55 protein-coding genes (2 of these 55 only partly in view) are annotated in these 57498 nt (G+C 60.6%); 42 read left to right on the top strand and 13 right to left on the bottom strand.

The window, feature by feature from the left end:
• Together CSING_RS09075 and sucB are read right to left on the bottom strand one after the other, a co-directional pair.
• A protein-coding gene (locus CSING_RS09075) for an MFS transporter (RefSeq protein WP_042531622.1) crosses the window boundary here: on the bottom strand, window positions 1-332 show its beginning. 823 nt of this gene lie to the left of the window's left edge; the window shows 332 of its 1155 coding nt (coding positions 1-332); its start codon is at window positions 330-332; its stop codon lies off the left edge, out of view.
• A gap of 105 nt (window positions 333-437) precedes the next feature.
• The gene (gene sucB / locus CSING_RS09070) at window positions 438-2531 is read right to left on the bottom strand and encodes a 2-oxoglutarate dehydrogenase, E2 component, dihydrolipoamide succinyltransferase (protein ID WP_084226193.1); all 2094 of its coding nucleotides are present in this window, start codon (window positions 2529-2531) and stop codon (window positions 438-440) included.
• A 128-nt stretch (window positions 2532-2659) separates the two neighbouring features.
• On the opposite strand from sucB, the gene CSING_RS09065 reads away from it, so the two are divergent.
• Window positions 2660-3058, top strand: a complete 399-nt coding sequence (locus CSING_RS09065) for a hypothetical protein (RefSeq protein ID WP_042531620.1) — start codon at window positions 2660-2662, stop codon at window positions 3056-3058.
• Between the two features lie 17 nt (window positions 3059-3075).
• Here the strand turns inward: CSING_RS09065 and CSING_RS09060 are convergent, their stop codons facing one another.
• Window positions 3076-3618, bottom strand: coding sequence for an isochorismatase family protein (locus CSING_RS09060; protein ID WP_042531618.1), 543 nt, complete (start codon window positions 3616-3618; stop codon window positions 3076-3078).
• Between the two features lie 28 nt (window positions 3619-3646).
• Between CSING_RS09060 and CSING_RS09055 the strand changes: the two genes are divergently transcribed.
• Window positions 3647-4921: a glutaminase gene (locus tag CSING_RS09055; protein WP_042531616.1), complete on the top strand. Its 1275-nt coding sequence runs from the start codon at window positions 3647-3649 to the stop codon at window positions 4919-4921.
• 34 nt (window positions 4922-4955) lie between these two features.
• Here the strand turns inward: CSING_RS09055 and CSING_RS09050 are convergent, their stop codons facing one another.
• Window positions 4956-6455, bottom strand: coding sequence for a leucyl aminopeptidase (locus CSING_RS09050; protein ID WP_042531614.1), 1500 nt, complete (start codon window positions 6453-6455; stop codon window positions 4956-4958).
• 131 nt (window positions 6456-6586) lie between these two features.
• On the opposite strand from CSING_RS09050, the gene CSING_RS09045 reads away from it, so the two are divergent.
• Complete coding sequence (locus CSING_RS09045; RefSeq protein ID WP_042531611.1) at window positions 6587-7690, top strand: branched-chain amino acid aminotransferase; 1104 nt, start codon at window positions 6587-6589, stop codon at window positions 7688-7690.
• Window positions 7691-7712: 22 nt separating this feature from the next.
• Here the strand turns inward: CSING_RS09045 and CSING_RS09040 are convergent, their stop codons facing one another.
• Window positions 7713-8612, bottom strand: a complete 900-nt coding sequence (locus CSING_RS09040) for a nicotinate-nucleotide--dimethylbenzimidazole phosphoribosyltransferase (protein WP_042531609.1) — start codon at window positions 8610-8612, stop codon at window positions 7713-7715.
• A gap of 12 nt (window positions 8613-8624) precedes the next feature.
• The gene (locus CSING_RS09035) at window positions 8625-9317 is read right to left on the bottom strand and encodes a DUF3043 domain-containing protein (protein ID WP_042531608.1); all 693 of its coding nucleotides are present in this window, start codon (window positions 9315-9317) and stop codon (window positions 8625-8627) included.
• Between the two features lie 168 nt (window positions 9318-9485).
• Here CSING_RS09035 and CSING_RS09030 point away from each other — a divergent pair, with 168 nt between their 5' ends.
• Window positions 9486-9830 (top strand): HesB/IscA family protein, encoded by a 345-nt coding sequence (locus tag CSING_RS09030; protein WP_042531607.1) that lies wholly within the window; start codon window positions 9486-9488, stop codon window positions 9828-9830.
• 60 nt (window positions 9831-9890) lie between these two features.
• Here CSING_RS09030 and asnB read toward each other — a convergent pair whose 3' ends face one another.
• Complete coding sequence (gene asnB / locus CSING_RS09025; protein WP_042531605.1) at window positions 9891-11813, bottom strand: asparagine synthase (glutamine-hydrolyzing); 1923 nt, start codon at window positions 11811-11813, stop codon at window positions 9891-9893.
• A gap of 354 nt (window positions 11814-12167) precedes the next feature.
• Between asnB and ctaC the strand changes: the two genes are divergently transcribed.
• From ctaC to CSING_RS08970, 11 genes are all read left to right on the top strand, one after another.
• The gene (gene ctaC / locus CSING_RS09020) at window positions 12168-13247 is read left to right on the top strand and encodes an aa3-type cytochrome oxidase subunit II (RefSeq protein ID WP_042531603.1); all 1080 of its coding nucleotides are present in this window, start codon (window positions 12168-12170) and stop codon (window positions 13245-13247) included.
• A gap of 19 nt (window positions 13248-13266) precedes the next feature.
• Window positions 13267-13698: an aa3-type cytochrome oxidase subunit IV gene (ctaF, locus tag CSING_RS09015; RefSeq protein WP_042531601.1), complete on the top strand. Its 432-nt coding sequence runs from the start codon at window positions 13267-13269 to the stop codon at window positions 13696-13698.
• A 540-nt stretch (window positions 13699-14238) separates the two neighbouring features.
• Window positions 14239-14850: an aa3-type cytochrome oxidase subunit III gene (ctaE, locus tag CSING_RS09010; protein WP_428829328.1), complete on the top strand. Its 612-nt coding sequence runs from the start codon at window positions 14239-14241 to the stop codon at window positions 14848-14850.
• Window positions 14851-14915: 65 nt separating this feature from the next.
• Window positions 14916-15803, top strand: coding sequence for a cytochrome bc1 complex diheme cytochrome c subunit (gene qcrC, locus CSING_RS09005; protein ID WP_042531599.1), 888 nt, complete (start codon window positions 14916-14918; stop codon window positions 15801-15803).
• Window positions 15800-17020: a cytochrome bc1 complex Rieske iron-sulfur subunit gene (gene qcrA / locus CSING_RS09000; RefSeq protein ID WP_042531598.1), complete on the top strand. Its 1221-nt coding sequence runs from the start codon at window positions 15800-15802 to the stop codon at window positions 17018-17020. The genes qcrC and qcrA overlap by 4 nt, the downstream gene beginning before the upstream one ends.
• A complete protein-coding gene (gene qcrB, locus CSING_RS08995; protein WP_042531595.1) occupies window positions 17020-18642 on the top strand; it encodes a cytochrome bc1 complex cytochrome b subunit in 1623 nt (540 codons plus the stop codon). Before qcrA ends, qcrB begins: the two co-directional genes overlap by 1 nt.
• A gap of 1045 nt (window positions 18643-19687) precedes the next feature.
• Entirely contained in the window at window positions 19688-20323 is a 636-nt protein-coding gene (locus CSING_RS08990; RefSeq protein WP_042533343.1) for a C40 family peptidase, read from the top strand.
• 164 nt (window positions 20324-20487) lie between these two features.
• Window positions 20488-21534 carry a C40 family peptidase gene (locus tag CSING_RS08985; RefSeq protein ID WP_042531594.1) on the top strand — a complete coding sequence of 349 codons (1047 nt, stop codon included), beginning with the start codon at window positions 20488-20490 and terminating at the stop codon, window positions 21532-21534.
• A 3-nt stretch (window positions 21535-21537) separates the two neighbouring features.
• Window positions 21538-22671: a glycosyltransferase family 4 protein gene (locus CSING_RS08980; RefSeq protein ID WP_042531592.1), complete on the top strand. Its 1134-nt coding sequence runs from the start codon at window positions 21538-21540 to the stop codon at window positions 22669-22671.
• A gap of 23 nt (window positions 22672-22694) precedes the next feature.
• Complete coding sequence (locus tag CSING_RS08975) at window positions 22695-23651, top strand: ROK family protein (protein WP_042531590.1); 957 nt, start codon at window positions 22695-22697, stop codon at window positions 23649-23651.
• Window positions 23652-23715: 64 nt separating this feature from the next.
• Window positions 23716-24462 carry a lysophospholipid acyltransferase family protein gene (locus CSING_RS08970; RefSeq protein ID WP_042531588.1) on the top strand — a complete coding sequence of 249 codons (747 nt, stop codon included), beginning with the start codon at window positions 23716-23718 and terminating at the stop codon, window positions 24460-24462.
• Between the two features lie 34 nt (window positions 24463-24496).
• Here CSING_RS08970 and CSING_RS08965 read toward each other — a convergent pair whose 3' ends face one another.
• Window positions 24497-25276: a glycosyltransferase 87 family protein gene (locus CSING_RS08965; protein ID WP_236683950.1), complete on the bottom strand. Its 780-nt coding sequence runs from the start codon at window positions 25274-25276 to the stop codon at window positions 24497-24499.
• Between the two features lie 59 nt (window positions 25277-25335).
• Between CSING_RS08965 and CSING_RS08960 the strand changes: the two genes are divergently transcribed.
• Together CSING_RS08960 and CSING_RS08955 are read left to right on the top strand one after the other, a co-directional pair.
• Window positions 25336-25845 carry a polyadenylate-specific 3'-exoribonuclease AS gene (locus tag CSING_RS08960; protein WP_042531587.1) on the top strand — a complete coding sequence of 170 codons (510 nt, stop codon included), beginning with the start codon at window positions 25336-25338 and terminating at the stop codon, window positions 25843-25845.
• A gap of 60 nt (window positions 25846-25905) precedes the next feature.
• On the top strand, window positions 25906-27294 hold the full coding sequence (locus CSING_RS08955; RefSeq protein WP_042531585.1) for a class II 3-deoxy-7-phosphoheptulonate synthase: 1389 nt from the start codon (window positions 25906-25908) through the stop codon (window positions 27292-27294).
• A gap of 25 nt (window positions 27295-27319) precedes the next feature.
• Here the strand turns inward: CSING_RS08955 and CSING_RS08950 are convergent, their stop codons facing one another.
• Window positions 27320-28570 carry a protein kinase domain-containing protein gene (locus CSING_RS08950; protein ID WP_042531583.1) on the bottom strand — a complete coding sequence of 417 codons (1251 nt, stop codon included), beginning with the start codon at window positions 28568-28570 and terminating at the stop codon, window positions 27320-27322.
• A 56-nt stretch (window positions 28571-28626) separates the two neighbouring features.
• Here CSING_RS08950 and CSING_RS08945 point away from each other — a divergent pair, with 56 nt between their 5' ends.
• On the top strand, window positions 28627-29019 hold the full coding sequence (locus CSING_RS08945) for an Rv2175c family DNA-binding protein (protein ID WP_371440932.1): 393 nt from the start codon (window positions 28627-28629) through the stop codon (window positions 29017-29019).
• On the opposite strand, the gene CSING_RS08940 is transcribed toward CSING_RS08945, so the two are convergent.
• The 3 genes from CSING_RS08940 to CSING_RS08930 are packed head-to-tail and all read right to left on the bottom strand — an operon-like array spanning window position 28988 to window position 32221.
• Window positions 28988-30511 carry an alpha-(1->6)-mannopyranosyltransferase A gene (locus tag CSING_RS08940; protein ID WP_042531579.1) on the bottom strand — a complete coding sequence of 508 codons (1524 nt, stop codon included), beginning with the start codon at window positions 30509-30511 and terminating at the stop codon, window positions 28988-28990. The genes CSING_RS08945 and CSING_RS08940 overlap by 32 nt on opposite strands.
• 1 nt (window position 30512) lies before the next feature.
• Window positions 30513-31604, bottom strand: a complete 1092-nt coding sequence (locus CSING_RS08935; protein ID WP_042531577.1) for a polyprenyl synthetase family protein — start codon at window positions 31602-31604, stop codon at window positions 30513-30515.
• A gap of 32 nt (window positions 31605-31636) precedes the next feature.
• Window positions 31637-32221 (bottom strand): GNAT family N-acetyltransferase, encoded by a 585-nt coding sequence (locus tag CSING_RS08930; protein WP_042531575.1) that lies wholly within the window; start codon window positions 32219-32221, stop codon window positions 31637-31639.
• Window positions 32222-32453: 232 nt separating this feature from the next.
• Here CSING_RS08930 and CSING_RS08925 point away from each other — a divergent pair, with 232 nt between their 5' ends.
• From CSING_RS08925 to CSING_RS13840, 21 genes are all read left to right on the top strand, one after another.
• Window positions 32454-32897 (top strand): SAV_6107 family HEPN domain-containing protein, encoded by a 444-nt coding sequence (locus CSING_RS08925; protein ID WP_042531573.1) that lies wholly within the window; start codon window positions 32454-32456, stop codon window positions 32895-32897.
• Window positions 32898-33030: 133 nt separating this feature from the next.
• Window positions 33031-33429, top strand: a complete 399-nt coding sequence (locus tag CSING_RS08920; protein ID WP_042531571.1) for a DUF3040 domain-containing protein — start codon at window positions 33031-33033, stop codon at window positions 33427-33429.
• Window positions 33430-33922: 493 nt separating this feature from the next.
• Window positions 33923-34357, top strand: coding sequence for a division/cell wall cluster transcriptional repressor MraZ (gene mraZ / locus CSING_RS08915; protein ID WP_010190539.1), 435 nt, complete (start codon window positions 33923-33925; stop codon window positions 34355-34357).
• A gap of 228 nt (window positions 34358-34585) precedes the next feature.
• Window positions 34586-35569 carry a 16S rRNA (cytosine(1402)-N(4))-methyltransferase RsmH gene (rsmH, locus tag CSING_RS08910; RefSeq protein WP_042533339.1) on the top strand — a complete coding sequence of 328 codons (984 nt, stop codon included), beginning with the start codon at window positions 34586-34588 and terminating at the stop codon, window positions 35567-35569.
• Between the two features lie 50 nt (window positions 35570-35619).
• Complete coding sequence (locus tag CSING_RS08905; RefSeq protein ID WP_236683949.1) at window positions 35620-36396, top strand: hypothetical protein; 777 nt, start codon at window positions 35620-35622, stop codon at window positions 36394-36396.
• Window positions 36397-36700: 304 nt separating this feature from the next.
• Window positions 36701-38569: a peptidoglycan D,D-transpeptidase FtsI family protein gene (locus CSING_RS08900; protein ID WP_042531567.1), complete on the top strand. Its 1869-nt coding sequence runs from the start codon at window positions 36701-36703 to the stop codon at window positions 38567-38569.
• Between the two features lie 74 nt (window positions 38570-38643).
• A complete protein-coding gene (locus tag CSING_RS08895; protein ID WP_084226191.1) occupies window positions 38644-40236 on the top strand; it encodes a UDP-N-acetylmuramoyl-L-alanyl-D-glutamate--2,6-diaminopimelate ligase in 1593 nt (530 codons plus the stop codon).
• Window positions 40233-41765, top strand: a complete 1533-nt coding sequence (locus CSING_RS08890) for a UDP-N-acetylmuramoyl-tripeptide--D-alanyl-D-alanine ligase (RefSeq protein WP_042531565.1) — start codon at window positions 40233-40235, stop codon at window positions 41763-41765. The genes CSING_RS08895 and CSING_RS08890 overlap by 4 nt, the downstream gene beginning before the upstream one ends.
• A 23-nt stretch (window positions 41766-41788) precedes the next feature.
• Window positions 41789-42901: a phospho-N-acetylmuramoyl-pentapeptide-transferase gene (gene mraY, locus CSING_RS08885; RefSeq protein WP_042531563.1), complete on the top strand. Its 1113-nt coding sequence runs from the start codon at window positions 41789-41791 to the stop codon at window positions 42899-42901.
• Complete coding sequence (gene murD / locus CSING_RS08880; RefSeq protein WP_042531561.1) at window positions 42898-44289, top strand: UDP-N-acetylmuramoyl-L-alanine--D-glutamate ligase; 1392 nt, start codon at window positions 42898-42900, stop codon at window positions 44287-44289. The genes mraY and murD overlap by 4 nt, the downstream gene beginning before the upstream one ends.
• 108 nt (window positions 44290-44397) lie before the next feature.
• Window positions 44398-45765 (top strand): FtsW/RodA/SpoVE family cell cycle protein, encoded by a 1368-nt coding sequence (locus CSING_RS08875; protein WP_407637952.1) that lies wholly within the window; start codon window positions 44398-44400, stop codon window positions 45763-45765.
• 29 nt (window positions 45766-45794) lie between these two features.
• Window positions 45795-46868, top strand: coding sequence for an undecaprenyldiphospho-muramoylpentapeptide beta-N-acetylglucosaminyltransferase (murG, locus tag CSING_RS08870; RefSeq protein ID WP_042531557.1), 1074 nt, complete (start codon window positions 45795-45797; stop codon window positions 46866-46868).
• Window positions 46869-46905: 37 nt separating this feature from the next.
• Complete coding sequence (gene murC, locus CSING_RS08865; protein WP_042531555.1) at window positions 46906-48396, top strand: UDP-N-acetylmuramate--L-alanine ligase; 1491 nt, start codon at window positions 46906-46908, stop codon at window positions 48394-48396.
• Entirely contained in the window at window positions 48389-49048 is a 660-nt protein-coding gene (locus CSING_RS08860) for a cell division protein FtsQ/DivIB (protein ID WP_042531553.1), read from the top strand. The genes murC and CSING_RS08860 overlap by 8 nt, the downstream gene beginning before the upstream one ends.
• A 207-nt stretch (window positions 49049-49255) precedes the next feature.
• On the top strand, window positions 49256-50611 hold the full coding sequence (ftsZ, locus tag CSING_RS08855; RefSeq protein ID WP_042531550.1) for a cell division protein FtsZ: 1356 nt from the start codon (window positions 49256-49258) through the stop codon (window positions 50609-50611).
• A gap of 24 nt (window positions 50612-50635) precedes the next feature.
• The gene (gene pgeF / locus CSING_RS08850; RefSeq protein WP_042531548.1) at window positions 50636-51376 is read left to right on the top strand and encodes a peptidoglycan editing factor PgeF; all 741 of its coding nucleotides are present in this window, start codon (window positions 50636-50638) and stop codon (window positions 51374-51376) included.
• A 4-nt stretch (window positions 51377-51380) separates the two neighbouring features.
• A complete protein-coding gene (locus CSING_RS08845) occupies window positions 51381-52085 on the top strand; it encodes a YggS family pyridoxal phosphate-dependent enzyme (RefSeq protein WP_042531546.1) in 705 nt (234 codons plus the stop codon).
• 68 nt (window positions 52086-52153) lie between these two features.
• Window positions 52154-52579, top strand: a complete 426-nt coding sequence (locus CSING_RS08840; RefSeq protein WP_042531544.1) for a cell division protein SepF — start codon at window positions 52154-52156, stop codon at window positions 52577-52579.
• 141 nt (window positions 52580-52720) lie between these two features.
• Complete coding sequence (locus CSING_RS08835; RefSeq protein ID WP_042531542.1) at window positions 52721-53032, top strand: YggT family protein; 312 nt, start codon at window positions 52721-52723, stop codon at window positions 53030-53032.
• A gap of 169 nt (window positions 53033-53201) precedes the next feature.
• The gene (locus CSING_RS08830) at window positions 53202-54323 is read left to right on the top strand and encodes a DivIVA domain-containing protein (protein ID WP_042531540.1); all 1122 of its coding nucleotides are present in this window, start codon (window positions 53202-53204) and stop codon (window positions 54321-54323) included.
• 89 nt (window positions 54324-54412) lie between these two features.
• A complete protein-coding gene (locus CSING_RS13840) occupies window positions 54413-54583 on the top strand; it encodes a hypothetical protein (protein WP_042531539.1) in 171 nt (56 codons plus the stop codon).
• A 60-nt stretch (window positions 54584-54643) separates the two neighbouring features.
• Here CSING_RS13840 and CSING_RS08820 read toward each other — a convergent pair whose 3' ends face one another.
• On the bottom strand, window positions 54644-55720 hold the full coding sequence (locus CSING_RS08820; RefSeq protein WP_042531536.1) for an HNH endonuclease signature motif containing protein: 1077 nt from the start codon (window positions 55718-55720) through the stop codon (window positions 54644-54646).
• Window positions 55721-55939: 219 nt separating this feature from the next.
• On the opposite strand from CSING_RS08820, the gene sepF reads away from it, so the two are divergent.
• From sepF to CSING_RS08805, 3 genes are all read left to right on the top strand, one after another.
• Window positions 55940-56266 (top strand): cell division protein SepF, encoded by a 327-nt coding sequence (gene sepF, locus CSING_RS08815; protein ID WP_052471405.1) that lies wholly within the window; start codon window positions 55940-55942, stop codon window positions 56264-56266.
• A 157-nt stretch (window positions 56267-56423) separates the two neighbouring features.
• Window positions 56424-56720: a YggT family protein gene (locus CSING_RS08810; protein ID WP_042531535.1), complete on the top strand. Its 297-nt coding sequence runs from the start codon at window positions 56424-56426 to the stop codon at window positions 56718-56720.
• Between the two features lie 367 nt (window positions 56721-57087).
• A protein-coding gene (locus CSING_RS08805; RefSeq protein WP_236683948.1) for a sensor histidine kinase crosses the window boundary here: on the top strand, window positions 57088-57498 show its 5' portion. The gene runs 396 nt beyond the window's last position; 411 of the gene's 807 nt are visible here — the first part of the coding sequence; it begins with the start codon at window positions 57088-57090; the stop codon falls past the right edge of the window.

Below are 57498 nucleotides of genomic sequence, written 5' to 3'. Positions count from 1 at the left end.
GCCATGCCCACGGCTGCGCCAATGCACAGTCTGCCGATGAACAGCGGCAGGAACGCACCGTGGAAGCCGAGAAGCAAGATGAGCGAGCCTGCGGTGGTGGTCAGAACTGCTGGGCGCATAACCGCACGGCGCCCGAACGAATCGGACAGGGGCCCGGCTATGAAAAGAGCCAGCATGATCCCGAAGGCGTAGATGCCGAAGAGGAACGTTGTGTGCAGAATTCCCAAGGGCGTGGTGAGTTGATAGACCACCACCATGGGGGCGAAGAGGTTGGCGCCGCACGCTACGAGAAACATGCCGAGAGCAATGCGGAACCACTTCTGAGAAACCATGCGGCCCAGTCTAGTGTGCTGAATCACATCCGGTGGTTGTTTATGTCCACGGAAAACGACGAAGCTCCCCGCGCCGAAGCACGGGGAGCTAGGACACTCTAAGAACTAGAGGTTGAGATCTGCGGAGAAGTCCGCAGTCTCAAGGCGGTCCTTGATGGTCGTGATGAAGCGACCAGCGTCGGCACCGTCGACCACCTGGTGGTCGTAGGTGAACGGCAGGTAGCACATCTGGCGGATAGCGATAGCATCCTGGCCGTCCTCGGTCACCACAACAGCACGCTTGGTGATGGCTGCGGTGCCCAGGATGCCGGCCTGCGGCGGAACCAGAATCGGGGTATCCAGCAGGGCGCCCTCAGAACCGATGTTGGTCACGGTGAAGGTGGCACCAGTGAGGTCGTTCGGCTTGAGCTTGTTGTTGCGGGCCTTGTCAGCCAGCTCAGCAATCTTCTGCGCAATCTCCGGGAGGGAGAGCTCCTGAGCCTTGTGGATGACCGGAGTCAGCAGGCCCTTCGGGGTGTCCACGGCGATGGCCACGTTCACGTCAGCGTGGTACGTCATCTCCTTGGTCTCCGGGTTGTAGGAGGCGTTCACGTTCGGGTGGGACACCAGTGCCTCAACGGTGGCCTTCACAATGAACGGCAGGAAGGAGAGGTTGGCCTCGTACTTGTCAATGAACGCCTGCTTGGACTGCTTGCGCAGGTCCCAAATAGCGGTCATGTCGACTTCCTGGACGTGGGTCAGCTGAGCGGAGATCTGGAGAGCCTCAACCATCTTGGAGGCCGTGATCTCGCGAATGCGGTTGACCTTCTGGGTGGTGCCGATGAGCTCCTGCTTCTCCGGATCCACGGACTTGGTGGACCAGCGAGCACGCGGGTTGGAAGAGTCAGAGCCAGCAGAGGTTGCCGGAGCCTCGCCCTCGCCTGCAGCAGCCAGAACATCCTGCTTGCGGATGCGGCCACCAACACCGGTGCCGGAGACAGTGGACAGATCCACGCCGTGCTTCTCAGCGAGCTTGCGCACGAGCGGGGTGACGTACGGAATGTTGTCGCCGTTGTTGACCTTGGTGGAGGTCTCCGAAGCCTTCGGCTCGGAGGACGCAGAAGCAGCAGCAGCCGGCTTCTTCTCCTCGGACTTGTCAGCCTTGTCGTCTGCCTTTGGCTCTTCCTTCTTTTCTTCTGCCTTGTCCTCAGCCTTCGGCTCTGCCTTTTCTTCGGCCTTGTCGTCCTTGGCGGCTGGGGCGGCGGAGCCGTCGCCAACGCGGGCGATGACTGCGCCGACGTCGACGGTGTCGTCTTCGTCAGCGAGGATTTCAACGAGGGTGCCGGCGACTGGGGACGGGATTTCGGTGTCAACCTTGTCGGTGGAGACCTCGAGCAGTGGCTCGTCAACCTCGACGGTGTCACCAACAGACTTCAGCCACTGGGTGATGGTGCCCTCGGTGACGGACTCGCCGAGCTCCGGCATCTCCACATCGGTGGCCTCACCGGAAGCAGCAGGCTTGTCCTCGGCCTTGTCTTCCTTGGCTTCTGCCTTCGGCTCTTCCTTCTTTTCCTCAGCCTTCGGCTCTGCCTTGTCTGCCTTGTCTTCCTTGGGGGCAGGGGCGGCGGAGCCGTCGCCAACGCGGGCGATGACTGCGCCGACGTCGACGGTGTCGTCTTCGTCAGCGAGGATTTCAACGAGGGTGCCGGCGACTGGGGACGGGATTTCGGTGTCAACCTTGTCGGTGGAGACCTCGAGCAGTGGCTCGTCAACCTCGACGGTGTCACCAACAGACTTCAGCCACTGGGTGATGGTGCCCTCGGTGACGGACTCGCCGAGCTCCGGCATCTCCACATCGGTGGCCTCACCGGAAGCAGGGGCCTGAGCCTCAGACTCTGCATCCTCAGCTGGCTTGTCCGGGGTCTCAGCAGCCTTCTCAGAAGACTCCTCCGCAGCATCGTCAGCGGCCGGGGCGGACTCGCCCTCATCACCGATGATGGCGATGACCTCTCCGACATCAATGGTGTCATCCTCTTCAGCCTTGATTTCGAGGATGGTGCCGGATACCGGGGACGGAACTTCGGTGTCGACCTTATCGGTGGAAACCTCGAGCAACGGCTCGTCAGCCTCAACGGTGTCACCGACGGACTTAAGCCACTGGGTAATCGTGCCTTCGGTTACGGATTCGCCCAGTTCGGGCATCACAACAGAGTGTGCCATAAGTTATAAGACTCCTCGAAAGTTGGAAGTAGTGAAACGCTAGTGCCCGATTCTACAGCGTGCCCGCACACCATGCGCACAGGTGGGGTGAATTGGGGCACCCTCCTCACGGGGTAGGCTTGGGAGTCATGTTCAACCCCTTCCGACGCAACAGTTCCCGCTCCCAATTGCGCCCGCCACGCGCCCCAGGCGAGACGATCCGTGCGGAGGACGCCCAGGAGCTGCAGCGCTGGGCACAGGGCCGGGCCTATATTGAGGCCTTTATCGAGCCAGAGACCGTGGTCAACGAGATGTCTGTGGTGGTCGTCGACGAAAATGGCGCCTTCATCCGGCGTCGCATCGGCGGTCCGAAAGGCATTGACGCTGTGGCCAAGCTGCTACGGTGCGATGTCTACGACGTCGAGGAAACCGGTTATCCACAACGTATGCGCGAGCGCATTGAGCGTGAGCGCATCCTCCGCAAGCGGGAAGAACAGCGCGAACGCCGCGAACGCTTCGAGCAGCGTCAACAACGCAACGAGGGCTAACGAGCACTAATGGGGGGTTAATCTCGCACGATGGTGGCCCCCGCGTCGGCGAGTTCCAGAAGCGCGGCTTCGCCCCGGGAGACGTCGACAGGCGCGCAATAGTCAGCCAGTACTCTGACGGTGAATCCCTCTGTGAGGGCGTCGGCAGCCGTGGCGCGCACGCAGTGATCTGTGGCGATACCGACGATGTCGACGTCCGTAATCTCCCGTGCCCGCAGCCAGTCCGCGAGCGTTGCGCCGTCAGCCGTGCCCTCGAATCCCGAGTAGGCCGCGGTGTACTCGCCCTTGCGGAAGTAGGCCTCCGCCGGGCCGATCGACTCATGCATGGCGGCACCGAAGGACTCGGCCACGCAGTGCACAGGCCACGAATCGACAAAGTCCGGGTTCTCAGAGAAGTGCGTGCCAGGGTCAATGTGCCAATCTTGGGTGGCAACGACGGTATCGTAACTCGGCTGGAGAGTACCGATGCGATCTGCTACCTCGTTGCCCTTGTCAGTAGCAAGGGCACCGCCGGGACAGAAATCGTGTTGGACGTCAACGATGATAAGTGCGGGCTTCATACCGCATAATTCTATACGCTGGGGCGGGATGAAAACACCGATTCCTTTTTATTTAGAGAAGATTCTGAACTCAGTGCGCGATGAGGATGGCGGTGAGGTTGCGGATTACATTCCCGAGCTTGCCGAGGCCAACCCAGACCAACTCGGCGTAGCCCTCTGCTCGGTCACGGGGCACTTATACAGTGCCGGTGACGCAGAGAATCGCTTCACCATCCAGTCCATCTCCAAGCCCTTTGTGTATGCACTTGCCTTGCAGGAGCTGGGCCTGAACGAAGTACGGGAGGTTGTCGGGCTTGAGCCCTCCGGCCAGGCTTTTAATGAGCTGTCCCTGGCAAAGGACCACCGCCCCGTCAATCCGATGATTAATGCCGGCGCCATCGTGGTCAACCAGCTCATCAACGGCGTGGACTCCACGGTGGAAGACCGCGTGGAGCGCATCCGCAGCTACATGTCGAAGCTGGCGGGGCGCGAGGTGGACGTCGACAAGCGCCTGTGTGACTCCGAACTCGAGCATGCCGAGCGCAACCTCTCCATCGCCCACATGCTGCGCTCTTATGGCATCATCCAGGATGATGCGCACGATGCAGTACTGTCCTATACCTCGCAGTGCGCGCTGTCTGTCGACGTCCGCGACCTAGCCGTTATGTCCGCCACGCTGGCCAATGGCGGGCGCCAGCCGGTAACGGGGGAGAAGATTTTGGACGCCGATGTGTGCCGCCTCACCCTTGCGGTGATGAGCTCCTGCGGTATGTACGACGGCGCTGGGCGCTGGATGGCGGAGGTAGGCATCCCCGCAAAGTCCGGTGTGGCCGGCGGTCTCATCGGTACGCTGCCCGGTCAGCTCGGCGTGGCCACGCTCTCCCCGCGCTTGGATGAGCAGGGAAATAGCGTGCGCGGAACGTCCATTTTTCAGAAGCTTTCTTCGGATATGGGGCTGCACCTCATGTCCACGGACAACCGCTTCGGTGTGTACCCGGTGCGCAGTGTTGATGAAGACGAGGATACTGCCATCATCCGTCTGCAGGGCCACATCAATTTCACCGCCACGGAGGCCATCCTGCACGAGTTGGAGGAGCGTCAATTCTCCGGCAAGCGTTTGGCGCTCGATTTTTCGCAGGTCTCTGGCCTGCACAAGGTGGGCCGGCGCATGCTCAAGGAGGGGCTGCGTCGCCTGCGGGAAGGCGGCAACGACGTGGCGCTTGTCGACGACAACGGGGTAGTCACCGACCGCGCCATGTCCGACGGCACGGTCCTCCCGCTCGCCGACAAGGAGGACTACGTCATCGCGGGGGAGGAGGTCTGAGCAGTCTTTGGGCAGTCAACCTGCTCAGACGTGGTTACTGCTCCGAGATCTCGCGCAGCGCTGCCACCACGGTGCGCACCGGAACGCCGGTGGCGCGCTTCGGGGTGTAACCGCGCGGTGCGCCACCATTCCAGGACGGGCCAGCAATGTCGATGTGGGCCCATTCGATACCTTCGCCGACGAACTGCTTAAGGTAGGTACCTGCGAACTCCATGCCGCCTTCGCGCTTGGCATTGATGTTGCGGATGTCTGCGGCCTGGGAGGTGATCTCCTCGTCGTGTTCCTCGAGCAAGGGCATGGCCCAAGCATTTTCGCCCACCTCGCGGCCAATCTCGGCGATGCGATCGCGGAAGACTTCGGAGCCCATAACGCCTGCTGTGCGTGCGCCGAGCGCGACGATCTGTGCGCCGGTGAGGGTAGCAGTCTCGATGAGGTAGTCCGGCTTGTCCTCGCTGGCGCGCGCGATGGCGTCCGACAGCACGAGGCGGCCCTCGGCGTCGGTGTTGAGGACCTCGGAGGTCAACCCGCCGTAGTGCGTGATGACGTCACCCGGGCGGGTAGCGCCCGCGCCCGGCATATTTTCCGCCAGCGGCAGGGTAGCGGTGATCTGGACCGGTAGCTTGAGCTTGGCCGCGGCGATAATGGTGGCTGCCATGGAGGCAGAGCCACCCATATCCGAAATCATGTCCCACATGCCATTGCCTGGCTTGAGGGAAATACCGCCGGTATCGAAGGTAATGCCTTTGCCCACGAGAGCCACGTGCTTCTTAGCCTTCTTGGGATTCCAGCTCAGGCGCACCAAGCGAGGCGGGCGGGCAGAGCCCTTGCCCACGGCGAGGATTCCTCCGAAGCCCTGCTTCTCCAACTGCTTCTCATCGAGAACCTCAACCTCGAGACCGGCCTCCTTGGCCTGGCCGGTCAGGAACGCGGCGTAGGATTCCGGGTAGAGCTCGTTAGCCGGGGTATTCACCAGATCACGGGAGATGAGAACAGATTCCGCCACGATGCGGGCAGCCTCAAACTCTTCGGAAGCGGACTTGTCTGCCACGACAATAAAGGTGGCGGGCTGCTGTTCATCCTTGAGGTTGGTGGAACGGATGCCGCGGTAGGTGTAGCCACCGAGGATGAGACCCTCAACAGCAGCGGCAACGCCGAAGTCTGTCAAGGTGGTGGCGATGGTCCCCACGCCTGCGGTGGCGCGGGCAGCGGTGCCGGCGGCGCGTCGAAGGGCTTCATCGTCGAGGGCTTCAACATCGCCCAAGCCCAGCGCGATGATCTGTGCAGCGCCCGCCTTTTGTGGGGCGGGAACCTTGATGATTTCCCCGGCCTTGCCCGTCGCGCCCACGGCGGCTAGGGACTCATAGGTGGAGCGTAGCGCGGAGGAACCGAGCAGGGAGGTGCCCGGAACCTCAAGTCCCTCTTCGCCAGCAAAGGTGGCGATCAGCAAGGCATCTGCCTGCTTGGGGGCCTTCTTGGCCAGCTCAACGGTGGGGAAAGAGCCGCGTGCGGGCAGTTCGAACGTGGAAGAAGCCACGATGTCCTCCTTGTGAAAATGACAATGGGATACTTCTCACACCCTACCCGTGACAGTGGTCGGCACCGCCACGGGTTCAAACTCCCGCATTTCTGCACCTCTATAGGCGGGCGGAGAGTACGCTGTGAATCATGTTGAATTACACCGTGACGCGAACCGAAACCCCCACCTCCCCGGAGCGCCTGCAGGAGATTCTGGCGAACCCGGGCTTTGGCACGTACTTCACCGACCACATGGTGACCATCGATTGGACCGAGGACAAGGGCTGGCACGATGCTCAGGTGCGACCGTACGCGCCGTTTAGCATGGATCCGGCGTCCACCGTGTTCCACTACGGCCAGGCCATCTTCGAGGGCATTAAGGCCTACCGTCAGCCCGACGGCAGCATCGCTACCTTCCGCCCAGACCAGAATGCGCAACGCCTGCAGGATTCTGCGGAGCGTATGGCCATGCCGCAGCTGCCAGACGAGGAGTTTGTGGAGTCCCTGCGCCAGCTTGCTGAGGTTGACCAAGACTGGGTACCCGAGGCCGGCGGCGAGGAAGCCCTGTATTTCCGCCCCTTCATGATCGCTATGGACGCGTCCCTGGGCGTGCACCCAGCGCACTCCTACCGCTACGTGGTCATTGCATCCCCGGCCGGTGCGTACTTCTCTGGTGGCATCAAGCCGGTGTCCGTCTGGCTGTCTACCGACTATGTCCGCGCCGCACCAGGCGGTACCGGTGCCGCAAAGTTCGCCGGCAACTACGCGGGTTCTCTGCTAGCGCAGGCGCAGGCTGCCGAGAAGGGCTGCGACCAGGTCGTGTGGCTGGATGCCATCGAGCGCACCTACATCGAGGAGATGGGCGGCATGAACCTGGCCTTCATCTACGGCGAGGAGGGCAACCAAACACTGGTGACTCCGGAGCTGTCAGGCTCTTTGCTGCCAGGCATTACCCGTAAGTCCCTGCTGCAGGTGGCTGAGGACATGGGGCTCAAGGTCGAAGAGCGCCGTATTACCTACAAGGAGTGGGAAGAGGATGTTGCCTCTGGCGCGATGACGGAAACCTTTGCCTGCGGTACTGCCGCGGTCATCACCCCGGTGGGCCATGTTCTGGGTGATGGTGTGGACTTCCACATCAACAATGATGAGGCAGGTGCGACGACCATGGCCCTGCGTGAGCGCCTTACCGGCATTCAGCGCGGTGCCGTGGAGGATTCCCACGGCTGGCTACACACGCTGGTTGACCCGAAGTAAGCGCGCTGTCTAAGCGCGCTATCTAGGCGAGCTCGGCGGCCAGCTGCACGAGCGGCAGGGCTGCGAGCGCGCCGAGGGGATAGCCGGCGCCTAGATCCAGGTCAAGGAGTGGGCTGAGGCCCAGCTCCTTGTAAGCAAGGGCTTCTGCCGGTTCGGGGGAGCTGCTTCCTGCGCGGAGCCAGCACTTAACGCCGGGAGCGCTGCGTTCAGCGAGAACCGCGGCGGTGGCGGCTAGGGGGCCGGCGATGAGCATAGGCGTACGCCGCACCGCTGCCTGCGCGATGAAGCCCACCAACCCGGCGAGGCTTGGGGAGCCGATGGTCTGCACGACCTCCCAGCCCTCTAGGTTGCGGGCACGGAACATGGCATCGCGGACGATGGTCACGCGGGTCTTCCACATGCCATCCGCCATGCCTCCGGCTGTGCGGGTTCCAAGGATGGCCACCGGCTCCGTATAGGTAATGCGGCCCATGACGGCGGCGGCGACCGTCTCGCCACCGATACCGAAATCAGAAGCAATCAGCAGATCTGCACCGGAGTCCACCTCGCGGTCGGCTGCCTCTTTACCTAGCTCCACGTGGTGCTCAAGCTGCTCGGCGGACATGGCAGGGGAGACGTCGATAGGCGCTGCTTCGGCGCATTCAAGGAAATCCACACCCGCCCCCGCGCGCTGGGCTGCGGTGGCGATGTTCTCTCGCCAGCGTTCCTCGTCGGCGCCAGTGTGGGGGCCAATTCCTACGCCGTCAATGGTGCGCTCTGCAATGCCGTGCGCGCCAGCAAAGATGATGGCGCGTGGCCGGCTAAGCGGCTGGGCCCTCTCCGAATCCTGCGCGGCTGCAAGCCACGCGGCAATGTCAGCGAGGCGCCCCGGCTCCTCCGCGGAGTGGTTGCGCAGCTGCGGAACGGCGGTGAAATCAGGCATGTGTCCTCCGGTTTACACGGCGGCGCCGCGCTCCACCTGCGGGCGCGGGGTACGCCACTTGCGTGGCTGGGTGGCGCGGGAATAAGCATAAAATCCCAAACCAAATCCCGCCTCGGTGGTGCCCGGGAATTTCAGGCGCACCGCGTTGTTGCACTTGCGAGCCAGCCAGAATCCCTCAATGGCGAAGACTGCGATGACAACCATCGCGGCAATGGAGGTGATGTTGGCCAGATTGGGGTTGCTGCCGATGACGAACATGAGCACGAACAGTACGAGGGCAAAAGGCAGCACCCATTCGTTGAGGAAGCGGCGCGAATCAATCCAATCGCGCACATAACGGCGGACTTCACCTTTGTCGCGGGCGAGCAGGTAGCGCTCATCACCAGCGGCCATGCGCTCTTGGGCCTCGTTTCGGCGGGCGCGGGACTCTTGGCGCTCCTTGCGCTTGTAGTCCTTCCATTCCTCCTTGGACATGGACGCCTTAAGCTCCTTGCGGTGCTGGTGGCGCTGGGCATCCGACATGCCCTGGGGATCGCGCTTAACGCCGCGGGCGATTTCCTGCGCATCGCGCTTAGGCGTGGGGCGGCCCTTTGGCGGCGTGTAGCCCTTGCGGTGCGTTTTCTCGGCGGCGGTCTTCTCTTCCGGCGCCGGGGACTGCTCGGCGGGGGAAGGGGTCTTATCGTCTTGTTGCCACGGAAGTTTCACGCTGTTTAGCGTACAAGGTTGTGAGGGCGTACTGGGAATAGGCCCGCTCTCGGCGGCGTTAGCCATAAATGACACGACACCAGTGCACTGGAGGACATCCTTTATTCCTCTCTGCAGAGAGGGTAGGGTGGGCTCCAGAAAATTCCGTACATATTAAGAGGAGAAACCATGACCGCTCCCGCGTCTGCAACCGGAGTTATCCTGACCGACGCCGCTGCCGCCAAGGCAAAGTCCCTGCTCGAGCAGGAAGGCCGCGACGACCTGTCCCTGCGCATCGCTGTCCAGCCGGGCGGTTGCGCTGGCCTGCGTTACCAGCTGTACTTTGACGACCGCACCCTCGATGGTGACAAGGTCGACACCATTGGTGGCGTGAACCTCGTCGTTGACAAGATGTCCATCCCGTACCTCACCGGTGCCAAGATCGACTTCGCCGACACCATTGAGGCACAGGGCTTCACCATTGACAACCCGAATGCCGGTGGCTCCTGCGCCTGCGGTGATTCCTTCAACTAAAGCCGTGTAGGCACAGATAAAGCCCTCGCCATGGTGGCGAGGGCTTTAGTGCGTTCTGGGCTAGAGTTTCACGGGGTAATCGCGCTGCTCGATCTGCGGATCGATGCGGTTCTCCACAAAGATGCCGTGCCAGATCATGAAGGAGAGTACGGTCCACAGGCGGCGGGAGTGATCGGAGATGCCGTCGCGGTGCTCCTTGAGCATCTCGAGGACTTCCTTCTTATTGAAGATGTCCTCGGTCTGCGACTCGGTGATCTGGTCCTGTGCCCAACCGTAGAGTTCGTCGCCGGCCAGCCAGTGGCGCATCGGCACCGGGAAACCGAGCTTCTTGCGGTGCAGCACATGCGGCGGGACGATCTGTTCCATGGCCTTACGCAGCGCGTACTTGGTGGTGCCGTGGGAAATCTTCAGCTCGTGCGGAATGGTTTCCGCCACCTTGAAAACCTCCTTGTCCAGGAATGGCACGCGCAGCTCAAGGGAGTTGGCCATATTCATCTTGTCGGCCTTGACTAGGATGTCGCCGCGCATCCAGGTGAACAGGTCGAGGTGTTGCATGCGGGCAACCGGGTCAAAGTCCACGGACTGTGCGTAAATGGGTGCTGTGACCTCGCGGTGGTCCCACTCCGGCTTGGCCCAGGGGAGTACGCGCTGGAGCTGCTCAAAGTTAAAGGAACGAGCGTTTCCGTAGTAGCGCTCTTCCATGGTCATGGAACCGCGGTTGAGAAGGGACTTGCCCTTCATGCCCTCGGGAAGCACCTGCGAGAGCTTGCCCAAACCCTGACGGAGAGGGGAGGGGATCTTCTCAAATGGGGCGAGGGAGAGTGGTTCCTTATAAATGGTGTAGCCACCAAAGAGCTCGTCGGCGCCCTCACCAGAAAGGACAACCTTGACGTGCTTGCGAGCCTCCTGTGCCACAAAGTAGAGCGGCACCAGAGAAGGATCGGCCACGGGATTGTCCAGGTACCACATGATCTTCGGTACGGCATCGGCGTACTCCTCGGGGGAGACAATCTTGACGATGTGCTCCACACCAATCGCCGCTGCGGACTCGGCGGCGACGTCCACTTCGGAGTAACCTTCGCGCTCGAATCCGGTGGTGAAGGTGAGCAGGTCCGGGTTGTGGCGCTTGGCCAGGGCGGCGATGGCGGTGGAGTCAATACCGCCGGAGAGGAAGGAACCTACGGTCACATCGGCACGCATGTGCTTTTCGACGCTATCCTCCAGCGCCCGCGCAATCCTATCGAAGAGCTGTTGCTCCTCGCCCTGCTTCACGGGATGGATGGGGAAGCGGGGCTTGAAGTAGCGCTCGGCCACAACCTCGTCGCCGGGGTGGAGGGTGACCGTGCAGCCGGACTCGACGCGGCGGATATTAGCGTGGAGTGACTCCGGCTCCGGCACGTACTGGAGATCGACGTAGTGCTCGATGGCGCGCTTATCAAGGCTGAGATCTAGACCCATGGAATCGGCCATGCTGAGAATACACTTCATCTCAGAGGCGAAAACGGTGCCTTTATCGGTCGTGGCGTAGTAGAGCGGCTTGATGCCGAACTGGTCACGGCCCGCGAACATGGTGCGGGTTTCGGTATCCCAAATGACAAAGCCGAACATGCCCCGCAGGTGCTCCACAACGTCCTTGCCCCAATGGTGATAGCCCACGACGATGGGCTCGCCATCTCCTTCAGTATTAAAGGAATAACCGGCGGCACTGAGCTCTTCACGAAGCTCCACGTAGTTGTAGATTTCGCCGTTAAAAGTCAGAGCATAGCGTTCCGGGTTGTCCTCCGGCCCCCAGCGCAGCGGCTGGTCGGAATGTTCCAAGTCGATGATGGACAGACGGTTGAAGCCGAAAGCGGCATCCTCATCGTGCCACGTGCCGGCGGCGTCAGGGCCGCGGTGGCGCATGCATTGGAGGGACTGTTCAAGGGCCTCAAGGTGCTCGGCTGCGTTGCGGTGGGCGCTGAGCAGTGTGCAGAGTCCGCACATAAACGTGTTTCTCCTTATATATGAAGGTTCATCTGCGACACACTTTACGGCTGCGGTGAGGGGATCTGCGAACCCCGCGCCGCGCTCCCCGTTAGGGTGCGAACTTTCGGATGATGGGAGCCCACCAGGGTTGTGAATTGGATCATAAGCGGCAGGGGGAGGGTGGGGGCGCTGGAGTGATCTTATGCAGGTGGGCCGGTAACATCCCTTGCGTTCATTATTTATGGAGCTTCTTTCATGCCTGATTGGGCCACGTAAAAGGTCTGAAAGTCGAGCGTGATGCTCTATCCTGATTGGGTAGGAATGCTCTATGAGTATTCGAGAAGTTTGTGTGCACAGAAAGGCAGAACACACGTGGGACAGCGTAAAGAACGCAATCTCGCCCGCAAGGCTGGTCTAGCGGGCGTTGTCGCCCTCGGCGGCTTCGCTCTGGCGGGTTGTGACGTCGCGGCACCGACGGCCATGGAGAACCTTCTTGGTTTCGGCTGGCCAAAGGGCATTACCCCTGAGGCTGAATCGATGTACAACTTCTGGATCTGGGTCTGGGTTGCTGCATGGATCGTCGGTTTCATTATGTGGGGTCTCTTCCTCACCGCTATCTTCCGCTGGAATGCGAAGAAGGCGGAGAAGGCTGGCAAAGGCGAGTTCCCGAAGCAGCTGCAGTACAACGTGCCGCTCGAGCTGGCGTTGACGATTATGCCGATTCTTATCATCATGACCCTCTTCTTCTTCACTGTGCAGGCGCAGCAGAAGGTCACCGCTCTGGATAAGAACCCTGAGGTCACCGTTGACGTCACCGCGTACCAGTGGAACTGGAAGTTCGGTTACGCCGAGAACAAGGTGGATGGCGAGAACTACGACGGCGCCGACACTGAGCGTCAGAAGCTTGCTGAAGAGTCCGCGATCGACCCGGAGGGCACCCCGAACCCGAACCCGATTCACGGTAAGTCCACCGGTGACATCTCCTACCTCAACTTCAACAAGATTGAGACCGTAGGTTCCACCGAGGAGATTCCGGTTCTGGTTCTCCCGGTTGATACCCCGATTGAGTTCCGCCTCGCATCGGGTGACGTTTCCCACGGCTTCTGGGTTCCGGAGTTCCTGTTCAAGCGTGACGTCTACGCTCACCCGGAAAAGAACGCCCAGGAGCGTCGCTTCCAGGTGGAGAAGATTGAAGAGAAGGGCGCCTTCGTTGGTCGCTGTGCCGAGATGTGCGGTACCTACCACGCCATGATGAACTTCGAGATTCGCGTCGTTGACCGCGCTGACTTCAACGAGTACCTCCAGTTCCGCGAGCAGAACCCGGAGGCTACCAACGCTGAGGCTCTCAAGCACATCGGCGAGGAGCCTTACGCTGTGACCACGTCTCCGTTCAACTCCCTGCGCGATACCCGCGATGCCGACAACTTCGTCGACACCGCCGAAGCAGCATAAGAAAAGGAACTGATACACAATGCGTGCAACATCTAAGGTCTTTTACTCCATCGCGGTCTACCTCTTTGTGTCGCTCATCGTCTACATCGTTGGCGTTAACTACGTCAAGGATGATGGCTACCTCTACGGCCCGGAGTGGGTCGGCATTGTGGGCATGCTCCTTGCGGTGCTCCTGTGCATCATGCTGGGTGGCTACCTGCACTTCACTGATAACCGCGTCGACCTGACTCCGGAAGATTGGGAAGAGGCAGAGACTGAAGACAAGGCTGGTATCCTCGGCTTCTTCTCTCCGAGCTCCATCTGGCCGCTGGCAATGACCGGTTCCATTGCCGTTCTTGGCCTTGGCGTCATCTTCCTTTACTACTGGCTGATTGCCTTGGGTGCAGTTCTCCTTGTTACCTCCGTAACCGGCCTGTCCCTGCAGTACGGTCTGCCGAAGGAAAAGCACTAAAGCGCCTTATCTGCCGCGCGTACTAGTGCCACGACTTCTCGAGCCCTCGACCCTCTTTTTGGGTCGGGGGCTTTGTCGATCTCAGCGGGTCGGAATCTGTGCTGCAAAGTTCCCGGGTTGTCGGAAAATTTTTAAGGCGGGGGAGTCGGGGAAGCATGGCAGGCGCTTATCTACGCCTTTCCTTTGCCAGTTCCAGCACGTTAAACGCTATTTTTTCGGGGGTCATCCGAAAGTTGCAAACCTGCGCTAATGTCCCCGATTCTACTTGTGATTTATCTCATTGAAAGAACTGCGCGAAGAGCTTGCGTATGTCTGTCGCGATCATGCGGTGCTACGTCAGCATTTTGGCCTTGGGGGAGTGGGAATCGTGCTACCTGCATTAATGGGGCGTCGGAAAGCGCCGCAAAAAGTTCCCACGAACTTTTAGAAGACTTTTGTGTGGCTGGGACCTGACGGACGTGTGAAGGTCTATGTCGCGGCCTCAAAAAATCGGGGGGAATTGAGATGACTTATGAGTCCCGACCGGCCATACTGTTATGCGTGACGAGCGTAGTTTCTAACCAAGGTATGGCAGCACCACGTGTTGCCGCGCTGAACCGACCCAACATGGTCAGCGTGGGCACCATCGTGTTCCTGTCTCAGGAATTGATGTTCTTTGCTGGACTGTTCGCGATGTGGTTTACCTCGCGTGCGAACGGCCAGGAGGGTGACTGGGCTGAGCACACCGCGCACATCAACGTGCCGATGGGCTTTGTCATCACGACTGTTCTGGTTCTCTCCTCCGTGACCTCCCAGTTCGGCGTGTTTGCAGCAGAAAGGGGTGACGTATACAAGCTCCGACTCTGGTACTCGGTGACCCTCGCGTTGGGTGTTGTCTTCTTGGGCATCATGGCATTCGAGTGGACAGAGTTGATCATGGCAGGTGTGACAGTGCAGTCCTCCGTGTTTGGTTCGGTCTTCTACATTCTGACCGGCTTCCACGCGGCGCACGTGACCGCAGGTCTGATTTCCTTCGGAATTATCTTGGCGCGTATTGCTCGCTCCAAGTTCACGCCGGCACAGGCAACCGCAGCGATGGCAGTGTCTTACTACTGGCACTTCGTTGACGTTGTGTGGATTGGCGTGTTCGTAGTCATCTACCTAGTTCAGTAGGCCGTAGGTGCCGGAGCATCCGGCCTACAGCCATCCATTTCCATGTACGAGTTATCTAAAGGAAAATGATGGATAACATCCAGCAACCCGCCGCAGTGGAGGAGACCACTGTCGCGGCTAAGAAGACCCGCCGTCGCCGCAAGGCGAAGCGCACCCTTGCAGGCGTCTTCGCACTGAGCATCGGTCTCACCGGCGCTGGTGTCTTGGCTTCCGCCCTGACCCCGGACGCTCAGGTCGCTACCGCTGCTAAGGATGACCAAGCTCTCGTTCAAGAGGGCAAGGACATCTACGAACTTGCTTGTATTACCTGCCACGGCGCGAACCTCCAGGGTATTAAGGACCGCGGTCCCTCCCTCGTCGGTATCGGTGCCGGTTCCGTGTACTTCCAGGTGCACTCCGGCCGCATGCCGATGATGTCCAACGACGCACAGGCTGAGCGCAAGACCCCACGCTACACCGAGCAGCAGACTATGGCTCTTGCCGCTTACGTTGCTGCCAACGGCGGCGGCGCGGACATCGTCTACAACGAGGACGGTTCCGTTGCGCAGGAGTCCCTGCGTGGTGCGAACTACAACGGCCAGATTCAGGCCGAGGACGTTGCCAAGGGCTCCGAGCTCTTCCGCATGAACTGTGCCTCCTGCCACAACTTCACCGGCCAGGGTGGCGCGCTGTCCTCCGGTAAGTTTGCTCCGCCGCTGGCACCTGCCAACGAGCAGGAGATCTACCAGGCAATGCTGACCGGTCCGCAGAACATGCCGAAGTTCTCCGACCGTCAGCTGACCGCAGATGAGAAGAAGGACATCATCGCCTACCTCAAGTCTGCGAAGGAAACCCCGTCCCCGGCCGGTTGGGACCTTGGCGGTCTCGGCCCGGTGGCTGAGGGCCTGGCAATGTGGATCATCGGCATCAGCCTTCTGTGCGTTGCCGCTATGTGGATTGGATCTCGCTCATGAGCAACGTAAAGAAGAATTACTCTCGCAAAGAGCTCGATGCCATGAGCAACGACGAGCTCGCCGCGCTCGGTACCGAGCTTGATGACGTCACCGTTGCGTTCCGCAAGGAACGCTTCCCGGTGGACGGCGACCCGGCTGAAAAGCGAGCCGCCGCCAACATCACGTTCTGGCTGCTTATCTCCGTATTGATGGGCATCGCCTTCCTCGGCGTGTACCTGTTCTGGCCGTGGCAGTACAAGATGCTGGGTGAGGATGGCCTGTGGTGGCACACTCTCTACACCCCGCTTCTCGGTCTGACCTCTGGCCTGTGCATCCTCGGTCTCGGCTTTGCCATCGTCCAGTACGTCAAGAAGATCCTGCCGGAAGAAATTTCCGTGCAGCGTCGCCACGACGGTCCTTCCGACGAGGTTGACCGTCGCACCCTGACCGCACTGCTCAATGACTCGTGGAACACCTCCACCCTTGGTCGTCGTACCACCATCAAGGGTCTGCTGGGCGGCGCCGGCGTTCTCTTCGGCCTGACTGTTATCGCCCCGCTCGCTGGCGCTATCAACAACCCGTGGAAGAAGCGCCACGAGCTGAACTACGCTGGTGACGGCACCCTGTGGACCTCCGGCTGGACCATGCACGAGAAGGGCGTGAAGCTCTATCTTGCTCGTGATACCGGTACCATTGCTGAGAAGCACGCTGGTGAATCCGGCGAGCACTACACCACCCGCGGCCTTGCCCGCCTGGTTCGTGTCCGTCCGGAGGATCTTGCAGCGGGCGGCATGGAGACCGTCTTCCCGCTCGCCGCCGAGGACGTCAACGACGGCGCTGAGTGGTCTGAGGAAAAGGACGTCTACGAGAATCACATGCACTCCATTCACGGAAACCGCAATGCTGTGATGCTCATCCGCCTACGCAACGATGACGCTAAGAAGGCCATCGAGCGCAAGGGTCAGGAGGACTTCCACTACGGCGACTACTACGCCTACTCCAAGATCTGTACCCACATCGGTTGCCCGACCTCTCTGTACGAGGCACAGACCAACCGCATTCTTTGCCCGTGCCACCAGTCGCAGTTCGATGCTCTGCACTACGGCAAGCCGGTCTTCGGCCCGGCTGCCCGTGCACTGCCGCAGCTGCCGATCGAGGTGGACGACGAAGGCTACATGGTTGCCAAGGGCAACTTCGTCGAGCCCGTCGGACCTGCATTCTGGGAGCGTAAGTCATAATGAGTAACAAACTTGCCAAGATGGGCAACAACATGGACGAGCGCTACTCTGCCGCCGGCGTCCTGCGTACCCAGCTCAACAAAGTCTTTCCGACTCACTGGTCCTTCATGCTTGGTGAGATGGCGCTGTACAGCTTCATCATCCTGCTGCTGACCGGTATTTACCTTGCACTGTTCTTTGACCCTTCCATCACGAAGGTCATCTACGACGGTGCCTACACCCCGCTCAACGGCGTCGAGATGTCTCGCGCCTACGCAACGGCGCTGGACCTCTCCTTCGAGGTTCGCGGCGGTCTCTTCGTCCGCCAGATGCACCACTGGGCAGCACTCATGTTCATGATGTCCATGATTGCCCACATGCTCCGCATCTTCTTCACCGGCGCCTTCCGCCGCCCGCGTGAGGCTAACTGGATCATCGGTTGCGCACTCATCCTCCTGGGTATGATCGAGGGCTTCCTTGGTTACTCCCTCCCGGATGACCTGCTCTCCGGTGTTGGTCTGCGCATCATGTCCGCCATCATCCTGGGTCTGCCGATCATTGGTACCTGGTTGCACTGGGCTATTTTCGGTGGCGACTTCCCGTCCGACCTGATGCTGGACCGCTTCTACATCCTGCACGTGCTGGTTATCCCGGGCATCATCCTGGGCCTCATCGCAGCCCACCTCATCATGGTGTGGTTCCAGAAGCACACCCAGTTCCCTGGACCCGGCCGCGCAGAGAACAACGTTGTCGGCGTCCGCATTATGCCGGTCTTCGCCACCAAGGCGATTGGTATGGGCTTGATGGTTGCTGGCGTGCTGGCACTCATCTCTGGTCTGCTGACCATTAACGCCATCTGGAGCCTTGGACCCTACAATCCGTCCCAGGTCTCCGCTGGTTCCCAGCCGGATATCTACATGCTGTGGACTGATGGTGTTGCTCGTGTCATGCCGGCATGGGAGCTCTACATCGGCAACTACACCATCCCGTCCGCATTCTGGGTCGCCCTGCTCTGTGGTGTCATGGTTATCCTGCTCTTCGCCTACCCCTTCATTGAGAAGAAGCTGACTGGCGACGACGCACACCACAACCTTCTCCAGCGCCCGCGTGACGTACCGGTTCGCTCCGCTATCGGTGCAATGGCCATCACCTTCTTCCTGTTGGTGACCCTGTCCGGTGGTAATGACCACGTGGCTAACTTCTTCCAGATTTCGCTGAACGCGATGACCTGGGTCGGCCGTATCGGCCTTATCGTCCTGCCGCCGATTGCCTACTTCATGACCTACCGCATCTGTGTTGGTCTGCAGCGCTCCGACCGCGAGGTTCTGGAGCACGGTATCGAGACCGGTGTCATCAAGCAGCTTCCGAATGGTGCCTTCATCGAGGTTCACCAGCCGCTCGGCCCGGTCGATGACCATGGTCACCCGATTCCGCTCGAGTACGCCGGTGCCCAGGTTCCGAAGCAGCTTAACCAGCTTGGTCTGGCTGACTCCGAAACCCAGGGTGTATTCTCCCCGGATGACTCGGCCCTGATGTCCCGTGTCCACGAGATCCACGAGGAGAACCACGCTGAGGAGGCGGAGATGTTCCGTCAGCTCAACGAGGCTAACCGTCGTGACGACGAAGAGAACGGCCGCATCTAGCGCCACTCTCTGAAACACGCTCACCGAGCCCGTTTCTCACCTTCGATGACGAGGTGGGGGACGGGCTTTTGCGTTCGCTTGGGGGTCCTCGGGGGCTGCTTTACGACGCCCCCTCCATCAACCTGGGTTCAGTTCTATATGGCTGGCCACGTTAGTCGCCTGCATGAGTGGCCTTGGTTTAAGCGATTGCAGGTGGCGCGTGCGGTGCTGGATGATCGGTAGCGTTTCGAGATGCCCGAAAGAAGAAACGGTAGTTGACCCTTAGGCGTGGGACAGCGTGCTTCCCTTGAGTTGGCAGCGGATTCGACGGCGGGAAACATTGTTCATGAGGGGGTTGAAGCCATGGCGAAAGAGCATGAGGTGTCGGTTAACCTTTTGTTCACCTGCGGATTGTGTTGGTGAACTGGCTCTTGTTGGCCGTATTTGAGTCTCAGATCTCGAAGCTGAGTGACGTGGGCGACAGGAAAACTGCTGGAAAACGGCGGTTTATGGCTGTGGTGAAGGTGTGTATGTAGGGTCGGTTGGGGTTAAAGTTACGCCGAATTACACAAGGGTGACGAAGGTCACAATACGATTTTTTAGCTTCCGGAAGGCCTGTGAAAAATGAAATTGGTCCAGTCGTAGATGATTGTGCGGGCTGGATGTTTCAGCTGGTCGTGGGCGATTTGGGTGATCTCGTGGGCGTGAATGGCGTTCGATGTTGTGTGGGGGTCTCGTTTGGGTTGACGTTTGATAACAGGACGGTAACGAAGCCTGGATTGCGTTTCTAACTCGACATCGCTTGTGATGATTTCGTAACCTATTCGAGACATTGAGTAACCGACACGGTGTATCAATCACCGGTGCTCAATACGAACTGAAGAATTAAGCGCCGCGTCTGGCCCCTCCTAACGTCGGGGGCCGAGCGGAGATGGCTCTACAGGAATGGGTCATCGTCGAACGCTAGGCCCGCCCATGGGTTAGAGCTTTCGCTATGCCTTGGAAGGTGACAAACCTTCGAAAAGTAGCGAGGGTAGGCGCACAGGAAGATTTGGAGTTTAAATTCGTGGCTAAGCACCGTCGTCAGGGCAACCTGAACACCCGTCGCATTGCAACCACCGCTGCAGTCGCAGCTGCTGCAGCCGTCACCGCACCGGCTGCCGCCAACGCCGCTGAGGTCGTCGTTCCTAACACTGACATCCGCTTTGATGTCGCTGGTTTGGAGAATGTCCCGAACCTTAAGCAGGTCCCTAACGTTGAAAAGTATGTCCCGTCCCTGAAGTCCAACCAGGGTTCTGGCTACGCTGCCTCCGTTGAGGCTCCGGCAGCTGAGGTCCCAGCCCCGGCACCGGTCCAATCTGTAGGTGAGAAGGTGCTTGAGGCTGCTCGTTCTGCCGTTGGCTCCCCGTACGTCTACGGCGCTAATGGTCCGAGCGCTTTTGATTGCTCTGGCCTCACCTCTTGGGCGTACCGCCAGGCGGGCGTGAACATCCCGCGCACCTCCCAGGCGCAGGCTTCTGCCGGCACTCCGGTTTCTCTGGACGCCCTGCAGCCGGGTGACATCATCGTCTACTACTCTGGCGCCTCCCACGTCGGTATCTACACCGGCCACGGGACCATCATTGACGCTTTGAATACCGGCACTCCGGTGGGCGAGCGTTCCCTGAACTACATGCCGATTCACTCCGCAGTCCGCTTCTAAAAGCAGCTCAGCGAATCATTTCACCCCTTCCGCCACTCTTGTCACGTCAATGATGAGAGCGGGGAAGGGGTTCGGCTATTGTTGACTGGTAGTCTTTTATTTTCCGGTGTCTGAGGTTATACTTCAGTCAAATATCAGCATTCTCTTAGTGTCCTGGGGTGTCCATGTTGCGTCGCCGTATTGCTTGTGTCGTTACCGCATGTGCGGTGGCGGCTGTTCCGCTGAGCATTGTTTCGCCTTCCGTGGTGGCTCAAGAGGTTCAGCAGGAGGAGACGCCAGAGGATCGTGCAAGCCTTATCGATCGGATGGCAGATGTCGCTCAACGCGTGTCCGCCAAGGGCGAGGAGGTTAAGGGCCTCGAGGATGAGCTTGCGGAATCGGAAAAACGAATCGGCGAGCTTGACGCAACGTCGGCCGATGCCCAGCGTAAGGCTGCGGATGCAGCAGCTGCTGTTGCCGCACAGCAGAAGCGCATCGACGCGTTGGCGCAGTCGCGCTACAGAAGGGACGCGGCGTCGCCAATCGCGGCGGCGCTCGACGCTGAGGACGTCGCCAGTGCCGTGGAACGCATGGGCTATCTTGGGGCGCTGTCAAAGGCAGCCAAGCGTGAAGAGGAAGCGATGCTTGCTGCGGCGGCTGCAGCGGACGAGGCACACAACGAGGCTGTCGTCGCAGCTGATGATGCCCGTCGGCACCGCGATGAGCTGCACACTCAGCGTGAAACGCTGTTGAAGGAACAGGCTGAGCTCGAGGAGCAGCAGAAGGAGCTGGAGGAGAAGATTGATGCGCTGAGTCCAGAGGAACGCGAAGCGTGGATTAACCACTTTGGCGGTTCGTCGGACATTGACGTCGCAGCACTTGCTGATGGCTCTGGTTCGGCAGCGGTTCAAGCTGCCATGACCCGTTTGGGTGCACCATACGAATGGGGCTCGACTGGTCCTACTACCTTCGATTGTTCTGGACTGATGGTGTGGAGCTACCAGCAGATGGGCAAGAGCATCCCGCGTACCTCGCAGGCACAGATTGCCGGTGGTACGCCAGTCCCGCTCGACCAGCTGCAACCTGGTGACATCGTTGGTTACTATGCAGGCATTACCCATGTCGGAATGTACATCGGTGAGGGGCAAGTAGTCCATGCGTCGACCTATGGTGTTCCCGTCGCCGTGGTTCCCCTGCATTCGATGCCAGTGCAGGGCGCTGTTCGGTACTAGCGCATGCCACGTACGCTCTTGGTAACCAATGACTTCCCGCCAACGATTGGTGGGATTCAGTCCTACCTGCGAGATTTTCTGAGCACTATCGACCCGCATGATGTCGTGGTGTTTGCCTCAACCCAGGACGAACACGCTGCCGCCGAGTATGACCGTGGCGTGGGGTATGAAGTTGTTCGCTGGCCACGCAAGGTCATGTTGCCCACCCCGGCAACAGCGCGAAAGATGCAGCGGTTAATCCATGAGAACAACATCGAGACCGTCTGGTTTGGCGCGGCCGCTCCACTGGCACTGATGGCGCCCGCCGCGCGAAAGGCGGGCGCGCAGCGCATTGTGGCAACCACCCATGGGCATGAGGTGGGGTGGTCGATGCTTCCCGGCGCACGGCAAGCGTTGCGGCGAATTGGGGATTCCTCCGACGTGGTCACGTACATTTCGGAGTACACGCGGGGGCGGCTGATGGGAGCCTTCGGGCCGCGCCCCCGCTGGGTGCATTTGCCGTCGGCGGTGAATCTCGAGGATTTTGCGCCGGCGGCAGAAGAGGAGAAGGCGAGAGCTCGGGAGCACTTTGGATTGGGATCTGGTCCAGTCATCGTGTGTATCTCACGGCTGGTTCCGCGCAAGGGTCAAGATCAGCTAGTACGGGCCATGCCGCAGGTTCGCACTGCTTTTCCAGACGCGCAGCTGCTCATCATCGGACGCGGTAGCTACGAAGCGACGCTGCGCGAGCTGGCGCAGGAGTATTGCCCGGATGTTGTGCTCCGGGAGGCACGTGACACCGAGGAGTTGAGGATGGCGTTGCATGCCGGCGATATTTTTGCCATGCCAGCGCGTACGCGCGGGGGAGGGCTCGATGTCGAAGGCCTCGGTATTGTCTACCTCGAGGCGCAGGCGGCAGGGCTGCCGGTCATCGCAGGGGATTCAGGTGGCGCGCCGGAGACCGTAACGCCTGAGACGGGCGTGGTGGTCCGGGGTTCCTCACTGCCTGAGCTGGTGGAGGCGTTGGAGCAGTTGCTTGGTGACGTCCCCTTGAGGCACCGCATGGGCGCCGCTGGGCGCCGCCACGTGGAACAGCACTGGACGTGGGAAATCATGGGAGCGCGCCTGCGGGATGTTCTTGAATGTGACCACACCTAAGGCTGAGGTATATCCTACTAGTCATGCTTGAACACTCTTCCTCCGCCGACGGCGACCCTACGAGCCTCACCATTGGCTTCGACATCGGCGGCACCAATTTGCGCGCAGCAGTGATTGATGAGGCGGGGGAAATCCTAGATTCTATGAGCGTGCCCACGGCGATGGACGCAGCTCAGCTCGACGATGACATCGTGCGCTGCGTGGATGAATTGTCGGACCGCCATGACATCGATGCAGTGGGGTTGGCTCTCGCCGGTTTCTTGGATCCCGAGTGTGAAGTTGTGCGTTTTGCCCCTCATCTTCCCTGGCGTGATGCGCCGGTGCGTGAGACCTTGAGCAAGCGCTTGGATGTTCCGGTTCGCCTCGAGCACGACGCCAACTCAGCGGCTTGGGGCGAGTGGCGTTACGGCGCTGGCCGGGGTGCGCAAGAATGGGTCTTCTTTGCCGTCGGTACTGGCATAGGTGCAACGCTGTTCACGGAGGGACGGATTTATCGCGGAGCTTTCGGCACCGCTCCTGAGTTCGGGCACCTCGTTGTGAACCCAGGCGGACGCGTGTGCTCCTGCGGTAAGCGCGGCTGTTTGGAGCGCTATGCCTCCGGTACCGCGCTGCCGGATACAGTCGCGGATCTGCGTGGGCAGTATGAGACCACTTTGTCGGAGAATCCGTCCGGGGAGGAGATCGCCGCAGCTGCTCGTCAGGGAGATCCTTTGGCTGTTGCAGTGATGAAGGACTTTGGCCACTGGCTGGGGCAGGGGCTGTCCATGGTGGCGGATGTGCTGGATCCAGAGCTCATTGTTATCGGTGGAGGAGTATCCCAAGACGCGGATCTGTACCTTGATACAGCACGGGAGTGTATGGCTCGTCAGATTGTTGGCGCCGGTCACCGGCCGTTAGCGCGCGTCGCGACTGCCGAGTTGGGTTCGGCTGCGGGTATGATCGGAGTCGCTGATCTAGCCCGTCAGGAGCGCCGAGGTTAACACCGCACACTTCCCGTCGCGGATTCTTCCGCGTGGCCTGCACAACCAGATAGGACTATAAGCGATGCGAAACAAGTGGTACTGGGCATTTAAATATATCTTCTTCGGCCCTGCTTTGCGGGTATGGAACCGGCCGTGGTCCGAGGGGATGGATCGCATCCCGGAGACCGGTCCGGCTATCCTCGCGTCTTCGCACCAGGCCGTGATGGACTCGTTTTACTTCCCGCTGTTGTGCCCGCGGCAGATCACGTTCTTGGCCAAGAGCGAGTATTTCACTACGCCGGGTCTTGTAGGTCGTCTTCAGAACTGGTTCTTTAGCTCCGTGGGCCAGGTACCGATCGATCGCGTGGACAAGAACGCGGGCGATGCCATGCTGGCTAGCGCCGAGCGCATCATGGGTCGCGGTGATCTGTTTGGCATCTACCCAGAGGGCACGCGCTCGCCGGATGGCCGCATTTACAAGGGGCGCACCGGCATGGCGCGCATCGCGCTGACTACCGGTGAAAAAGTGCTGCCTATCGCGATGATTAATACGCGCAAGGCTAACCCCATCGGTTCGTGGATTCCGCGCCCCGTACGCGTCGGTATGCGTGTGGGCGAACCCATCGATCCGAAGGCGTGGGCGGCCGAGCGTGGTATGGATCCTGATGAGTATGAGACCGCACGTGCCTTTACCGATTATGTAATGAGGCAGTTGTCGGAGCTGACGGGACAGCCCTATGTGGACGTCTATGCCTCCGACGTTAAGGCTTCCCTGCAAGCTGGACACGGCTACCCGGAAGGGGCCGAGCCCAGCTCGGAGGCCCGATAGTCTGTGAGCTCTTGTTTTGCTCCCAGCGCCGTGCCTAGCGGCTCTCAGGCGCTGTGGGCTTTGGACAAGGCGCCGTGCTGGGGTGGTCGGTGAAGCCGCGGGCATGGGGATGCCGCCAAGCAGTGCCCATTGAGCCGCTGGAGAACCAGACGCTTGCTATGACGAGCACTACGGTGACAAAAACATAGTCATTACCGGGAATCTGCTGCCACCACGACCACCCCAGCTCGCGGTGGTCTGCGTAGGGGACGAGCCAGTGTCCGCGGGCGAGGAGGACGAACCACGTGAGGGCGGCGAAAGCCCAGCGTCGGCGCAGCACAAGGTAGACCGCGGCCAGGCTGAGCCACGTGTAGTGGTGGGACCATGAGACAGGGGAACACAGTAGGGCTGCGGAGGATGCCAGGAGCATGAGAGCGACCTCGTTACCGGTGTGTTCCTCAATCCACCTCATAATCCACCACAGTGCCGCCATAGTGATGATGCATCCGAGGAACCACAGCGACGAGGCATGTTCGGGAGCGATACGGCTAACCATGCCGCGAAGAGACTGGTTGCCGGAGTACGCCATGTTCCCGATGCGCGAGGGATCCCATAGAGCCCGAGTCCAGTAGGTGAGAGAGCTGCCAGGGGCTGCGAGGAACCCGAGGGCGCCGCAGGAAAGGAACCCGCCTTCACGGTATACATCGAGGTCAATGGCGTATCGCGGTGTGCTACCGTCCCCGGCTCCGTCGGGCGAGAGACACATCAGCCACGCCATCGCTGCCAGGCCAACGAGGCAGAGGGGAAGAAGTGAGGAGCGGAGAGATTGTGTCACTGCCCTGAGTATAGGCCCCAGTGACGGTGGATTAAGGGGAGGGACTAGGATACGACAACGTGCGCTACTTCTACGACACCGAGTTCATCGAGGACGGATCGACCATTGAACTGGTCTCCATCGGCATCGTGGGCGAAGACGGTAGCGAGTACTACGCAGTGTCCACCGACTTTGACCCGGCCAAAGCCAATGCTTGGGTGCGCGAGAACGTCCTGGACAAACTGCCGAGTCCGGGGAATCCGGTCTGGAAATCCCGTGACACTATCCGCGAGGAGCTCCTTGAGTTCATAGGGCGCCAGTCCACCCCCATTGAGCTGTGGGCCTGGGTAGGTGCTTATGACCATGTCGTTCTGGCTCAGCTGTGGGGTGACATGGCGGGTCTTCCCAAGGGGCTGCCGCGCTACACGCGCGAGCTGAAGCAGTATTGGGAGTTTGCGGGGCGTCCGAAACTGCCGCCGGTGCCGAATGGAAACCACGATGCGCTTGTCGACGCCCGCCATAACCTCGCCAAGTTCCGCACCTGTGAGCAGCACCTGCCCTTGACTCGCGGTAACCGCGTGAATTTATAAGGTGGGGAGATTGGGGGATTAACTAACGCGCTATAGGTGCAAGGTGGTTTAATACTGGGTGTGAGTTGGACAGTAGATATCCCCAAAGACGCCCTTCCCGATCTCCCGCCGCTGCCGGAGGGAATCAACGAGAAGTTCCAGGACGCCATCGCCCGCGAAGCCAAACAGCAGCCCAGCTGGGACCAGCTGCAGGCGGATAATGTGCGCAAGATTCTGGAATCCGTCCCGCCCATCGTCGTGGCCCCTGAGATTGAAGAGCTCAAGCGCAAGCTTGCCGATGTAGCCTTGGGCAACGCTTTCCTTCTCCAAGGCGGCGACTGCGCAGAGACCTTCGAGTCCAACACCGAGCCGCACATCCGTGGCAACATCAAGACCTTGCTGCAGATGGCGGTAGTTCTCACCTATGGTGCCTCGACTCCGGTGGTGAAGCTGGGCCGTATTGCCGGCCAGTACGCTAAGCCGCGGTCTTCGGATCTGGATGCCAACGGCCTGTACAACTACCGCGGTGACATCGTCAATGGTGTGGAGGCCAACGAGGAGTCTCGCCGCCATGACCCCGCCCGCATGATTCGTGCCTATGCGAACTCCTCGGCGGCCATGAACCTGGTACGGGCCCTGACGCATTCCGGCACCGCCGATCTCTACCGCCTACACGAGTGGAACCGTGAGTTCGTGGCAAACTCCCCGGCCGGTGCGCGCTACCAGGCGCTTGCGGATGAGATTGAGAACGGCCTGGCCTTCATGAATGCATGTGGTGTCTCCGATGAGACCCTGCGCTCGGCAGAGATTTATTGCTCGCACGAGGCACTGCTCAAGGACTATGAGCGCTCCATGCTGCGCTTGGGCACCGATACTAACGGCGATACCAAGCTGTATGATCTCTCCGCGCACCAGCTCTGGATTGGTGAGCGCACCCGTGGCATTGAGGATTTCCACGTGGCGTTCGCCTCCATCATCGGTAACCCGGTAGGCATCAAGCTTGGGCCAGGTGTCACACCGGCGCAGGCTGTTGAGTACGCAGAGAAACTCGATCCCAACCGCGAACCGGGTCGCCTCACCATGATTGCCCGCATGGGCCACGACAAGGTGCGCTCTGTCCTTCCTCCGATTGTGAAGGCAGTGGAGGACTCCGGCCACAAGGTGGTCTGGCAGTCGGACCCGATGCACGGCAACACCTTCACCGCCTCCAACGGCTACAAGACCCGTCACTTCGACAAGATCGTCGACGAGGTGCAGGGCTTCTTCGAGGTCCACCGCGAGCTGGGCACCCACCCGGGTGGCGTGCACCTGGAATTCACCGGTGAGGATGTCACCGAATGCCTCGGTGGTGCTGAGGACATCACGGACGTGGATCTGCCGGGCCGCTACGAGTCCGCCGTGGACCCGCGACTGAACACCCAGCAGTCGCTGGAACTGTCCTTCCTCATTGCGGAGATGCTGCGCAACTAGAAAGCTGCGGCACTTTCGCCGCAGGTTAGTATGGCCTCCAGAGGATCGGCCACGTGCCGTATTCTCCGGAGCCAAACCACCACGCTGCGACGGCAACAGCGAGCGTGGCGAGGCCGACCAGGATGAGGAAGCCGATGAGCGCGACCGCGCTGCGGTTGCTGAGCGGGCGTTCCTCGGGTTCCTCGATAGCACCCGGAGGCGCGTAGGGTTCATCCACGGGAGCCGGGGGAGCAGTGTGCGGAGCAGCTGGTGGGGGAGCCAAGGGAGGCTCGACTCTCGTCTCATAAGAGGGGCCGTCATAGACGGGTGTTTCTACGCGAGGGGTTTCAATCGCCGAGGTTGCGTCAAAGACTCGAGTATTGCCCGCGCCTCCAAAGTCGGTGGGAACGGCGGCCGTGCGTGCCGCGGCCGAGTTGTGAGGGATGGGGACAGTGAAGGCCGGTAGCTGGAGCTCGCGGGAGACGTCATCGAGCGCGTCGAGGAACTCACCGGCGTCGGCGAAACGCTCGGCGGGATGGCGTGCGGTGGCGGTGGCCACGAGGGCGTCGAAAAGCATGGGCACGCCCTCAATACGTGAGGACGGAGCCGGAACATCCGCATGGACGCGAGCGGTGGCATGCGCCAGTGGGGTTTCACCGGAGAAAGGGACAGTGCCGGTGAGCAGCTCGAAGAGGACGATTCCGGCTGAGTAGACATCAGAGGCGGGGGTGATGTCTGCACCTGTTACCTGCTCGGGGGAGAGGTAGCTGACGGTGCCGACAATGTGGCCGGAGCTGTCGTGCTCGGCGCGTGCTGAGCGCACGAGACCGAAATCACCAACCTTGACGCGGTGGGTGCTGGTGATGAGGACGTTGTCCGGCTTGATATCGCGGTGGACAAGTCCGGCATCGTGGACCTCACTGAGCCCCGCCAGCACTGAGTGCATGACCCCGGCGGCGGCATGCGGCGGCATGGGACCGCGCTCAGCTAGGAGTTCGCGCAGCGTGCCGCCGGTAATGAGCTCCATGATGAGATAGATGGGCAGCCCGTCTGCGGAAAAGTCGTGGACCCCGACGAGGTTGGGGTGACTGAGCTGCGCCATGGCGCGGGCCTCACGCTCGAAACGGGTAACGAAGACGGGGTCATCGTGGTAGCGCTCATCCATCACCTTAGCGGCTACGGCGCGGCCCAAACGCATGTCCACGCAGCGGTAGACAGTGGACATGCCTCCGCGGGCGATCGGCTGATCGATGCGGTAGCGTCCTTCAAGAATATCGCCCACGTTCAGCCTCGTCATGGATTCCAGTATGGCCGATCCCCGCGCCAAAGTGTGATCCCGCTACAGTTGTGTCTGTGACTAATTCTGCTAACTCTCACGAAAATTCCCATCCCGAGCTGCCGCAACTTCTGGCGGGTGAGGAGCTTCTAACGCTCAAGGAGGTAGCTGAGAAGCTAGACCTGCCGATTACCCGCGTCTTTGATTTGCTTAATGCCCGCAAGTTCATCGCCTGGCGTGATCCGGAGGGTAACCGACGTGTCCCAGCCGCCTTCTTCAACACCAAGGGCGCGATTTCCAAGTACGTCTCTGGCGTGATTACGGTGCTGTCGGACAACGGGTGGAGTGATAACGAAATCCTCGCTCACCTGTTTACTGAGGATGATTCCTTGCCAGGCCGTCCCATTGATGGCCTGCACGGTCACCTCGCGCGCGAAGTTATTCGGCGCGCGCAGGCGTCGGCTTTTTAGTAGATGCGGTAGCCGACGCAGGCACACCCGCGAAAATCCACTGCGTGGCTGTCCAAGCCACCACGATCATGCCGATGACCCAGAACCAGTTATAGAGCTGGTGGTTTCCATCGCCGGCGAAGGCGACGCCGATGAACAGTGCTGCGCCAGTCGTGAGTTTGATGATGGACAGCGGTGGGCGGAACGTGCCCATGAGCGTCAGCACCGACGCGTAGTACCAGGGCAGTGTTACCGAGTTGAAGACAAAGGCCACCTGGTAGGCGGCGGCTGTGCCAGCGATGGCGCGGCGCACGCCGGTGCGTCCCCACCACCACACCAGGACAAGTCCCAGAAGCATGAGCACCATGCCGGCGGAGCGCAGCACGCCCAGTACGTCGTTGTATGTGGTGTCGGGGGAGAAGAACTGGATGAGGGGCACGAGGACGTCGGCAAGCAGCGTTGGACCCGCTAGCGGGTTGATCACCTTCGAGTTGCCGCTGATTTGTGACAGCCATCCCCACGAGCTTCCCGACGCCCACGTGATCACCGCCACCGCCACCGCAACCTCCGCCACGGCGAGAACCCCCGCCATGAGGAAGATACCGACACGCTTGACCATGCGGGTACCGTCCGGAGCCCAGCGGTGCACCATGAGCCAAACGATAAACGGCGCGGCGATGACTGCCGTGGCCTTGAGCGAGACCGCAACGCCCACGAGGAGAAGGCTGGCATGGAACCGGTGGTGCACTGCTGCCAAGAGACCCACAGATACGAGCCCGACCATGACAGATTCATTGTGCATACCGCCAATGAGGTGCAAAATCATGACGGGGTTGGCCACGCCTAGCCACAGCGCTAGCGCTGGATCGCCGCCGATAGAGCGGGCAAGGCGCGGAATCGACCAGGCGATAGCCGCGAAACCAAGGACGGAAATCGCCTTGTAGACAATGATGCCCGCCTCAACGTGATCGCCCACGAGGTGCGTGACGGCGTTGCCCATCCACAGGTGAAGCGGACCATACGGCGTGGTGGTGTTGCGCCAGTCATGAGAGACCTCAAGCAGGAAAGGTCCGGGGTTAACCGCTGCGCCTTCTGTATAAGGATCGAAACCATCGCGCACCATCGCTCCCTGCATGAGATAGGAATACACATCTCGTGAGGCCAAGGGAGCTGCGGCGAGAAGAGGCGCTATCCAGCACAAAAGCATGCGCTGGATCTCGCGCAGACCCCCTTCCGGTGTGGGCTCCTTCAGTTGCGGCGCGATGACGTGACGTCCCGCCAACACCCAGGCGGCGACGAGCCCGAAGAGGCCTATCCAATAGAGCACTATGCCTATGTTGCGGCCGTGACCGTAGGACAGAAAACCGATGTTGAGGGCTTCGAGAACGCCTCCCCGGTTGCGTGAAGCACCACCGGAGAAGGAAGCCAGAGCCAGGATGGTAGCGGCGACGATGCCCAGAGTCAGAGGCTGGGGGACGCGCAGTGTCAGGCGCGTGGACGAGCGGGCGGCCATGCTACATCCGACGAGCCGTGGACTTGCGAGCGAGCTCTTCCAAGGTCGTAGTGACCTCAGGAGAGACGGGGGCATCGTGGAGATGCGCCAGGCCCGAGCGGGTGAGGTCACTAATGCGCTGCTCGACGACGTCCGGTGCCCCCGAGGCCTCAATAATTTCCGCCATGCGCGCAATCTCTTGGGGATCCTCAGTCTGCCCAATAAGGCGACGTAGCTCGGCGGCCGCAGCGGGGTCGGATTCATCCGCGCGCTGCAGTGCAAGGGAGAGCAGGACGGTGCGCTTGCCCTCACGAAGATCGTCTCCGGCCGGCTTTCCTGTCACGGCGGGGTCACCGAAGACCCCCAACAGGTCATCACGCAGCTGGAAGGCAATGCCGATGTCACGGCCATAGCCGCGGAAAGCAGCAATGAGCTGGTCGGAAGCTCCCGCGACGGCAGCACCAAGGTGGAGGGGACGCTCAATGGTGTAGGCGGCCGTCTTGAATCGGTTCACCGAATCCGCCAGGGAGGCGTCCTCAGAGCCTTCTGCTTCGAGGGAAATATCCAGCATCTGGCCGCCAATGACTTCTCGGCGCATTCCCCGCCAGGGGTCGCGCACACGGGCAAGCGCCTTCGGACTCAAGCCAGAGTCTTGGAGCATGTCTTCCGCCCACACCAGCGCCATGTCACCGATGAGGATGGCCAGGGATTGGCCGAAGAAATCCGAGTCACCGCCCAAGCCCAAGTCGCGGTGCCGCTTGGCGACGCCCCGGTGAACCGTCGGATTACCGCGCCGGGTATCAGATGCGTCCACGATGTCATCGTGAATAAGTGCGCAGGCCTGGATGAATTCCAACGATGAGGCTGCACGCAGCATAGCGTCGGGAGATTCTGGCCCCTCGAGGCCACGTGCGCCGACAAACCCTGCCCAGGCGTAGAGCGGGCGGATGCGCTTTCCGCCGTCGAGGACAAAGGATTCCAGGTAGGAGATGGCGTTGGTTACTGGCTGGCCAATAGCGGCGATGGCACTACGTTGGCCGGCGAGAAACTGCGCGAGCTCGTCGCGTACAGCGCCGGGAATGTCGTCCAAGGAAGGAATCTTCGGTTCAGTCACACTTGCCACGATACCTGGCAGGGGCACGGGGGTTAAGCGCCAGGCTGGGTGGCCTCGACGGGGTTAAGTGGCACGGAGGATTGAAGGATGGCGAAGGGGCGGGAATCAGCGGGGTAGTAGAGCTGACGGAGAAAGTCAGTAAAACCCATCCTCCGGTAGAGGCGGAAAGCCGAGTTAGATTCGGTCGAATGTTCTGGGGTGGATAGAAGGATGTAGCGAGCTGGAAGGTTCCACGCGAAGGCATCGAGGATGCTGTGCCCGAGCCCGTGGCCTTGTTCCCCTGGGCGGACATGGATCTCAGCGAGCTCGTAGTAGTTGTGCAGCACGTCTTCTTGTTCCGGGGTAGGGCCACCCCTGGTCATGAGAGCTCGGCGAAGCTGCCGGTCCCACCATGTATCAGGAGAACCTAGGAAGCCGTAGGCAAAGCCAGAGATTCCATGTTCGGTCGTTGCTACCACGCAGGAGAATCCTGGGCGGATGGCATCGGACCGCCAGCGGGCGATGGACTGGTCACGCAAGCCCGGCGAATAATTCATTGCCTCGATGTAGATGTCCACCAGTTGCGGGAGGGCAATGGCGAACTCTTGGGGGCTCAAGCGGCGCAGCGTATAACTCACGGTTCTAATAACAGCAGATCCTCATCGAACACGAAAGTAAAGCGGAAAACGAGTGACGTTGTTTATACTTTATGTGTTCGAAAAGTCATTACTGTCATGTGCTTAAACCATTGCTATGATCGAACATGTGAGCTAAACTTGGTGATGGATGTACAGAGGTGGTTCTACAGTGAACCGCAACAGACCAGGCAAGCGTGATGTTTGCGAGCGAGATGTTCAAGGAGGAGTGGTCATGGCGCAGGTAATTTCAGCAACGGCGGCAGCGCGGAGCCGCAACCGGGAGGCGCTGCAGTGTGTGCGCCGCGATCGTTTTGTGGGGCAGGCTCTTGATTTGCTCGCAGATGCCCGCAAGAGTGCCGCCCGCGGGCGCCTAGAGGATGCACTGGAAATGGCGTATCGCGCGTCCCTGCGCGCTGCGGGTGCACGTGTGGCAGCATCGACGGTCGCGCGTCGTCGCCGTTTGCCGTCGTCTGCCTGGGAGCAGGTGGCTCTCATTGGCCCTGCGGATGCTCAGTGGGCTGCGGAGTTTAAGGATTACTCGCGCGTGCGTTCCCGTGTGGCGTCGGGACTGGATCCGGTGCCCGGTGAGGATGCTGTTTATGAGTACTTGGCACTTGCTGCTCGCTACGTGGATGCAACAGAATCCGAACTCGGTTTTGGCGGTCTTGCGGCTTAGCGTTGGAGGTTGCGGGAAGGGGTGCCAGGGGTGAACTGTCTTTGCGGGAACTATCTCGCTACTCTTGACGTTGTAGAGATGTAACCCCCTAAAATTAGACCCCAACTACCCGCAACCCAGTACGGAGGACGCTGTGGCCCTTTCTGAGCAAGAACAGCAAGCGCTGCGTGAAATTGAACAGTCGTTGCTGGCCAACGACCCTGACTTTGGTGCGTCTGTATCCGGTGATTCCTCCTTCGGGGGAGGAGCCGGTGCCATTACTCTCCGCGGTGTGGCCCTCGTCGTCGTTGGTTTATGCATGATGGTTGGGGGCATCGCTTTGGCGCAGCAGTCGCTCTGGTTCATCGCCTTGTCCGTGCTTGGCTTCCTTGTGATGTTCGGTGCAGGCGTGTGGATGCTTCGTGGCAACGCGGAGGGTTCGTTAGTGTCTGCCGCGGCATATCCTTCGCGCGCTAAGCAATCAAAAAAGAAGAATGGCGGAATGGGTAACCGCTTGGAGGATAACTTCCGTCGCCGTTTCGAGGAGCGCTAAATGCGCTAGCTCTCTCGGTGAGGCGCCGCACCACTTTGCGGCGATGGCTTCTGTCATCGCATGCAGAGAGGTGCGGCGCTTTTGTTTTGCCTAGATCCCCCACTTTGCCCCACATTCCCCACTTTGCCCCACCTGGCATTGAACTCTGGGGATGGCGAGCGCTTTCGCGGGGGTGGATGGGGAGAAGAGCGTCGGAAAGTGCAGGAAGAGCCTTTCGCGAGTGGGGGAAGGGGATAGAGCTCTCAAAGTGGTGAGTGTTACCGAGGGGGTGGATGGGGTGCAATGGGTAGTCTGTCAAGGGGGTGCCGGGGAATTCCCCCCACTGAAAACAATGCCTTTTATCTGGGGTTATAGAAAGACACGCCCGTGTAATTCGCTTCTAAGGTGTGGTAGGTGGGGGAAAGTGGGGTAGAGTGGGGCATAGCGGAGGAGAATTGCTCTCTTGTCGCAAGAGGAATCCGGAGTTTTCGAGTGACAGGAAGGTGGACCCGGGATGTTTCTCGGTACCTACACTCCCAAGCTCGACGACAAAGGGCGGCTTACGCTTCCGGCGAAGTTTCGTGAAGAGCTGGCCGGTGGCCTGATGGTCACCAAAGGGCAGGATCATTCGCTCGCGGTCTACCCGCGAGAGGAGTTCGCGGCACGAGCTCGGAAAGCAGCGGCTGTGTCACGCACCAACCCGGACGCGCGTGCGTTCATTCGTAACTTGGCAGCAAGTGCGGACGAACAGCGCCCCGACGGGCACGGACGTATCACGCTATCCGCGGGGCACCGCGAGTACGCAAACCTCACCAAGGAATGCGTGGTTGTTGGCTCGGTTGACTTCCTCGAAATCTGGGACGCAGCTGCATGGGCTGAGTACCAGGCGCAAACTGAAGACGCTTATTCGGCGGCAGATGCCGATGACGTGCTAGCTGGCCTTTTGTAGAGGCTGGAATAACGAGAGTGCGTGTACGGACTCTGCCCGAGGAGGATGATCTGGTGTACTTCCCCGATATCAGAAGCCTTCCTCGGACAGGGCCCTATACGCACTCGATTCTTATCGACCAAACCAGACAGCGAACTCAGGCGCCTTAAGAGAGGGGGACAGCGGGCTGTGGCACAGGATGAGAACATCACCTACGACGTAAAAGAAAACCACGGACACGTACCAGTAATGCGTGCGCGCATGGCGCAGTTGCTGGCGCCTGCCGTCGATGCACTGGGGGACAACGCCATCATCGTGGACGGCACGCTCGGTGCGGGTGGCCACAGCGAATACTTCCTTCATGAGTTCCCCTCAGTGCGCATTATTGGTGTGGACAGGGATGGGGCGTCGCTAGGCGCTGCATCACAGCGCCTCTCCGCCTTTCCGGACCGCTTCATCGGCGTCAACGCTCGCTTTGATGACGTTGGTGGTGCAATTGCGCGCGGCGACCATGAGATTTTTGCCATCGCACGCGAGCATGGAGTGGCCGGTGCGCTGTTTGATTTGGGGGTGTCCTCCATGCAGCTGGATCAGGTTGACCGTGGCTTTGCGTACAAGACGGATGCGCCATTGGATATGCGCATGGATCCAAGCCAGGGGATCACGGCTGCAGACATTCTAAACACCTACAGCCACGGGGATTTGGCCCGTGTACTCAAAACATATGGTGACGAGCGCTTCGCCGGAAAGATTGCTTCTGCAGTCCTCAAGGAGCGAGAAAAAGAACCGTTTACTACGTCTGCGCGCTTGGTTGAGCTTCTGTACGCAGTAATTCCAGCTGCCACTCGTCGTACCGGTGGTCACCCAGCTAAACGCACCTTCCAAGCACTTCGCGTGGAGGTCAACCGCGAACTGGAGGCCATCGAGAATGTCATCCCGGTCATTACGGATGCACTCGCCGTGGGTGGGCGTGCGGTGTTCATGAGCTATCAATCCCTCGAGGATCGCATTGTGAAGCAGGCCTTCAAGGAGCTCAGCACCTCAACAACCCCGGCTGGCCTGCCGATGGATCTCCCCGGTACCGCCGCTCACTATTCCATCGTGACGCGCGGTGCTGAGAAGGCCAGCGAGGACGAGATAGCTGAGAACTCGCGGGCCGCCTCAGTTCGAGTACGGGCTCTCGAGCGAGTCGAGGGAACGCCCTCTTTCCATGACCCGGGAGGAAAATCATGACGCTACGAGACCGCACAGTCCCATCCCCCCACCACGAGAGGATCCCCACCATGGGCGCCAGCCGCGATTTCACCACCGGATCTGACTACGCCGGCCAGGGAACCGCGCTGCTCGAACGAGGACGCCGCACGACACCGTTGCCGAGCCGCTCTCCGCACCGCAGCACGGTGCCTCCTCGCCGTAAGAGCGAAGGTCTGCGTGGAAGCCGTCTCGGTTCTAAACAAGTAGTGAGCAACCGCGGTCGCCGCGTCGTTCACAAGCCGAAGAACAACGGTCTTTTTGCGCGACTCTCTGTTATCGCTATCGCGCTGCTCATCACCGGAGTGGTGGGAGCGATGTGGCTGTCGGGTCTGTCGACCTCTCAGACCTTTAAGATTCAGCAACTAACGGCTCACGAGTCCACCTTGAACAATCAGCTGGAAACCTTGAACCGCGACCTTGAGAATGTTCGTTCTTCTTCTGACGTTGCCCGCCGTGCGCACGAGGCCAAAATGGGTATCCCGGTACAGCCAGGCATCGTCGAGGCTGACGGTGAAGGAAAGGTTCAGGAAAAGCGCGAAGCGACCCCGGAGATGGAATCCGTCGTCGACGTTAACGGTGAACCAGTCCGACCGGGCCGCGCCTCCAGTGACCCGAATGCAACGGCCAACATGTCAGGCAACCTCAACGCCCGCCCGAACCTCCACAACGGTGTACCGCGCGGTGAGGACGTTGAGCAGGAAGCGCCAGCTGGCCAAGAGACCCACCCGGAGGAATCAGCCCCGGCCGACGGTGCCGTGGAGCTGCCGGACATCCCGGCGCAAGCTCCCTACGCTGCCCGCGGCTAGATTCCGCGGCTGGCCGCGCGTGCCTGCGCGGGCGCGCGGTGATCATAGGGCAGAATTCGGGTGTAAGTACGCCCGCCGTCCGCGGTGGGGGAACCGAGCCCATTCGCTGCAGAAAGAAAGGTGACGTGTGACTCCACCACACTCCGGTGGTCGGCGCCCGAGGCGCCCTTCCACGGCCCGTGCCGCCCAGCCGCGCGGCACAGCACACCAGCCACGGCAGCGATACGACGCCGACAGGGTCATCCCTGCCACACGTGACAGGCATCCACGCACGGGCAAGCCTGTCTTGAGCCAGCAGAAGACCATGCGGCGCCGTGTGCACGTCGTTGCCTCGCTACTCCTCGTGGTCATGGTGGCGTGGATGGGCCGACTCGCTTGGGTACAGATTGTGTGGGGCCCTGACCTTGCGGCTAAGGCTGCAGCCCAACGCACGCGTGTGTACATCGACACTGCCGGCCGTGGCGAAATTCTTGACCGTGAAGGCCAGCGCCTTGCCTACACCATGCGGGCCCGCTCGCTTACGGTGTCACCGACTCGTTTGCGTGATGAACTGCGCCAGCAAGAAAAGCTCGAAGCCGCTGATACCGCCGAGTACGCAGGTCTCGCCCCTGATGCCAAGGAAAAGTTCCTCGATGACAAGGTCACCGAGCGCCTCACCGACATGTCTGAGGGCATCCCACGGATGCTCAAGGATGCGGGCATTGACGCGGGTGATGTGGACTCGGAGCAGATCATGGATAAGCTCCGCGCCGATACCCAATACGAGGTTCTCGTTCGTAACGTTGATCCGGATGTTGCGGTGACGATTTCTGAGCAGTACCACGGACTAGCTGCGGATGAGCAGCAGATTCGCCAATACCCCAATGGGTCGATTGCGGAGAATGTCATCGGCAAAGTGTCTATGGACGGCCAAGGCCAGTTCGGTTTCGAAGCCTCGGGTGACACCACGTTGACAGGAATCGACGGCAGTTCGACCGAGGATGTCTCCGCAAGCGGCCAGGTCATCCCCGGCACCCTCCGTGACCAGGTGCCGACCACTGACGGTAAGAACGTAACCTTGACCCTTGATCTCGACCTCCAGACCTACGTCCAGCAGAAGCTGGAAAAGGCAAAGGCGAACTCGAAGGCCAAGAGTGCTGAAGCTGTGGTTCTTGATGCTGCAACGGGACAAGTTCTCGCTATGGCGAATACGGGCACTATTGATCCGAATAAGGACATTGAGAAGCAGCTGGAGAAGAATAAGACCTTTGACAACCGCAGCATCTCGCACCCCTTCGAACCAGGCTCCGTGGCGAAAATCATCACCGCCGCTGCGACTATCGAGGAAGGCCTCACTGACCCCAACGAGGTTCATCAGGTTCCTGGTTCTATCGATATGGCGGGCGTTACCGTTAACGATGCGTGGCAGCATGGCGTTGAGCCATACACCACCACCGGTATTTTTGGTAAGTCATCGAACGTGGGCACGCTGATGTTGGCGGATCGTTTGGGCCAAGACACTTACGCTGAGTACCTGAAAAAATTTGGACTCGGCCAGACCTCGGGTATTGAGCTTCCCAATGAGTCGCCTGGCCTTGTTCCGGCACGCTCCCAGTGGTCGGGCGGTACGTTCGCTAACCTGCCTATCGGCCAGGGACAATCATGGACAGCTTTGCAACTGGCTTCGGTCTACCAGACACTAGCCAATGACGGCGAGCGGATTGAGCCCCGCATTATTGATTCCATCACCGGCCCGGATGGCACCAAGGAAGAGCTGGACGAGCCAGAGACCACTCAGGTCGTGAGCCCGGAAACCGCGGAGACTGTGGTCGACATGTTCCGAGCCGTCTTCCAGTCAGACGAGCTAGGCATCAATAACGGTACTGCCGGCAACGCCCAGATTGAGGGCTACCAGCTGTCCGGTAAGACAGGTACCGCGCAGAAGGTCGATGAGGAGACCGGTGCCTACTCTAACTCCAAATACTGGATCACGTTTGCAGGCATCGCCCCTGCCGACGACCCCCGTTTCGTCGTCGCCATCATGCTCGACGAACCCGAATCCGGCGTCAATGACGACGGTTCTGGAGGGCAGTCTGCAGCTCCAGTGTTCAGCGACATTGCCGCCTGGCTGCTCAACCGCGATAACATCCCGCCCTCACCGCCGGCGCCCCCGCTAACGATGCGCGCTGAGTAAATGCCCACCTCAACACCACGACTTACTCACAGAATTTCAGAGCCAAAGAGAAAACAGAAAGCAAAGGAAACACAGTGACAAGCAGCATCAGCCTTGAACGCCTAGCGGAGATTGCCGGAGGTCGGGTGATCGGGGATGCCTCGGTTACCGTGGACTCCTGCGGCCTGAACTCTGCGAAGCTGGCACCTGGCGGCCTTTTCGCCGCGCTGCCTGGAACCCGTGTGCACGGAGCACGCTATGCCGCTGATACTCCGGCAGCCGCCATCCTCACGGATGAGGAAGGCCAGGCCCTTCTTGCCTCGGCGGGAGAATCGCGTCCCGTTCTTGTTGTGGAGGATATTCGCGCTATTCTCGGCCTTGTTGCAGCGGAAATTTATGAGCATCCTACGGAAAATCTCACCATTCTCGGCGTGACGGGTACCTCCGGCAAGACAACGACGAGCTACCTGCTTGAAGCAGGTCTGCTCCACGCGGGCTACTCCGTTGGCCTCATTGGTACAACGGGCACACGTATCAACCGTGAGCCTGTGCCCACCACCCTGACCACTCCGGAGGCTCCGACACTCCAGGAATTGTTCGCCCGCATGGTGGCGGAAGGAGTCACCCACGTGGTCATGGAGGTCTCCTCCCATGCTTTGGAGCTGGGGCGCGTGCGCGGCACGAATTTCGCCGTCGGTGGTTTTACCAACCTCAGCCAGGACCATCTCGACTTCCACCCCACGATGGAGGATTACTTCGAGGCCAAGGCAGCGCTTTTCGACGGCCCCCAAGCCGCCGCCCGTGCCGTTATCTGTGTCGATGATGATTGGGGAGCGCGTATGGCTGAACGTGCCGCGGCGCTGCCGCTCACGCGCGTGGCGACGCACAGCAGCGCTGACATCACCGCACGTCAGCTCAGCACCGAGGCAACCGGTGCTCAGCAGGTCGAACTTTCCGTCGCATCTAGCGGTCAGACATATGACTTCCGCCTGCCGATGCCGGGCGAATTCAACATCGCCAACGCTGCCCTGGCAACCGGTATGGCGGCGGCCATCGGACTGGATCCCAAGACATTCCTCGCGGGCGTAGAAAAGGTCGCTGTTCCGGGGCGAATGGAGCGCATCGACCGTGGGCAAGACTTCGTGGCCGTCGTTGACTACGCCCACAAGCCCGCCGCCATCGCCGCTGTTCTTGACACCTTGCGCAGTCAGTTGGAGGGAACCAGCGGCCGTATCGGCATCGTCGTCGGCGCGGGCGGAGACCGTGACTCCTCCAAGCGCCCGCTTATGGGGGCGGCTGCGGCAGAACGCGCTGACCTAACCGTGGTCACTGATGACAATCCCCGTACCGAAGACCCGGCCACTATCCGTGCCGCGGTTATCAAGGGCGCCCGCGAGGCCAACCCAGACGGAGATATCCGTGAAGCTGATTCTCGCGCCAAGGCGATCGATGAAGTTGTGGCGTGGGCGCAGCCAGGTGATGCCGTCATCGTCGTGGGCAAGGGCCACGAGGTGGGGCAGCTCATCGGCGGCACCATGCATCACTTCGATGACCGCGAAGAGATGGCTCGTGCCCTCGACGAGGTCCTTCGACAGAGCGCGGATGGCGCTTCCGCGCGGTACGGTGACAACGATAAGAAATCTCACACCTTGCCGCAGGAGCAGAACGAGCCCAAGGAGCATGCATGATCGCCCTCAGCCTCACCGAAATTGCTCAGATCACCGGCGGTCGCCTCGACAACGTTGAGAACCCAAACGCTCAGGTCACTGGGTTCGTCGAGTTTGATTCCCGCAAGGTTACTCCGGGCGGGCTCTTCGTAGCGTTGCCCGGTGCACGCGTCGATGGGCACGACTTTGCGGAGACGGCCATCGACAAGGGCGCCGTAGCCGTCTTGGCTGCGCGTCCGGTGGGCGTGCCCGCCATCATCGTTGAACCTCGCGGTCGAGTCGAAGGCGATGGTGCCAACGCGGACATTTATGCCAATGACGACGATGGCTCAGCTGCGGCCGTCGTCGCCGCGCTTTCCGCAATCGCCCGTGCGGTGACCCAGCGTCTTTCCCAGAATAAGCTCAACATTGTGGGCGTCACCGGTTCTGCCGGCAAGACCTCAACTAAGGATCTCATCGCCACCATTTTCCGCACTGTGGGGGAGACCGTTGCGCCGCCGGGCTCCTTCAACAACGAAATCGGGCTGCCCTATACCGCCCTGCGCTGTGATGAGCACACCCAATTTCTCGTTGCGGAGATGTCCGCACGCGGTATCGGCCACATCCGCCACCTCACCGACATCACTTCTCCGCGTATTGGCGTGGTGCTCAATGTTGGCTCCGCGCACCTTGGCGAGTTCGGCTCCCGGGAAAACATTGCGAAAGCCAAGGGAGAGCTCGTTGAAGCTCTTCCGAGCGCTGATGACGGTGGAGTTGCCGTCCTCAATGCCGATGATCCTTTCGTGGCTGCCATGGCTCCGCGCACAGCAGCCAAGGTTGTTTACTACTCCACGGAGAACCGCCGCGGAGGTGCACCGGCAGCGCAGTACTTTGCCACGGACATTGAGCTTGACGACGTCGCCCGCCCCTCCTTCACCCTCCACAGCCCCGGGGCTGAGCCAGTAGAAGTCAAGCTCCAGGTGTTCGGTTCCCACCAAGTCTCCAATGCGTTGGCTGCAGCGGCCGCAGCGATTGAGCTGGGCCTGTCAGCAGACACCGTCGCCGGTGCGCTCTCGGGTCACCGCAACGCCTCAGAACACCGGATGGATGTGCGTACCCGCCGTGATGGTGTCACCGTCATCGATGATTCCTACAACGCCAATCCGGATTCCATGCGGGCGGCCATCGCAGCGTTGGCCTATACTGCCGCAGCACGTCCGGGTGCCCGGGCCATCGCCGTCCTTGGTGAGATGGGTGAGCTCGGCTCTGATGCCGAAGCAGCGCACCGTCAGCTGGGAGAGGTACTGGCCAAATACCACGTCGAGCACCTCATCGGCGTGGGGGAGAGCGCCAATTGCCGGGCGATGACGGAGGCGGCTGCGCAGCAAGGTATAAATACAGTGGTGTGCGCCGATGCTTCTGCGGCTGCGAAGGCCGTCGATGGTATCTTGCGCGCGGCCCCAGCAGGGGTCGATGACTGGGCCAGCCGCAGCGTCAAGGACGTGGTCTTGGTTAAGGCCTCTAATGCCCAACGCCTCTGGTTGGTCGCGGAAGAGCTGAACCACAGCTAGCCGCTAGAAAGGACTTCAAGCACGTGACTCAGATCATCATCGCTGGTGTGGTCAGCTTCCTCGTTGCGATCTTCACCACCCCGGTACTGATTCGGTATTTCTCCGACGCTGGCCGCGGTCAGGAAATTCGCGAGGACGGCCCTAAGTCGCACCTCCGCAAGCGCGGTACACCCACTATGGGCGGCTTGGCCATCTTGGCGGGCATCTTGGTTGCCTACCTTGTTGTGGGGTTCTACGGAATGTTCACCGGACATGTGGGTTTCACCGCGTCCGGTGTGCTGGTCCTCGGGCTAACACTTGGGCTTGGTGCAGTGGGATTTGCCGATGACTTCATTAAGCTGTTCAAGAAGCGCAATCTAGGCCTTAACAAGACCGCCAAGCTGGTGAGCCAGCTTGTGCTTTCTCTTCTCTTCGGCTTCCTTATTCTGCGTTTTCCCAACGAGAAGAGCTTGACCCCGGGGTCTACGAAGCTGTCCTTTACTCGTGACCTCAAGACCTTTGACCTCGCCGTCGGTGGTGCGGTGGTGGGAACCATTGTGTTTCTCATCTTCATGTACATCCTCATCGCCGCGTGGTCCAATGCCGTCAACCTGACCGATGGCCTCGATGGCTTGGCGGCAGGTGTGACCGCTATCGTCATGGGCTCCTACTCGCTCATGACCTTCTGGCAGTTCCGCTACTCCTGTGCGAATGAATTCACCGCTGGTTGCTATCAGGTGCGCGATCCACTCGACTTAGCCGTACTAGCCGCTGCGGGTCTTGGCGGTTGCCTGGGCTTCCTGTGGTGGAATGCCGCACCGGCCAAGATTTTTATGGGCGATACCGGCTCCTTGGCCCTCGGTGGCCTCGTGGCGGGCATCTCCGTGGCCAGCCGCACCGAGCTGCTCATGATTGTCATCGGAGCGCTGTTCGTTATCGAGACGGTGTCGGTGGTTATTCAGATTGTGGTCTTCCGCACCACCGGCAAGCGCTTCTTCCGCATGGCGCCTATCCACCACCACTTCGAAAACGGTGGGTGGGCCGAAACCGCCGTTGTGGTTCGTTTCTGGCTTCTGGCTGCAATGGCGGCCATGGCTGGCGTGGCAATCTTCTACGGTGACTGGCTCACCGCTGCCGGAATTGGCCTGAGCGCATGAGCCCGCGTCCCGAGTTTCTTGACGGCCGTGTCCTCATCGCCGGGGCAGGCGTTTCCGGCCGCGGCTGCGCGGCGGTGCTCGCTGGCCTCGGAGTCGATATCACCGTGGCCGACGGCAACGCGGAGTCCCGCGCGCGCATTGAGTCCGAGCTGGGCGTAGCCACGGCGGATACCGACGCGGTCGCCCTCGATGAGTATTCCTTCGTTGTCACCTCGCCGGGTTGGCGCCCCGATTCTCCGCTCCTGGCGCGCGCTTCTGATGCCGGTCTCGAGGTCATTGGAGACGTCGAGTTGGCCTACCGCCTCGACCGCGCTGAGGTGTTCGGTTTCCCGCGCCGCTGGCTAGCCATCACGGGCACCAACGGCAAAACCACCACCACGGGCATGCTTGCGGCCATCATGGCTGCAGATGAACGTTGCTCAGGTCTGCGCTCCCAGGCGGTAGGCAACATCGGTGTATCGCCTTTCGATGCCCTAGCGGCTGAGCCGCGAGTGGACATTCTCGTGGCGGAGCTTTCCTCCTTCCAGCTTCACTGGTCGTCGGAGCTGCGCCCGGAGGTCGGCGCGCTGCTTAACCTAGCCGATGATCACCTTGACTGGCATGGTTCCTTTGACGCCTATGCAGCGGACAAGGCGAGGATTCTCACCAGCACCCACGCGGTGTACGGCAAAGATGATGAGCACGTCGTTGCCCTGGTAGGGGACAGGAACGCCACGGCGTTTAGCCATACGGAGCCTGCGCTTGGTGACGTCGGAGTGCGCGCCGGTGGCTTATTCATCAATGGAGTCGCGGGGATGACGGCGACTGTCGTTGACGATGTCACCACCCTCCAACCGGCCGGTCTCGCCGGTGTGCTCGATGCCGCCGCGGCGGCGGCTGTGGCCGCACTCGCTGGTGCGCGGGCAGAATCAATCACCGAGGGGCTCGCGTCCTATGTGGTGGCCGGGCACCGCGGTGAAATCGTGCACGAGCATGCCGGGGTGACCTACATCGACAATTCAAAGGCCACCAATCCCCATGCAGCAGAAGTTGCCATGCGTGGCCTTGACTCCGTGGTGTGGGTAGCCGGTGGCCAGCTCAAAGGCTCTGACGTCAGCGAGCTGCTGCGCACTCACGCTGCGAGACTGAAGGCGGCGGTGCTGGTGGGCGTCGATAAGCACCTGCTCGCACAGGCACTCACGAAAGCAGCACCCCATGTGCCCATCGTGCTCGTGGATAGCCATGACCCCCAGGCCGCGATGGATAATGCTGTTGCGGCTGCCCTGCAACACGCCGACACCGGCGATACCGTACTTTTGGCCCCGGCTGCGGCATCGTTGGATATGTACACCGGAATGAGCCAGCGCGGTGATATGTTTGCCGCCGCCGCCCGCCGTCTCGCCCGCTAAACAGGAGCACTCGCCGTGACCACTACCCAGAAGCCACCCCGCACGCTGGGCCATCGCGCGCGCGATATCCGCGAGCGCGTCCGTGCCTTCCCCGGGCTGGATTATCAGATGCTACGCATCGCCATTTTCTCGCTCATCGGCATTGGCGTGCTCATGGCCTTTTCCTCGTCCATGGCCACCTCGCTTTCTGAGAGCGATAGCCCGTGGTCAGCCGCCCTGCGCCAATGCATCCTAGTGCTTGCAGGCCTGGTGGCTTTCTGGATCGGACTGCGTATATCGCCGCGCACGCTGCGAGCTTTAGTGCCGTGGTTCCTTGGGCTTGCGATTGTATTGCTCATCCTTGTGCTTATCCCCGGTATTGGTACCGGCCGCTCGCAGGTTGGCTCGCAGTCGTGGATTATGCTGCCGGGTGGTGTCGCCTTCCAGCCTTCCGAGTTCGCCCGCGTCGCTGTGGGCTTGTATGGTGCCTCCGCGCTTGCGGATAAAACGCATCGCTCAATGCGCCTGACCGATCCTTTCATGATGTACTCCATTATTTCGGGCATCATGTTCGTGCTCATTGTGGCGCAGGGTGACTTGGGCATGGGCGTATCCCTCGCCCTCGTCGTGGTCTTTACCCTCATCTTCGCAGGTGTGGATTGGCGCGTGCCCACCGTTGTGGGTGTCTTCGGCGTCATCGGAATGGCCACTGTTTTTCTGGCTGGTGGTTTCCGGTCCCACCGCTTCCACACCTACTTTGACGCCCTGCGCGGCAACATTGAAGACACGCAAGGCACAGGTTTCCAGGCGTATCAGGGCTTCCTATCGCTTGCCGACGGCGGCTTTTGGGGCGTCGGCCTTGGTCAATCCCGCGCCAAGTGGTTCTACCTGCCGGAGGCTAAGAATGACTTTGTCTTCGCCATTATCGGTGAGGAACTCGGCTTGTGGGGCGGTGCACTGGTGATCGGCCTCTTCGCGGTCCTCGGCTACTTTGGCCTGCGCACCGCCAAGCGGGCCCAAGACCAGTTCCAGTCTTTGCTTGCCGCGACGCTGTCCGTCGGCGTGGTGGTGCAGGCCTTCATCAACATCGGCTATGTCATTGGCGTGTTGCCGGTGACGGGTATTCAGCTGCCGATGATTTCTGCTGGTGGTACCGCGGCAATCATTACTATCGGTTCAATGGGCCTGCTGTGCAACGTGGCCCGTCACGAACCGATGCAGGTATCCGCCATGCAGAACTTTGGTCGCCCACTCTTTGACCGCATTTTCCTTATCCCGGAGCCGACCCCGCCGAATGAGCGTCGAGGTGGCGCGCACCGAGCGGATCGTGAGCGCGCGGAGGGGCCACGTGGCCAGCGCGGTCAGCGTGGCCAACGCCCGCGGCCTCAGCGCCAAACAGAGCGCAGCCGCGAGGAGCGCTTCGGCCGTGCGGTGACAGGCCGGCGCGTCCCACGGCAGGAGGCGCCTCGGGAGCGTCGGCGCGGCGAGCGCCGGTAGCCGCGGGCGGCGCTGGTAGCCTGTAGTGCATGAATGCCACGCCAATTTCCGTCGTCATCGCAGGTGGCGGCACTGCCGGACACATTGAACCAGCGCTCGCAGTGGGGGAGGAGTTACGCCAGCGCCACGGCGCGCGGGTGACTGCTTTGGGGACCCCGCGTGGTCTGGAAGGGGACATTGTTCCGGCGCGCGGTGTTGACTTGCGCATGATTACCCCAGTGCCGGTGCCGCGCAAGATTAATGCTGACGCGGCCAAACTGCCGTGGCGCGTTGCGAAGTCCGTACGGGAGACTCGCGCGGTGCTCAAGGACGTTGCTGCCGACGCCGTCTTCGGCACCGGCGGCTATGTCGCCGCCCCAGCCTATCTCGCAGCAAAGTCCTTAGGCATTCCCTTTTTTGTTCTAGAGACTAACGCGTTGGCCGGCATGGCTAACAAGCTGGGAGTGCGTCTCGGCGGAACTGGTTTCAACGCCCAGGATGGCTCCGGTATGCCTGGTGAGGTTCTCGGCATCCCAGTGCGCCCAGGACTTGGGGAGGATCCGGATGGTTCCGCGGCCATGGCCGCGCGCACGAACTGGAACCTGGGGGATGACCGTCCCACGATCGTGGTGACAGGAGGCTCGCAGGGGGCGGTGAGCATTAACCGGGCTGTGGCCGGGGCGATCGAGAATCTCACGCAGGATTTCCAGGTGCTCCATGCCTATGGCAAAAAGAACGAAAAGCCAGCAGAGCGTGAGAACTACGTAGCGGTACCGTACATCGATGACATGGCGGGCGCGCTGGCCGTGGCTGACCTCATGGTGTGCCGCTCGGGTGCGATGACTGTCGCCGAAGTATCCGCGGCAGGTCTGCCAGCCGTGTATGTTCCGCTCCCACACGGTAACGGCGAGCAGGCACTCAATTCTCGCACGCTCGTAGAGGCTGGTGCAGCTGTTCAGATTCCGGACGCCGAACTAACCCCTGAGCGCCTCATCGATGAGGTGCGAGCTATTCTTGGCAATCCTGCTACCTTGGCATCGATGCGAGCGGCAGCTAACGCCAGCACGGCTGGTGATGTTGCCGCTGTGATCGCGGACCGTATTGCGTCGAGCGTGCGCGGCTAGGCCTATCTCTTTCCCCTCAAACGAAGGATTTTCCACCATGACTGCAACTCCTGCTACCACTGACCTGTCCCGTGTTCACCTCGTGGGTATTGGCGGCTCCGGTATGTCCGGTTTGGCGCGCATTCTTGTTACCCGCGGTGCGGTGGTGACGGGCTCGGATGTTAAGAAGTCCACCGCCGTGGAGGTGCTGCGCACCATGGGTGCCACGATTGCCATCGGGCACAAGGCGGAGAACCTCGAGCTGGCCGGCGAGAAACCCACGGTGGTGGTGACCTCATTTGCGGCGATTCCGCAGGATAACCCTGAACTGGCTGCTGCCCGTGCGGCAGGAATTCCGGTGATCCGTCGCTCTGATTTGCTTGCGGAGCTCATGGCGGGCCACCGCCAGGTGCTGCTCGCCGGCACGCATGGCAAGACCTCCACGACGTCGATGGCGGTCAACGCGATGCAGCACGCGGGCATGGACCCGTCTTTCGCCATCGGTGGACAGCTCAACCGTGCGGGCACTAACGCGCATGGCGGTACCGGTGATGCCTTCGTTGCGGAGGCGGACGAATCCGATGCCTCACTGCTGCGCTATAGCCCGACCGTGGCCGTGATTACCAATATCGAGCCCGACCACCTGGACTATTTCCGTACGGCGGAGAGCTACTACCAGGTTTTTGATGACTTCGCCGATCGCATCGTGGACGGCGGCTACCTCGTGGTGTGCCTTGAAGATGAACAGGCCGTGGCCACCGGTGAGCGCGCGGTTGAGCGCGGAATCCAGGTGTTGGGCTACGGCGCGCGCACTGAATCTTCGCTGCCATGTGGTGTTGAGATAGTGGAAGAGTCTGTGTCGGCGGCGGGTGCGCACGTGCGTGTGCGCTTGGCGCTTCCCGGCGTCCCCTCGCAAGAACTCTCCTACGACCTCCACGTTCCTGGTCACCACATGGTGCTCAATTCTGCCGCTGCGCTGCTGGCTGGTGCGCTGGCGGGTGGTGATCCAGCAGAGCTGGCTGAGGGCCTGACAGACTTCACAGGTGTTCGCCGCCGTTTTGAGTACCGCGGCTCGCAGCAAGGGATTCGTGTCTTTGACGACTACGCGCATCATCCGACCGAGGTCGGTGCGGTGCTCACTGCTGCGCGTTCCAAGGTGGATGCAGAGGGCGAGGGCGCTCGCGTCATCGCCTGTTTCCAACCACACCTATACTCCCGCACGATGGAATTTGACGCGGAGTTTGCGGACGCCCTCGCGCTTGCCGACGCCGCCGTGGTCCTCGACATCTACGGTGCCCGCGAACAGCCAGTTGAGGGAATCACCTCCCGCATCATCACTGACAAGATGCCGGAGGACATGCCGGTTATCTTTGAGCCGGACTTTTCTGAGGCCGCAGGCGACGTCATTTTTTTGGCGCAGCCCGGCGATGTGGTGCTCACGATTGGTGCTGGAACCATCACCTACGTGGCGGGGGAAATTCTCACTGAGCTGGAGCAGCGTGGAGATGTCGAAGAAGCGTCGTCGGCGGTAAAGGGCCAGGATGTCTAAAAAGTCAGGGGTACTTGCCGTCGGTGTGGTCTTCCTCGTGGCACTTGTGGCGGTGGCCGCAGTATGGCTGTTTCCCATTCTCACTGTGAAGTCCTTTGAGGTGGAGGGAACCGAACACGTGACTGCAGAGGAGGTTGAGCAGGCGAGTGGCGTGGCTACCGGCTCGAACTTGGTGCGGTTGGACGCCCGCCAGGCGGCGCATGGAGTGGCCTCGTTGCCGTGGATAGAGTCTGCGACGGTATCGCGCGCGTTCCCGTTCACGGTGCACGTGAACGTCGTCGAGCACGAAGCCGTGGCCTACGTCAAGGATGGCGGCCGAACTGTGCTCGTGGATGATAAGGGCAAGGAATTTGTTGAGGACACCCCGCCGGCCGAGGCCATCGAACTCACTGGGCATACGGAATCGGGCTCCCCGGAAATGCAGGCCGCCGTTGAAGCGATGTCAGCGCTTCCGGCTGACGTGCGCGCGAAGGTAAAAACCCTCGAGATTAAAGACACGTATTCGCTCACCTTCGTCACTGATGATGGCAAAACTGTCTTTTGGGGCGCTGCCGAGGACAATGCGAACAAGGCCATTGCGTTCGAGGATGTGCTCCAGTTGGAGGGCGAATCCTGGAATATTTCTAATCCAGCGTTGGTGACTCGACGCTAAGCCCGTCGCCGGTGGGACGGGTGGGGCGCCTGTTAATAAAACCGCACGTCAGCAACCCTAAAGTAGAGGTTGAGGGTACCGACACGCGGAAAAATGTGCGCCCAAATAACCGTCTTGTCGTTAAAGATGGATGTAACCGCCTCTCACGGTTAGGGGCGCCTCCTCGTTTACATATAAACCCTTATTCGAAAGGCAAGAGACCCTCGTATGATCTCATCTAGCAACAACCTCGCGGACATCAAAGTCGTCGGCGTCGGCGGCGGCGGTGTCAACGCTGTCAACCGCATGATCGAAGAAGGGCTCAAGGGAGTCCAGTTTGTCGCCATCAATACCGACTCCCAGGCGCTGATTTTCTCCGACGCGGACACTAAGCTCGACATCGGCCGCGAGGCCACCCGCGGCCTCGGTGCAGGCGCTAACCCTGAGGTAGGCAAGACCTCGGCCGAGGATCACAAGACCGAGATTGAGGATGCTCTTCAGGGATCCGACATGGTCTTCGTCACCGCCGGCGAGGGTGGCGGCACCGGCACCGGTGCCGCTCCGGTCGTCGCGTCCATCGCGAAAAAAATGGGTGCCCTCACCGTCGGCGTTGTTACCCGTCCGTTTAAGTTCGAAGGCGCTCGCCGCACCCGTCAGGCGATGGCCGGCATCGAGGAGCTTCGCGAGGTTTGCGATACCCTCATCGTTATCCCGAACGATCGCCTCATGCAGCTCGGTGGTGAGGAGCTGTCCATCGTCGAGGCCTTCCGCGCTGCCGATGAGGTTCTCCACAACGGTGTTCAGGGTATTACCAACCTCATCACCATCCCGGGCATGATCAACGTCGACTTTGCGGACGTGCGCTCCGTCATGTCGGATGCCGGCTCTGCTCTCATGGGCATCGGCTTTGCCCGCGGAGATAACCGCGCGCTTAACGCCGCCGAACAGGCCATTAACTCTCCGCTTCTGGAATCCACTATGGAAGGCGCCAAAGGCGTGCTGCTCTCCATCGCTGGAGGTTCCGACTTGGGCCTCCACGAGGTCAACGCCGCTGCGTCCATGGTTGAGGAGCGCGCCGACGAGGACGCGAACATCATCTTCGGCACCATCATTGATGACAACCTTGGCGACGAGGTCCGTGTCACCATCATTGCCACCGGCTTTGATGCCCAGGCCAACATGACGACGCAGCCTGCGCACACCGGCCACGGCCAGCAGGCTACCCCGGCTGCTCGCCCGGGTTCCCTCTTTGAGAACCGCGGCGAGGCACAGCAGGAGACTCCCGCTGCTTCCCGTGCCGAAGCCCCACGCGAGGAGTACACCCGTTCCGAGCCGCAGCGCGCTGAGGCTCCGCGAGCGGAGCGCATCGAACGTGAGGAGTACGCACCGCGCCATTCCTACGAGCGCGAACAGCCATCCGAGCCGGCTCCGTCCAGTGGCCTGTTCACCAGCTCTGACCGTTTCCGCCGCGAGGAGCGTGAGGGCCGTGACGACTACCGCCTCTCCCGTCCGGATGAGCGCCGCTCCCGCGGTTTCGACGATGACGGCGATGACGATCTCGACGTGCCCTCCTTCATGCGCTAGTCGCAGCCCGCTACTCTGGAGTGCATGCCAGTAAACGAGGAAGCACACCCATCGAAGCGCCCCGTCCGCATGGTATTTACCAGCCGTGCCGGCGGGGCATCGTCATCTCCGTATGACTCTTTCAACCTTGGGGATCACGTCGGCGATGACCCTGACGCCGTCGCCGCGAACCGAGCGCGTCTCCTGCGGGCCACTGGTCTTGAGGACATTGTCTGGATGGAGCAGTTGCACACCAACACAGTCACCCGTGTAGGTGCAGAGTGCCGCGGCGTGAACACCCCGGTAGAAGCGACAGACGCACTGGTTACCACGGAGAAACGTCTCGGCCTCGGAGTTCTCGTCGCTGATTGCACACCGGTGCTGCTTGTCGACGTCCCCTCAGGCGTCATCGGAGCCGCCCACGCCGGGCGCCTAGGCGCACGCAACGGCATTGTCCGAAATACCGTCAACACCATGATGGAGCTCGGAGCCTCCCCGTCGACCATGCAGGTGCTTATGGGGCCGGCCGCCGCGGGGCGGAATTATGAGGTGCCGGAGGAGATGGCGAGGGACGTCGAGAAGCACTTGCCCGGTTCCCTCACGCGCACAACGAAGGGAACATGGGGTATCGACGTTCGTGCAGGTCTCGTGCGCCAGCTTATGGAACTCGGGATAACCGCTATTGAATCCGATCCGCGCTGCACGATTGAGGATACTGAATTCTTTTCTTATCGCCGTGATGGCGTCACAGGACGCCAAGCGGGCGTGATTTGGCTGGAAGGATAACGACATGACTGAGCAGAACCGACTCGACGAACTTCGCGCTGGACTCGAACGTACCCGTGCCGATATCCAGCGTTTTTCCGAAGCGGCCGGGCGCGAGGCACCGCAGCTTTTGCCCGTCACCAAATTCCACCCCGCAGGGGACATCGCTCTGCTTGCACAGCTGGGCATCACCGATGTTGCGGAAAACCGCGAGCAAGAGGCCAGAGCCAAGGCTGAAGAACTGCCTGACGTGCATTTTCACATGATCGGTCAGATCCAGACCAAGAAGGCCAATCATGTTGCGCGCTGGGCACACAGCGTGCATTCGCTGGATTCTGAGAAACTCGCCCGCGCCCTCGACCGCGGCGTGGCCCTGGCCCAGGAGCGTGGCCAGCGCAAGGGGACCCTACCGGTATTCATTCAGGTCTCCGCCGACGCCGACACCGCCCGTGGTGGCTGCCCTCTTGAACAGGTTTCAGGATTGGTGACGATTGTGGAAGAGCTAGAGAATCTCGACCTTCAAGGCTTCATGGTTGTCCCTCCGTTAGACAGTGAGCCAGCCGAGGTTTTCACGCGGGTCAAAGGGCTTGTGGAGGACACCTCCGAGCAGCTTGGACGCTCACTGAAACTTTCTGCTGGAATGAGTGCAGACATGCAGGCAGCAATTGAATCTGGAACCGATATCGTGCGTGTCGGAACCGGAATTATGGGACCACGGCCAGTAGTTTAAGTGACATCGCAAAAGCGCATTTCAAAGACACTAATCTCACAGAAAACTAGGTCAGAGGGAGACCCAGAATGTCACTGATTGATAGGACCAAGGAGTTCTTCGGGCTAGGCCCGATGGACATGGACGCCGACGACGCCTACTACGCCGATGAGCGCACCTACAATGCTCCGTCGTACACGGCACCGTCCTACGAGAAGCAGGAAGAGGAATTCGTTCCCACCATCGTGGCCCTGTCGCTCGTTTCCTTCGACGATGCCGCCAAGGTCGGTGGCCCTTTCCGCGACGGAGACGCCGTTGTCTTCGAGCTCACCGACGCTGACCGCGGATCTGCCAAGCGCTTCGTCGACTTTGCAGCTGGTCTGTGCTTCGCGCTGGAGGGCCGCATGAAGAACCTCACCAAGGGTGTTGACACCAGCCGTAAGGTCTTCGCGATCGTGCCGAAGGGTGCTGACATCTCCACAGTGGAGCTGGAGCGCGCCGCACACCTGCGCTAACGAATCTCGCCCGCCGCCGTTATCCCGCTTCTCCGTGTTGGCTTCAGGAGAAGGTGATAACGGTGGCTTTCGGCGTTTTATGGCGAAGCGCCGGGCAGGGGAGTACCGCTCGCGGGGGTGGTTCCGATAGGCTCGGGCGTTGTGAATGCTTTAGGTTCAATTCTCCTCGTCGCGGTGAGCCTCTATTCGTGGATTTTGCTCGCGCGCATCGTCATCGAGATGATTCAGTCTTTCTCGCGCCAGTTCAACCCTCCGCGGTGGTTCATGATGGTGGCTGAAGTGCTCTTTGTTATTACTGATCCGCCAGTCAAGGCGCTGCGCAAAGTGATCCCGCCGTTGCAGCTTGGAGGTATCGCGCTGGATGTGTCGATCATCGTGCTCTTTTTGCTGCTCGCGGTCCTATCGAAGCTCATAAAGTGGTTCTTCTTTGGAGCTGCTGGGGTGGCTGTATAGCCGGTCGGGTGTATTAAACCCTCCGGTTAACGTTGAGACTAGTGCCCGCGTTAGATAATGTGTTGATTTGGATACAATGAGTTATCACAATCCGTATTATTAACCGCATATGTACCCGGCCTCTGGACCCACTAGAGGTTTGACCGATTTGTAAGGGGAAGAGAAGTCAATGCCACTGTCACCAGCTGATGTACACAACGTCGCTTTCAGCAAGCCGCCAATTGGCAAGCGTGGCTACAACGAGGACGAGGTCGATCAGTTCCTCGACCTTGTTGAGGATGCTCTTGCTCAGTTGCAGGATGAAAACGACGAGCTCCAGGCCCAGGTTGAGGACCTGAAGTCTCAGTCCAAGGGCGGCGCTGCTGCAGGCGCCGGCGCCGCTGCAACCAAGGTTGATGAGGCCGCCGTGCGCAAGGACGTTGAGTCCAAGCTTCGTGCTGAGTACGAGGCTAAGCTGGCTGACTCCAAGAATGAGATTGCCAAGGCTAAGGAAGAAACCAAGAAGGCTCAGGAGCAAGCAAAGGCCGCCCAGGCTCAGCCTGCCCAGGCCCCTGCCGCACAGCAGCAGGACAACTCCGCTGAGCTCAAGGCCGCTCGCGAGGAGGCTGCTGCTGCAAAGCGCGAGCTCGAGGCTTCCAAGCGCGAGCTGGAGAACACCAAGAAGGAGCTGGAGTCCGCGAAGAACTCCGGCGCTTCCACCGCTGCCGCCGGTATTGCTGGTGCTGGTGCTGCCAAGTCCGGTGAGGGCCTGGCTACTCCGGATACCCACATGCAGGCTGCTCGCGTGCTCGGCCTGGCTCAGGAAATGGCAGACCGCCTCACCAACGAAGCCAAGGCAGACTCCGAGTCCATGCTGGCAGAAGCTCGCACTGCAGCAGAGAAGCAGCTTGCTGACGCTGACTCTCACTCCAAGGCCCAGCTTGCCGATGCCCAGAAGCGCTACGAGGCTCAGCTCCACGAGGCTGACACCCGCTCCAAGAAGCTGGTTGCTGACGCAGAAACGAAGGCAAAGCAGACTGAGTCTGATGCCACCTCCCGCGCTGAGGCTCAGATCCGCCAGGCAGAGGAGAAGGCAGCTGCTCTGCAGGCAGACGCTGAGAAGAAGCACACCGAGGTTATGAACACGGTGAAGCAGCAGCAGACCGCCCTCGAGGCGCGTATCTCCGAGCTGCGCACCTTCGAGCGCGAATACCGCACTCGCCTCAAGACGCTGCTTGAGTCCCAGCTCGAGGAGCTGGAGGCTCGCGGCACCGCGGCACCCAACGGTGAAGCTGGCAAGGCTAACAACTAATCATTGAATTGACGGCGTCCCTTCCGGGGGCGCCGTTATTCTTTTTGTGTGCACGTGAATACTGGCGGCCATGGAAAGGGGGAGCGGGCATGCTCATTGGTGCGTTGGTGCTGGCCTTCGTGGCTTTCGTGGCGTTCGTGAACTACATCCTCACGGCTGCCGACTGGTCACTGTACCTGCTATTTGCCTCTGCAGGAGTAGGCATTGTCCTCTTCGTAGCGGATACGGTTCTCAAACTGCGCCGCAAGCACGACGAGTAGCCCTGGCCCTCAGAGAGCTTCTGAGGACGAGGGCTGGTTCGTCGACCAAATCGGAGGGGGTTAGGGCGCGTTGCTGCGCGGAGGTCCGGTTGCTTCGACTGCCGCCTGCCGCGGTGTGGGCGGCGGGGGAGAACCGAAATAGCGTTTCGGGGTTCCCCTGACTCGCACCATTCGCCCGCGGCCTGGCGGAGCATTAGGGTCATCTTGATTGATGCCGTTGTGATAGGCGCAAAGCATGACCAAGTTTTCCGGGTTGGTAAAACCGCCTAGCTTCCACGCGATGAGGTGATGCACCTGACATTCGTCGGCGGGCTTCATACAGTCATCCCACGCGCAGGTGGGGGACTCTGCCATGGCCATGATGCGCTGTTTGAGGCTTGCTGAACGCTCCTCGCGGTAGAGGTTGACCGGTCCGCGCACGGGGTGAAATAGGGTAGCATATGTGCCGTCGAGGTCGATTTCTCCCGAGATGACCTTGTTGACGTACTCGGCGCCGGTCATCGTGGCACCGTTGGTCATGCGTAGCGTGATCTCCTCGCCGTCACCGTCGAGAATCTTAGCCAGCGCGTCCAGCGGAACAAGAATATTGGTCTGCAACCCCTTGCGTGGAGCCGCACCTTTAAAGAAGGCATCCCGAATGGATTCGATGGGACGTTGTTCATCGACGACGTCGTTAAGCTCCGCGATGACCTGGGACGATGCCGTAATCGCCATGGTCCACAGGGCATTACGTCGGCGGTATATCTTTACCCCGGCCGTGCGTTTCGGGGACGCCGAGTGTTCCTTGAGCTTCTTCTTGGCCAAAGCTTCCATCGCCAGAGTGTCAGCACTCGTGCGACACAGCTCCAAGCGTATTCGCCAGCCCAGGGCTTTGGTCTTGGCTTTCCTGGCATAGCGGTCGATGACGTCCAAGGTAGGCAAAGAGTGCCCTCGCTCGCGGGCGGCCTTCACAGCGTCGCGCTGCATCGCTGTCATGGCAGTAGAGCCAAAGAAGCTGTCGTGCAAACGTAGTAGCTGCTGCGCAGTTTTATCAGGTGATCCAGCAGCAATGAGGTCAGCTTCAGACATCCCTTCACACCCGGCGACGACATCGATGCCGGCACCGAGAGCGGTGAGAAATTTCTGAAGTGCGTTCATGCTTCCTGAGCCTAAACGGCGATTCAACCTCCCTGCACTAGAAAAATTGTTCCTGTGGATAACATGGTCCCACCAATCTCTTACGGATACTGGCGTACCTATTTTGGGATCGCGGGAACCCGCGCCTGTGAAAACTTGACCCCCTCGGTATACTTTTGAGCTGTATGCAATGATCCGGCCATCACCGTGGCCGCCGATTAACTCCGCCTGGCGGATATCATGTTGGTACCGCCCGCTACGCGCGAAGAGGTGGCTGCTGCATACGAGCCGACCATCGTCCCCGTCTCCCTGGTCTCCTACAAGGCAGCCACCAAGATCGGTGAGCCTTTCAGCAATGGCGACGCCGTGGTCTTCGAGCGCGCCGATCCAGAGAAGTCCGACGCTAAGCGCCTCATCGATTTCGCCGCTGGTCTGTGCTTCGCCGCTCGCGGCAAGATGGTCAACCTGACCTCCGGCATGCAGACCGAGCGCCGTGTCTCCGCCATCCCCCCGTCTGACTGCACCATCTCCACCCTCGAGCTGGAGAGCGCCGGCCTCCTGGGCTAAATATTGCGCTCGGCACGTGCTGCTGCACACCTCGACAGTATCCCGATGGGGTGCCGTCTCTTTGCGTGCCTGTGTTCTATTTGTTTGCCTTCGTTCTTGCTTTGGCAAGGGGCGAGTAGGAGTGGGAACCTGCGCCCGGCTAGGTTAGTCTGGCAGGGTGAATAATCTTGGACTACTTCTGCACGCCTTGATTCGGCTCTACACGTGGGTTCTCATTATCCGCATTGTCATTGAGGTGGTTCAGTCCTCCTCCCTCAGCTTCCGCCCGCCGCGCTGGTTTATGCTCGTGGCCGAGTCGCTGTTCGTCGTGACCGACCCGCCAGTCAAGTTGCTGCGCAGGCCCATCCCACCGCTGCGCATGGGCAACGTGGCCCTGGACGTGTCCACCATCGTGCCCTTCCTGCTGCTGAACGCGGCGGGCGTGGTCGTGATGAAGACCATGGTGGGCGTCTAGCTTTCCGATGCGTGCTCCAATGTTGCCACCTGGATTAATAGGCGACCGCATACTGACCCTTGCTGCCGTCGTTCTTGCGCTTTTATACACGCTTGTCAACAGTGTCTGGTCCAGCCCAGCGGAAGTGCTCCAAGTTGTTGTTGCGTGGTGCTTCGTTCCATTTTTCTGGGTGTGGCGTTCGCGTCCGGTGACTAGTGCCACGGGGTTCCTCTTGTGCCTGGCAGCGTGGGCGCTAACCTGGTTTCTTTCCCTGCCTTACAACACCGGCGTTTCCCCTTGGCTGCTGACCGCTCCCATGGCTGTCTACACAACGTCGCGTTACTGCGATGACCGACGCATTCGGGTCGGCGTATTAGGAGTAACGCTCTTGGGCTCTTTTGCCTCGCCGGTGATGTGGCAGCTGCAGGACGACTATTCGCTTCGCTACTCGACCGGCACGGAGGCTCTTTTCCGTCTCATCGTGCACTGGCTGTTGCTGGCAACCGTTTATTTCGCTGGAACACGCGCTTACGGACGGGTGCTGCAAAGGCGGGCAGAGGAAAATGAGCGGATTGCGCGTCTACGCAGTGCGCAAGAGGAGGAGCGGCTACAAATTGCACGCGAGCTCCATGATGTCTTGGCGCACAGCCTCACCCTCATGAAAGTGCAGGCTTCCGCGGGTGTAGTGGCATCACGCGACGATGCCGCGACAGCTGTGAAGGCTCTTAACACCATTCACGCCATTGCCGATGACGCGCTGAGCGAGGTCCGCCGCATAGTCTATGCTCTGCGCAGTAAC

Source organism: Corynebacterium singulare (assembly GCF_000833575.1).
GTDB classification, from domain to species: domain Bacteria; phylum Actinomycetota; class Actinomycetes; order Mycobacteriales; family Mycobacteriaceae; genus Corynebacterium; species Corynebacterium singulare.
This window is presented reverse-complemented; position numbering and strand designations above follow the sequence as displayed.

Excerpts from the sequence above, each read along its gene's own strand:
- sucB (WP_084226193.1), bottom strand. The coding sequence starts at position 2,531 with ATGGCACACTCTGTTGTGATGCCCGAACTGGGCGAATCCGTAACCGAA.
- CSING_RS09065 (WP_042531620.1), top strand. The coding sequence starts at position 2,660 with ATGTTCAACCCCTTCCGACGCAACAGTTCCCGCTCCCAATTGCGCCCG.
- CSING_RS09060 (WP_042531618.1), bottom strand. The coding sequence starts at position 3,618 with ATGAAGCCCGCACTTATCATCGTTGACGTCCAACACGATTTCTGTCCC.
- CSING_RS09055 (WP_042531616.1), top strand. The coding sequence starts at position 3,647 with ATGAAAACACCGATTCCTTTTTATTTAGAGAAGATTCTGAACTCAGTG.
- CSING_RS09045 (WP_042531611.1), top strand. The coding sequence starts at position 6,587 with ATGTTGAATTACACCGTGACGCGAACCGAAACCCCCACCTCCCCGGAG.
- CSING_RS09040 (WP_042531609.1), bottom strand. The coding sequence starts at position 8,612 with ATGCCTGATTTCACCGCCGTTCCGCAGCTGCGCAACCACTCCGCGGAG.
- CSING_RS09030 (WP_042531607.1), top strand. The coding sequence starts at position 9,486 with ATGACCGCTCCCGCGTCTGCAACCGGAGTTATCCTGACCGACGCCGCT.
- asnB (WP_042531605.1), bottom strand. The coding sequence starts at position 11,813 with ATGTGCGGACTCTGCACACTGCTCAGCGCCCACCGCAACGCAGCCGAG.
- ctaF (WP_042531601.1), top strand. The coding sequence starts at position 13,267 with ATGCGTGCAACATCTAAGGTCTTTTACTCCATCGCGGTCTACCTCTTT.
- qcrC (WP_042531599.1), top strand. The coding sequence starts at position 14,916 with ATGATGGATAACATCCAGCAACCCGCCGCAGTGGAGGAGACCACTGTC.
- qcrA (WP_042531598.1), top strand. The coding sequence starts at position 15,800 with ATGAGCAACGTAAAGAAGAATTACTCTCGCAAAGAGCTCGATGCCATG.
- qcrB (WP_042531595.1), top strand. The coding sequence starts at position 17,020 with ATGAGTAACAAACTTGCCAAGATGGGCAACAACATGGACGAGCGCTAC.
- CSING_RS08985 (WP_042531594.1), top strand. The coding sequence starts at position 20,488 with ATGTTGCGTCGCCGTATTGCTTGTGTCGTTACCGCATGTGCGGTGGCG.
- CSING_RS08980 (WP_042531592.1), top strand. The coding sequence starts at position 21,538 with ATGCCACGTACGCTCTTGGTAACCAATGACTTCCCGCCAACGATTGGT.
- CSING_RS08975 (WP_042531590.1), top strand. The coding sequence starts at position 22,695 with ATGCTTGAACACTCTTCCTCCGCCGACGGCGACCCTACGAGCCTCACC.
- CSING_RS08970 (WP_042531588.1), top strand. The coding sequence starts at position 23,716 with ATGCGAAACAAGTGGTACTGGGCATTTAAATATATCTTCTTCGGCCCT.
- CSING_RS08950 (WP_042531583.1), bottom strand. The coding sequence starts at position 28,570 with ATGACGAGGCTGAACGTGGGCGATATTCTTGAAGGACGCTACCGCATC.
- CSING_RS08940 (WP_042531579.1), bottom strand. The coding sequence starts at position 30,511 with ATGGCCGCCCGCTCGTCCACGCGCCTGACACTGCGCGTCCCCCAGCCT.
- CSING_RS08925 (WP_042531573.1), top strand. The coding sequence starts at position 32,454 with ATGGCGCAGGTAATTTCAGCAACGGCGGCAGCGCGGAGCCGCAACCGG.
- mraZ (WP_010190539.1), top strand. The coding sequence starts at position 33,923 with ATGTTTCTCGGTACCTACACTCCCAAGCTCGACGACAAAGGGCGGCTT.
- rsmH (WP_042533339.1), top strand. The coding sequence starts at position 34,586 with ATGCGTGCGCGCATGGCGCAGTTGCTGGCGCCTGCCGTCGATGCACTG.
- CSING_RS08905 (WP_236683949.1), top strand. The coding sequence starts at position 35,620 with ATGGGCGCCAGCCGCGATTTCACCACCGGATCTGACTACGCCGGCCAG.
- CSING_RS08900 (WP_042531567.1), top strand. The coding sequence starts at position 36,701 with ATGCGGCGCCGTGTGCACGTCGTTGCCTCGCTACTCCTCGTGGTCATG.
- CSING_RS08890 (WP_042531565.1), top strand. The coding sequence starts at position 40,233 with ATGATCGCCCTCAGCCTCACCGAAATTGCTCAGATCACCGGCGGTCGC.
- murD (WP_042531561.1), top strand. The coding sequence starts at position 42,898 with ATGAGCCCGCGTCCCGAGTTTCTTGACGGCCGTGTCCTCATCGCCGGG.
- CSING_RS08875 (WP_407637952.1), top strand. The coding sequence starts at position 44,398 with ATGCTACGCATCGCCATTTTCTCGCTCATCGGCATTGGCGTGCTCATG.
- murG (WP_042531557.1), top strand. The coding sequence starts at position 45,795 with ATGAATGCCACGCCAATTTCCGTCGTCATCGCAGGTGGCGGCACTGCC.
- murC (WP_042531555.1), top strand. The coding sequence starts at position 46,906 with ATGACTGCAACTCCTGCTACCACTGACCTGTCCCGTGTTCACCTCGTG.
- CSING_RS08860 (WP_042531553.1), top strand. The coding sequence starts at position 48,389 with ATGTCTAAAAAGTCAGGGGTACTTGCCGTCGGTGTGGTCTTCCTCGTG.
- ftsZ (WP_042531550.1), top strand. The coding sequence starts at position 49,256 with ATGATCTCATCTAGCAACAACCTCGCGGACATCAAAGTCGTCGGCGTC.
- pgeF (WP_042531548.1), top strand. The coding sequence starts at position 50,636 with ATGCCAGTAAACGAGGAAGCACACCCATCGAAGCGCCCCGTCCGCATG.
- CSING_RS08845 (WP_042531546.1), top strand. The coding sequence starts at position 51,381 with ATGACTGAGCAGAACCGACTCGACGAACTTCGCGCTGGACTCGAACGT.
- CSING_RS08840 (WP_042531544.1), top strand. The coding sequence starts at position 52,154 with ATGTCACTGATTGATAGGACCAAGGAGTTCTTCGGGCTAGGCCCGATG.
- CSING_RS08830 (WP_042531540.1), top strand. The coding sequence starts at position 53,202 with ATGCCACTGTCACCAGCTGATGTACACAACGTCGCTTTCAGCAAGCCG.
- CSING_RS13840 (WP_042531539.1), top strand. The coding sequence starts at position 54,413 with ATGCTCATTGGTGCGTTGGTGCTGGCCTTCGTGGCTTTCGTGGCGTTC.
- CSING_RS08820 (WP_042531536.1), bottom strand. The coding sequence starts at position 55,720 with ATGAACGCACTTCAGAAATTTCTCACCGCTCTCGGTGCCGGCATCGAT.
- sepF (WP_052471405.1), top strand. The coding sequence starts at position 55,940 with ATGTTGGTACCGCCCGCTACGCGCGAAGAGGTGGCTGCTGCATACGAG.